We start from the raw sequence: 42,623 nt of genomic DNA, 5'->3' as shown, positions 1-42,623 counted from the left end.
GACAGCACCGTAAAACCCACCTCACGCGCGCCTTGCAGGGCCGCCTGCATGCGGTCCATGCCCGCTTCAATGTGCCGCATGGTGTTCTCAAGCACCACGATGGCGTCGTCGACCACAAATCCCGTGGCCACCGTCAGCGCCATCAAACTCAGGTTGTTGAGGCTGAAGCCCAGAAAGTACATGACCCCGAAGGTTCCCAGCAGAGACACGATGGTGGCCACCGCAGGAATCACCGTGGCCCGCGCCTTGCGCAGAAACAGCCCCACCACCAACACCACGAGGGCAATCGACACCATCAGCGTCAGTTCGATTTCGTGCAGGGACGAGCGGATGGTGTTGGTGCTGTCAGAGGCCACCGCCACGGCGATGTCCTGTGGCAGTTGCGCCTGAAGGTCTGGCAGCAGCGCCCGCACGGCATCCACGGTTTCGATGATGTTGGCGCCCGGCTGGCGCGTGACCAGCACGATGATGGCGGGCTCGCCGTTGAACAGCCCCACCGTGCGGCGGTTTTCCACGCCGTCCACGACACGGGCAACGTCGCCCAGGCGCACGGCAGCGTCATTGCGCCAAGCGATCACCAGCGATTCGTACTCTGCGGCCTTGCGGGCGGGCGATGGGGTGTAAATCTGCAATCGGCGGCCATCCCCTTCGATGGCGCCTTTGGGGCGGTTGGCGTTCGACGCCTGAATCGCAGCGCGCACGTCTTCGGTGCTGATGCCATAGCGGCTGAGCGCGAAAGGCAGAAGCTCCACCCGCACGGCGGGCAGCGAGCCCCCGCCGATTTCCACCTCGCCCACGCCATCTACCTGCGACAACCGCTGGCTGACGACGTTGGACACCGCGTCATAAATTTCTCCCGGCGTCCGCGTTTTGGAGGTCAGCGCCAGGATGATGACGGGCGATGCCGCGGAGTTGCGCTTGCGGTAGGTGGGGTTGCTGCGCAAGGTGGCGGGCAGATCTGCGCGCGAGGCGTTGATGGCCGCCTGCACCTCGCGCGCAGCGGCGTCGATGTTGCGGTTCAGGTCAAACTGCAGGCTCACGCGGGCAGACCCGTTGGAGCTGGTCGAGGTCATTTCATTGACCCCCGAAATCACACCCAACCGACGCTCCAGTGGTGTCGCCACGCTGGTGGCCATGGTCTCTGGGCTGGCACCGGGCAAGCTGGCAGACACCGAAATGGCTGGGTAGTCCACTTGCGGCAGCGGCGAGACGGGTAGCACAAAAAACGCGGCAATGCCCCCCAACGCGATCCCGACGGTGAGCAGAACGGTGGCTACAGGCCGCTCGACAAAAGGGCGCGAAAGATTCACAGCGCCTCTCCTGGCTGCACGGGCGCCGCAGCGGTGCCCCGTCCCGTCCAGCGGCGGCCCAGGCGGTCAAACGCGAGGTAGATCACCGGCGTGGTGAACAGCGTGAGCATCTGGCTCAGGATGAGCCCGCCGAAAATGGCCAAGCCCAGTGGGCGACGCAGCTCTGCGCCGTCGCCCCAGCCCAGCATCAGCGGCAGCGCAGCAAACAGCGCTGCCAACGTAGTCATGAGGATGGGGCGGAACCGCAGCAACGCCGCCTGGTGAATGGCCTGCTGTGGCGGCATGTTCTGGTTGCGCTCCGCGTCGATGGCGAAGTCGATCATCATGATCGCGTTCTTCTTCACGATGCCAATCAGCAAGATGATCCCGATGATGCCGATCACCCCCAGGTCGTTGCCCGACACCATGAGTGCGAGCAATGCGCCAACACCCGCCGAGGGCAGGGTCGACAAAATCGTCACGGGATGGATGTAGCTCTCGTACAGCACCCCCAGCACGATGTACACGCAGACCATGGCCGCAAGGATGAGCCACAGTTGGCTGGACAGCGATTTTTCGTACGCCCCCGCAGCGCCCAGAAACTCCATTGACAGGCCCTGTGGCAACCCAATCTCTTTGGCTGCCGCGCGGATCGCATCCACCGCGCTGCCCAGCGAAACGCCCTCTGCCTTGTCAAACCCCAGCGTTGCTGCGGGGTACTGCGCCACCCGCGTGATCTGCAATGGCGCCAACTGCTCACGGATGGTGGCAACCGCCGACAAGGGAGTAGGCGAGCCCGAGCCTGTACGCAGCTGCAACGTACCCAACGCTTCTGGCGTATTCAAATCCTCTTGCTGGGCCTCCAGAATCACGCGGTACTGGTTGGTTTCGGTAAAGATGGTGGACACAATGCGCTGACCGAACGCGCTGTAGAGCGTGTCGTCCACCGAACTGGCGGTGACAGACAGGCGCGACGCCGTGTTGCGATCAATGTCCACAAAGGCGGACAACCCTTGCGCACCCGCGTCGGTGGTGGCGTTGCGCACCTTGGGCTCGCTCTTGAGCCGCTCCACGAGCTTGTGGGTCCAGGCGTTCACCTGCGCGGAATCCACCCCGCCAATGGACACGCGGTATTCGGTAGGGCCTGTCTCTGCATCAATCGTCAGGTCTTGGGTCGGCTGCAGGTACAGCGTCACACCCGCCACGGACTGCACCCGTTCGCGCAGCCGACCGATGATGGTCTCCTGTGCGTCGCGCTGGGGCTTGAGGTTGATGAGCATGCGGCCCGCGTTCAGCATGGTGTTGTTGGCGGCATCCACCCCCACAAACGAGCTGAGTGATGCCACATCCGGGTCTTGCAAAATGGCGCGCACTGCCGCCTGTTGCAGTTCGCTCATGCGCGCATACGACACGTCTTGCGACGCCTCGATGCGCGCCTGCAGCTGCCCTGTGTCCTGCGTGGGGAACAAGCCCTTGGGGATGACCACGTACAACAACGCCGTCAGCACCAGCGTGAGCACGGCCACCACCATCGTGGCGCCCTGGTGCCGCAGCACCCAGGTCAACCAACGGTCATAGCCCGCAATTACCCGGTCAAAGCCGCGATTGATGCTGCCAGCCACCCCTTTGGGTCCACCCTCGGGTTCTGCGCGCAACCAGCGCGCGGCCATCATGGGCACCAGCGTGAGCGACACGACCCCAGAGATCAAGATGGTGATGGCCAGCGTGACGGCAAACTCGCGAAACAAACGCCCCACCACGTCACCCATGAAAAGCAGCGGGATCAGCACCGCAATCAGCGACACCGTGAGCGAGATGATCGTGAAACCAATCTGCGTGGCGCCCTTGAGCGCCGCCTGGAAGGGGGGTTCACCTTTTTCCAGATAGCGCGCGATGTTTTCGATCATCACGATGGCATCGTCCACCACAAAACCCGTGGCAATGGTCAACGCCATCAGGCTCAGGTTGTTGAGGCTGTAGCCCAGCAGGTACATGACGCCGCAGGTGCCGATGAGCGAAATGGGCACCGCCAGGCTGGCGATGACCGTGGCGCGGACGCTGTGCAAGAAGAAGAAGATCACCAGCACCACCATCAACACGGCCAGCGCCAGTTCCATCTCCACATGGTGCACAGATGACCGGATGCCCGTGGTGCGGTCTGACAGCACCTCAACCTTCAGCGACGCGGGCAACCCGGCCTGCAGCTCGGGCAGCAGCTTCTTGATGTCGTCCACCGTGGCAATCACGTTGGCGCCCGGCTGCCGCTGCACATTCAAGATGATCGCCGGAGAGATTGTGGCCCCCACGCTCCCCACTTCGTGTGGTTCGCTGCCCCCCGAGGGGGTATCCGCTTGCTTGGGGCGGCCCGGCGCAGCGCGGCCTGCCCACGCACCCAGCCGGTTGTTCTCGGCGCTTTCCACCACGCGGGCCACCTCCACCATGCGCACCGGGGCGCCGTTGCGCCAAGACACGATGAGGTTCTTGTAATCATCCACCGTCAACAATTGGTCGTTGGCGTTGATGGTGTAAGAGCGCAGGGGGCCATCAAAACTGCCCTTGGCGCTGTTCGCGTTGGCGGAGGTGATGGCGGTGCGCAGCGTGTCCAGCCCAATGCCATAAGACGCCAGGGCCTTGGTGTCCGCTTGAATGCGCATGGCCGGACGCTGACCGCCCGCCAGCGACACCAGCCCGACGCCTCCCACCTGGCTGATTTTTTGCGCCAGGCGCGTGTTCACCAGGTTTTGCACCTCGGTCAAGGGCAAAGAATCCGAACTGATGGCCAGCGTGAGCACGGGCGCATCGGCCGGGTTGACCTTGGCGTACACCGGCGGCGCAGGCAAGTCGGCTGGCAGCAGCGAGTTGCCCGCGTTGATGGCTGCCTGCACCTCCTGCTCAGCCACATCCAGCGCCAACCCCAGGCCAAACTGCAGCGTGATGATGGAGACACCCGAGGCGCTGGTCGACGCCATGCGCTCCAGGCCCGACATCTGCCCAAACTGGCGCTCCAGCGGCGCACTCACGGTGCGGCTCATCACCTCGGGGCTGGCCCCGGGGTACAGGGTCTGCACCTGGATGGTCGGGTAGTCCACCTCGGGCAAGGCCGACAACGGCAGAAAACGGAAACCCACCAGCCCGGCCAGCACGATGGCCACCATCAGCAGCGCCGTGGCAACGGGTCTTTCAATGAACGGACGCGAAGGACTCATGCTGTATCAGCCCGTGCTCAAGGGTTCTGGACGGGACGCTGGCGGCGCTGGCCACCTTCGCCAGCGGCCGAAGCGCCACTGCGTGGCCCCGATGCCCCGCCGCGCGCGCCGCTGGCGCCCGTGCGCGGCCCGCGCGCACCAGGCGTTCCTGCAGCACCCGGAAGTTGCACGGCCATGCCGTCCTGCAGGCGGTCGCCGCCTTCTGTCACCACCCGCTCGCCCTCTTGCAAGCCCTCGGCAATCGCCATCAGTCCCACAGTGGCCTGCCCGCGTTTGATCTTGCGCAGCGAGACGGTGCGGTCTTCATTGATGACATACACATAGTCGCCATTGGCGCCTGTGCGCACGGCAGTCACTGGCACCACCACAGCAGGCACATTGCGCAGCAGCAACTGCACGTTCACAAACTGGTTGGGGAACAGCGCGCCCGCAGCGTTGTCAAAACGCGCCTTGGCTTTGACGGTGCCGGTGGTGGTGTCCGCCTGGTTGTCGAGGGTGGAGAACTGGCCTTTGTCCAGCTCGGTTTTTCGCGTCCGGTCAAGGGCGGTCACGGCCAACATGGCCGAATCGGTCTGCGCTGCGCGGATGTCGCTGACCCGGTCCTGGGGGACTGAGAACTGCACGTCAATCGGTGCCACCTGGGTGATCGTGGCCAGGCCTGCAGCGTCACCAGAGGTCACGTAGTTGCCCGCATCCACCGTGCGCAGACCGATGCGCCCTGTTGCAGGTGCAGTGATGCGCGTGTAGTCCAGGTTCAACCGGGCCGTGCTCTCCTGGGCTTTGTCCGTCATCACGGTGCCTTCCAGCTGCTTGACCAGTGCGGCCTGGGTATCCACATCCTGGCGGGCGATGGAGTCTTGCGACAGCAATGTGCGGTAACGCTCCAGCGTCAGGCGCGCGTTGTCCAGCTGCGCCTCATCGCGTTGGCGGGTGCCTTGCGCCTGCATCAGCGCCTGCTCGAAAGGCCGGGGGTCGATCTGCGCCAGCAATTGCCCTTTCTTGACCATCTGCCCCTCGGTGAACAACACCTGAGTCAGCATGCCCGACACCTGGGGTCGAAGGATGACGGTGGTCGCGGGCGTCACGGTGCCCAGCGCATCGATGATCACCGGCAGTTCGGCCTTGCGGGCCACCGCGTCACCCACGGTCACCGTGGGACGGCCGCCACCTGGGCCCCTGGGCATGCCCTCACCGGGGTCGCCATTGGCGCGCTTGACCAGGTACCAGGCGGCTGTGCCCACCAGCGCCACCAGCAGCAGCGCCACGACGGTTCCCACCAAGCGAGAGCGGCGCGGCGGGTGATTGGGAGGAGCGGGGGGAATGGCCGATGGTGGGCGCGCGTTGGCTTCTTGCGGGTTCATGACGGTCCTGATTCGTGTTCTTGGAGTGCGGGCCGGGATGGGCCAGGCGCGGGATCTGCTGGGTCGCGCCGTATCGGATCGTAGAGGGTCCACCCACGCTCTGCCTTGAACGCTGTGCGAAGAAAAGTAAACCTGAGGGTTTCCCCCTTGAATCCAGGTTCAGAGCCCAGGGCACACAGAACCGAATGCCAGTGCCTCCCCCACCCCTGCTGAACAGGCCTTCACCTCACGCCCTCATCCTGCATCTCGCACCCGCACATCCGCATTTCGTCGCACTGCGCTGGCGAAGCGCAGGGCGGGTGGGCACAGTTCACTCCACCGAACGCTCCAGGAGCCCACCCATGCAACTCACTCCCGTCATCGCCATCCACCTGGCTGCCGCGCTGGCCGCCACTGCCATTGGCCCTGTCGCACTGTGGGCACGCAAGGGCCGCTCCCAGCGGCCACGGTTGCACCGGGCTGCGGGATATGCCTGGGTGACCCTGATGGTGGCCACAGCCGTGTCTGCCATCTTCATCAGCGGCGGCAGCGGCCCGCGCTGGGGCAGTTTTGGACTCATTCACCTGCTGATCCCGCTCACGCTGTCCATGCTCGTGGTTTCCTTTGTGTTCCTGGCACGTCGGAACATCGTGGGGCACCGCCAGACCATGCAATACATCTACATCGGTGCCTGTTTGGTTGCCGGTGGCTTCACCCTGCTGCCAGATCGTTTGCTGGGGCGCTCGCTGTGGACTGCGCTGGGCGGGATCTGACACCGCGCCACGCAGCACCCGACCGCCAACCAATAGTCTCGCCCCTCCATCCTTTCGTTCTTTCTTCATCGGACCACCGCCATGCTGCTCAACCTCCTCACCCAACAGCCCCAGATGCTGGGCCAGATCATTCAGAACACCCCCTTCTGGGTGTGGGGCCTGCTGGCCGGATTACTGGGTTTGGGGGGCAGTCAGCTTTTCGACCGCAATGTCAGCCTGGTGCGTGCCATGGTCATGCCGGTAGCGATGACCGGTCTCTCGGTCTATGGGCTTGTGTCGGCTTTTGGCAAGGCAGGCACGGTGCTCGGTGCTTGGTTGATTGCCGCCACGCTGATCGCAGCCCTTGCCCTGTGGCTTCAGCCAACCGCTCCCAGCGACACGCTGTATGCAGGCAGTTCGCGCAGCTTCTTCATCCCCGGCAGTGCCATGCCCCTGGCGCTGATCCTCGGGATTTTTCTGACCAAGTATTTCGTGGGGGTCGAGCTGGCCCTGCAGCCGGCCCTGACCCGAGACAGCAGTTTTGCGCTGCAGATCGCCGTGCTGTATGGAGTGTTCAACGGCCTGTTTGCGGCCCGGGCACTGCGCCTGTGGCGGCTGGCCCGCCAGAACAATCCACTGGCCGCAACACCCGCATCCGCTTGAACGCCCCCATCCCTCTCACCACCCGGACCACCCCATGCGCCACGACCACCCTACCGCCGACCCCATCGAACGCCTGGCCCGCAAACGCGCTGGCGCCAAGCTTGGCTGGTATTTGCACGCCAGCGTCTACATCCTGGTCAACCTTTTGCTGATCACACTGTCTGCCGCCAGCGGCCGCCATTGGGCGGTGTTCCCGGCAGTGGGATGGGGCATTGGCCTGGCCGTGCATGGCGTGGTGGTGTTTTTGGTGACGGGCGGCGGCGGGGTGTACGAGCGCTTGGTGCAGGCGGAACGCAGCCGCATCGCGGCGCAAGACCGCGCTTCTTGACCGACCGCCGCCATGATCCCATCCCCTGCCCTCCGCCCCCGCCGCATCGTCACCATGCTGATATCCGTTCTCGCTATTGCTGTATCTGGCGTGATCGTCGGCTGCGCTGCTGCGGTGGCCTGGGGTGGACCCAAGGACATACCGCCGCTGGCCAGCATCAACAATCCGTTCCGGGACGTGGACTACAGCAAAGTGCCGAAGGTGCAGCGATACACCGCGCGTGATGGGACCTCGCTTGCCTGGTACGGCTACACGCCCGCGCCATCGGCCACCACCGCCCCCGCCCGCCGCGTGGTCCTGGTACATGGTTCATCCGCCCGCGGGCAATCCATGCACGTGCTGGCCCAGGCCCTGGCGGCGGAGGGGTTTGCCGTGGCAGCACTGGACATGCGGGGACATGGTGAATCAGGTGTGCGTGGGCAGGCCGCCTATGTGGGCCAGATGGAAGACGATGTGGAAGACTTTCTGCGCGCCGTGCCCCACACCGGCCCGCAGACACTGATGGGCTTTTCGGCCGGAGGTGGCTTTGCGCTGCGCTTTGCAGGCGACGCACGGCAGGACTTGTTCGACCGCTACGTGCTGCTCTCGCCCTTTGTGCACCACAACGCGCCCACGTCGCGGCCCGACAGTGGTGGCTGGGCATCGGTGGGGTTGCCACGCATTGTTGCGCTCACCGTGCTCAACCAGATCGGCATCAGCCGCTGGAACGACCTGCCGGTGCTGCGTTTTGCGCTCAACGATGTCGCGCGCAGCCTGCTGACCCCGAGCTACTCCTACACCGTCGCCACCAACTTCCGCCCCCACAACGACTACCAAAACGACATCCGCAACGCCCGCGGCACGATCTGCATCGTGGCCGGGCAGGACGACGAGCTTTTTTACGCAGACCGCTTTACCGACCTGTTTTCCCAAGCGGGCAAGCCCGTGCCAGTGACCCTGGTGCCCGGCGTGAACCACATGGGCCTGACGCTGGACGACGTGGCCGTGCAAGCGGTGGCGCAGGCCTGCAAGGCTTGACCGCCCCACCACGGGCATTGCGGCGCCATCACCCGCCTAAAATTGCGCCTCTATGCCCCACCCCCTGACACCCGACGACCTTGACCAACTGGCCCGCAAGCGCGCTGGCGCCAAACTGGGCTGGTTCACCCATGCCGCAGCGTTCACCGTGGTCAATCTGGTGCTTTTTGGCATCTCGCGCTACGGCTTTGGCGACCGGCCCTGGTCGGTGTACCCGTTGCTGGGCTGGGGGCTGGGCCTCGCGCTGCACGGCATCTCGGTGTTTGTTTTGGGCACGAGCAGCGGCCTGCGCGAGCGCATGGTGCACAAAGAGCGCGAGCGGCTGCAGCGCGAGCAAGACCGCAACGGCCGCTGAACGGCGACGAAGCCCGCATGAAAATCGACTGGATCGCCAAGCTTCGGCATTTTCTGCAGATCGTCGCGTTTTGCCTGGCCATCGCTGCGATCTACTACGCGTTCATGCCCTACAAGCCCTATGAGATCGCGCTTGTCTACTCGCTGTCCATCGGGTTGCTGTCCTGGGTGCTGATTGACTTCGGCCGCCATTTTTTTCCGTCCAGTGATGAAACCGGCTGGCCGGAGGGGGCCGTTGGCATTGCCCTGCCTCTCGTCGGCAATGTGCTGGGCTACTTGGGGGGCACCTTGTTTGCGGATCGCTGGTTCGGCTTCTCGTCCTGGAACCTGGAGGATCGCCCCCAACTGCGCATCTCCATCGGCGTCACGGTGCTGTCGGCCCTTGCGTTGACCTACTTTTTCTATAGCCGGGGTAAAAGCGCCTGGCTGCAAGCCAAGGTGACCGAGGTGCGCAGCCAGGCCACCGAGGCGCAGCTCAAGCTGCTGGAAACCCAGCTTGAACCCCACATGCTGTTCAACACGCTGGCCAACCTGCGCGTGCTGATCGGCACCGACCCCGCGCGCGCGCAAGCCATGCTGGACCGCATCATTGCCTACCTGCGCGCCACGCTCAGCGCGTCGCGCAGCACCTTACACCCGCTGGCCCACGAGTTTGACCGCCTGCGCGACTACCTGGAGCTGATGGCCGTGCGCATGGGCCCGCGCCTTGCCTACACGCTGGACCTGCCCGATACCCTGCGCGATGCGCCCGTGCCCCCGCTGCTGCTGCAGCCCTTGGTGGAAAACGCCATCCGCCACGGCCTGGAGCCCCAGGTGGACGGCGGCCACATCACCGTGCGCGCCAGCACGCGCCCGGGCGCCAGCGGCCCGATGCTGGTGATCGAGGTCAACGACACCGGCGCGGGCCTGCCCGACGCGCTGCCCACCCCGGGCCCCGGCCAGAGCTTTGGCCTGACCCAGGTGCGCGAGCGCCTGGCCACCTTGCACGGAGCAGCAGGCACTCTCGAATTAATAGCTGCTAGCCCAATAGGGACAAGCGCTAGCGTCGTTTTTCCCTTGAAATTCTCCCCCAGCCCATGAACCAGCCCGCCCCCCGCGCCCTGATTGCCGAGGACGAACACCTACTGGCCGCGGCGCTGCGGCAGGAGCTGGCCCACGCCTGGCCCGAACTGCAGATAGCCGCCACCGTGGGAGACGGTTTGTCTGCCGTCAAACAGGCACTGGCCCTGCTGCCCGACGTGCTGTTCTTCGACATCCGCATGCCGGGCCAGAGCGGCCTGGACGCCGCCGTGGAGCTGGCCGACGCCTGGCCCGACAGCAAACCTTTTCCCGCGCTCGTATTCGTGACAGCTTACGACCAGTACGCCGTGCAGGCGTTTGAGGCCCAGGCCGTGGACTACCTGCTCAAGCCTGTTCAGGCAGCGCGGTTGCAAAAAACAGTGCAAAAACTGCAGCTAGCGCTTATGAATAAAGCGCAACCAGCTATCAATTTAGAAGCAACCATGGCACAACTGCGCCACCTGCTGACAGCGCCCGGTATCGCCTCGCCGCCCGCTACGGCGGCACAGGGCAACACCGCGCCCCTCACCCTCATCCAGGCCAGCAGCGGCAGCCAGATCCACATGGTGCCGGTGGCCGACGTGCTGTACTTTGAAGCGGCCGACAAATACGTGCGGGTGCTGACGGCGGCGCGCGAGTATTTGATCCGCACGCCACTCAAGGAGCTGACGGCCCAGCTGGATACCCAGGTGTTCTGGCAGATCCACCGCAGCACCCTGGTGCGCGCCAGCGCTATCACCACGGTGACGCGCGACGAGGTGGGCAAGCTGCATCTGGAACTGGCGGGCCGGGCCGAGAAGCTGCCGGTAAGCCGCCTTTACGCCCACCTGTTCAAGGCGATGTAGTCAATCCATCAGTTAGCCGGGCAGGTCTACCACCGTGCCCCAGAGCACGCCGGGCAGCGCCTCGTAATGCGCAACCACCACCACCCGCCCGGGCTCAGCAGCCATCTGGGCCAACGCACGCGCCAAATAAGCCACCGACGGCTTGTCGAGCCCGCCAATCGGCTCGTCGATCAAGGTCAGCGGCGCGCCCGAAGCCAGGGCCCCGGCCATCAGCACCTTGCGCTTGCTGCCGGTGGACAGCGCATAGAACGGCTTGTCCAGGTGTTCGTGCAGCGTGAAGCCTTCGGTGTGCGTCGCCAGCGCTGCGGTGTCCCACAGCGGGTAGCGGGCGGGCAAGCTGCCCAGCCAGCCACGGGCGGTGAGTGGGTCCAGGTCACCCGAGCGCGGATCGGCCCAGAACACCTGCTCTGCATAGGCCTTGGGCGCTTCGCTTGCGTTCAGCCCCTGCAACGTGATCTGCCCCGCCTGCGGCTTGAGATCCCCCGCCAGCAGACGCAACAAGGTGGTCTTGCCACTGCTCTCGTCGCCCCGCACCAGCGCCAGGCCTGCGGGCAACGCCATGGACCAACGCTCAAGCACCCCACATTCGGGGTACGCAAAACTCAATCCCTCTACCTGCAAAACCATGTTGTCGGCCACCCTGTTTCCTTGCAATCAAAGACCGGATTCTAGGAAGCGCGCCGTGCCCACAGCCAGCCACCGGTCTGGTTGACCACCAAGCCACACAACACGGCGGCTGCGCCCGCCCACTGCAGCGGCAAAGGCGTCTCACCCAAAAACGCATACGCAGCCCACAGCCCCACCACCGGCACCAGCAGCGAAAACGGCGTGACCCGTCCGGCGGGATGGCGTTGCAGCAACTGCGTCCACAGCGTGTAGGCCAGCAAGGTGGCCAGCAATGCCAGGTAAAGCACCGCGAGCAAAGCCGTACCGTCCACGGCCTGCAATTGCTCCACTACGCCGCTGGCGCCTTCGGTCCACACCGCCAGCGCGAAGAACGGAACGATGGGCACCACGCTGCTCCACACGATGAACGGAAACGGCGCATAGGCGCCCGCCTGCGCAGCACGCCGAACCACCAGGTTGGACACCGCCCACATGAAGGCGGCGCCGAGCGTGAGCACAAAACCGGCCAGCGTCATCTGCCCGGGCCCTTCGCCATGTGCCAAGCCAATCGTCATCAAGCCCCCAAACGCCAACAGCAGTCCCCACCACTGCCAGGGCTTGGCGCGCTCACCCAGCAACGGTGCGGCCAGCAGCAGGGTAAAGAAGGCTTGCGTCTGCATGACCACGGAGGCCATGCCCGCCGTCATGCCCAGCTGCAAACCCAGAAACAGAAAACCAAACTGCCCCAGCCCCTGCGCCAGCCCGTAGCCCACCACAAAGCGCCAGGGCATGGATGGGCGGGGCACGAACAGCAGAAACGGCAGGGATGCCGCAGTGAAACGCAAGGCGCCCAGCAGCATGGGGCTGAGCCCCTGCAAGCCCAGCTTCATCACCACAAAATTCAGCCCCCAGATGACCACCACGGCCAGCGCGCGCAGCAGGTCGCCACGGCTCAGTGCCAGCGCCGTCATGCAGCCACCGCCGGAGCCCCAGCCGCCGCCACCGGCCGCCCTTGGCGCGCCCGGGCAGCCACGAAGGCGTCGAACGCCTCGGCACTGGTCTTTCCGGGCACATAGCCCAGCAATTCCTTGAGTGCAGTGTTAAGGAGCACCGGGCGGTAGCGCAGAAAATCCAGCTGCTCGGGCCCGTAGCGGCTCAGGCCAAGCGTGGAGCCCACCGCCAGCGCGGCGCGCAGCAGGCCCGCAGGCAGCTCCAGCACGGGCTTACCCAGGCGTCGGGCGATCTCGCGCAGCGGCAGCGCACCGTCGCCTGCTAGGTTGAAGCAGCCTGCACGCTGTGTGCGCAGCGCGTGCAGGATCGCGCCGGTCACGTCTTCGTCCCAGATGAATACAAACGGGCTCTCGCTGCCCCGGATGGCCAGCAGGCGCGGCTTGTCGAACAGCGCCGTGATCTGGTTGTCCACCCGTTCGCCCAGGATGGTGCCGATGCGCAGCACCGTCTGCGCCAGCGCGGGGTGGTCGACGCGGTACTGCGACAGCATCTCCTCTACCAACCGCTTGTGGTGAGAATAGGCAAACACCTCGTTGCCGCGCAGCGCATCGGTCTCGCGCAGCCAGGCCGGGTTGTCGGCGTGGTAGCCATAGGCAGCCCCGCTGGAGCTGACCACGATGTGCTTGACCCCTGTGGCCACACAGGCGTCGAGCACATTTTTGCTGCCAAGGACATCCACGGAATACTCAAACTCGCGGCTGGAGCCCTTGCCGGGGGTGACGATGGAGGCCAGATGCACCACGCTGTCGATGGCATGGGTGGCCAGCGTCTGCGCCAGTGCCGGGTCGCGCACATCCAGCACCACATAGGTCACGCCGGGCACGCGGCGCTCGGCAGGCACTTCACGCACATCGGCGGCCACCAGGGTGGGTACGCCCTCGCGCGCCAGCGCCGCCACGACACCACGCCCCAGAAAACCGTCGGCCCCGGTGATCAGGATGCGGCGCGTGGTCCACGGAGAGTCCGTCATGCGCCGTGCTCCTTGGCTCCAGCCACCGGGGGCACCACAGCAGGCTTGCGCCCCCACCACCCCGCAAGCGCCAGGCCCGCGATGATGTCCCAGAAGCCCCAGACACCCGCCACCACGGCCATGCCACCCAGGCCGCCAAAGAAGCTGAAGATCAACACCAGGCCCAGCCCGGCATTGCGGATACCCACTTCGATGGTCACGGCACGCCGGTCGTAGTCGGGCAGGCCACAGGCGCGGGCGCAGGCGTAGCCGGTACCAAACGCTAGCGCATCGTGAAGGATCACCGCCAACAGGACCAGCCCTACGTAATCCAGAAAGTAGCGCCAGTTGCCTGCCACCGCGCCGACGATGAAACCGATGAGGCAGACAAAACTGAGGATACGCACGGGCTTGTTCACCCGCTGGGTAAAACGCGGCAGCTTTTCGGCACACAGAATGCCCAGCACAAAAGGCACGCCGATGATGACCACGATGTGCCCCGCCATCTCCAGCGGGTCGAGCGCAATGCTGCGCAAGAGCGGCGCTGCCGTGGGGTGCAAACCGCCCCAGAACGCGAAGTTGATCGGCATGAGCACGATGGCCAGCGCGTTGGAGATCGCCGTCATCGACACCGACAGCGCCACATTGCCCCCGGCGCGGTGCGTAAGGATGTTGCTGACATTGCCGGGTGGGCAGCACGCCACCAGGATCATGCCCAGCGCGATGCTGGGGCCGGGTTTCAACAGCAGCGTGAGCACATAGGTCACCGCTGGCAGCACGATGAACTGGGCTGCAATGCCGACCGCCATGGCGCCTGGCATGCGCAGCACGCGCTTGAAGTCGGCCACGCGCGTATCGAGCGCAATGCCGAACATGAGAAAACCCAGCACCACATTGAGCGCCACGAGCGATGCGGGGTTGAAGTTAAGGCGTATTTCGTCGACAGGCAGCATGGCGGGCCTTTCAGGCAAGGGCAGCGGCGGCTGCGCGCACCGCATTGCGGTAGGTGTCTTTGTGCACGTAGTACGCCATGCGTTCGAGCTTGAGGTACTTGAAGCCGCCCGACAGATCGGGTGGAGGGCCCGCCTTGGCCTGGCGCAGAGCCTCGGCCCGGGGCGACCCCTCAGCCTGCGCCTTGAAGAAGCGTGCCATCAGCTCGGCCTGCTCGTAGCGACCCTGCCAGCCGATGCCGCTGGCCTCGATCATCCCCATCACGGCCAGGTTGTCGAACCGCGGCGACAGGATATTGAGGTACAGCTGCGGCGCCATACCTTGCCAGTTGAGCAGGCTGTGGTCGATGAAGGGGTAGTGCAGCTTGTAGCCGGTGGCGCACAGCACCAGGTCGTAGTCCTGCGCGCGGCCGTCCTTGAAGTGAACGGTGTGGCCCTCCAAGCGTGCAATGTCGGGCTTCACATGGATGTCGCCATGGCCCAGGTGGTGCAGCACCAGCGAGTTCACCACGGGGTGCGACTCGTACATCTTGTAATCGGGCTTGGGCAGGCCAAAACGCGCGGGGTCGCCGGTGAACCACTGCAGCACCACGCTGTCGATCTTCTGCTTGAGCCAGGGCGGCATCTTGAACTTGCCACCCAGCGTGTCGGCGGGCTGGCCGAAAACGTACTTGGGTACGAAGTAGTAACCGCGCCGCACCGACAGATCCACGCTCTGCGCATAGTGCACCGCGTCCACTGCAATGTCGCAGCCCGAGTTGCCAGCGCCCACCACCAGCACGCGTTTGCCTTTGAACAGCTCGGCGCTTTTGTAGGCGCTGGTGTGCAGCAGCTCGCCGTCAAACTGGCCTTCAAAACGCGGCATGTTGGGCTCGGCCAGCGTGCCGTTGGCAATCACCACGCCTTTGAACTCTGCGGTTTGCGCGGGGCCGCCGTGCTGAGTCCAGGTGATGCGCCACAGCGGTGCTGCGCCCTCTCCCACAGGTTCCACCTTCTGCACGCGGGTACCAAACCAGTAGTGCGGGCGCAAGCCAAAGTGCTCGGCAAAGTCCATGAAGTATTGACGCATTTCGCGGTGGCTGGGGTAGTCGGCCACCTCGGCGCGCATGGGGAATTCGGTGAACTCCGTGGTGTGTTTGCTGGAGATGAGGTGCGCGGACTCGTACACCGTGCTGCGCGGGTTCTCGATGTTCCACAGCCCCCCTACGTCCGTGTGCGCTTCAAAGCCCTGGAAGGGCACGCCCAGCTTTTGCAAGTTGCGTGCAGCCGCCAGGCCACTCGGGCCGGCGCCGATCAGCGCGATCTGGGTGCGGGTGTCCGCCACGGTGGGTGTTGTCTCCGTTGTCATGCGTTTTTGCTTTCGTTTTTGATCGGTGTCTCTTTGAGCGATGGCAGGCCCGGAATGGCCGTGGCCCCCGCCTCTCCCACGCGCGGCTTGCGCGGCTGGCCCAGCAGCAGGCGGTCGTGCAGTGCATCGGGCAGCAGATTGAGCAGCCGCGCAAGCCAGCCGATGCGTGCGGGCAAAACAATGTGGGTGCGCCCCCGCGCAATGCCTGCCAGCATGGCTTTGGCAGCCGCCTCGGGCTCCATGAGACCGGGCATGGCAAACCGATTGCCCGCCGTGAGCGCGGTGCGCAGGTAGCCGGGGCTGACGGTGCTGACCACGATGGATTCGCCGCGCAACTCGGCACGCAGGCTCTCCAAATAGCGGATCAGCCCGCCCTTGCTTGCGCAGTAGGCGCCGTTGCCCGGCATGCCACGCCAGCCCGCAATGCTGGCCACGCCCACCAGCGCGCCGCGCTGCTGCGCACGCATTACTTTCACGAACGGCTGGAAGGTGGTGGCCGCGCCCAATAGGTTGATCTCCAGCATGCGGCGCAGCACGGCCAGGTCGTCGGCCTCGGCAGTGTCAAAACCGCCGGCCACGCCAGCGTTCGCTATCACCAGATCGGGGATGCCCGCGCGCGCCATCCAGTCGGCGGCCATGGCCTGCATCGCGGTGCTGTCAGCCACATCGGGCGTGTACACCGTGCAGCGTTCGGGCGCCAGCGCAGCCAGCGCGCCCAGCGTGGATGTGTGCAGCCCGACCAGCGCCACGGAAGCGCCCTGAGCGATCAGCTCGCGTGCCAAGGCCTGGCCCAGGCCGCCGCAGGCCCCGGTGACTACCGCATTCTGGAAAGTCGCTGTCATGGGTGTCCCCAAAAATCTTGGCTTGCAGCTTAGCTACAGTGCGGAATAATCTCGAAATCATTTATGGATTCGTCTCGAATTACGAGATTTTTGATGACCAAGCCCGCCCCCAGCCTGCGCCTGTTCGAGCTGCTCGAAATCATGTGCGCCCACGGCCGCCCTTTCAGCCTGGCCGACGCCATCGAAGCGTCGGGCTGGCCGAAGCCCAGCGTGCACCGCATGCTGGGGCAGCTCGAAAGCGGTGGTTTGCTGGCACGCGAGCCCGATGGCCGCCGATACACCCCGGCCCCACGTCTGCTGCGCCTGGCCGAGAGCACCCTCAGCGCGGGCACACAGCATGGCGTGCGCCACGCGGTGTTGCGTCAATTGGTGGCAGACATCGGCGAAAGCTGCAACCTGACCGCATTGAGCGGCGCAGAGGTGATTTACCTGGATCGCGTGGAGTCGGCCTTCCCGCTGCGCATGGAGCTGCGCCCCGGAACCCGCGTGCCGATTCACTGCTCGGCCAGCGGCAAGTTGTTTTTGGCCTACTTGTCTGGCCCGCGGCGGGCGGCCATTTTGAACGGCTTGCCACTGACGCGGCACACCGCCACCACACTCACAAACCGCGACGCGCTGGAAGCCGAACTGGAACAAATCGCGCGCCAAGGCTACGCTACCGACGCTGAAGAATTTGTAGATGGCCTGGTCTGCGTAGCCGTGCCCGTTCTGGGCGCGGGGCGACGCACGGTGCACAGCGCCGTGGCGCTGCAGGCACCCGCCGCACGCATGTCGCTGCCGCAAGCATTGCAGCAGGTGCCCCGTCTGTGCGAGGCCGCCCAGGCACTGGGCCGAACTTGGGCGTAGTTGCCCCTTTTTTCATTTTTACCTGTGGCCTTTTTGGTCTACCCACCACCATGACCCTCAATTACCTCGACTTTGATTACAGCGAAGACGCGGATGGCACCGGCACCTTCGACGCCATGGCCAGCGTGTCGCCCGCACAGGTGCCTGCCTTGTATGCCGAAGTTGCTGCGGTGCTGGCCTGGGCCCATGCGCAATTTCCGGATGCCTGTGGCCCACAGGAAGATGGTGGCGAGTGGCAGTACGACCTGCAGGGCGTCCAGGAAAGCAGCACTCCGCTGACCCTGGAGTACGAGCCAGGTGCCCGCAGCCTTCACACGTTGGCAGGTATCCCCCTTGCCCCGCGTACCACCCTGACCCTGTCGATCAGCGGCGGCCCCGGCTTTTGCGCGGCATTGCGGGATCGTTTTGGCATTGAATAGCCCGCCGGACCAGCGAACAGTGCGCATCACTGCTTAAAAACCCCACGTCACGCACAGGTTCGGGCGCCCGCTGGCGCAGAGTGCGGGGCGGGCGTTACAGTCCGAAACTCATTAGTTCAACCTGAGACTGGAGAGTTTTATGCTGTCACGCCGCCACTTCCTGGGTGCAAGCCTCGCTACGACCGTCTACGCAGCGGGCTCTTTTGTCCCTGTATGGGCCCAGAACGCGCCCAACTTCGGAACGCCCACTTTGCCCAACCCCAGTTTTCGCCGCGTGAAGGTGGGCGATGTTGAGGTGATTGCGCTAAACGATGGCATTACCCGCCGCCCCCTGCTGGAAGAGTTCGTGAAAAACGCACCACTGGCCGACGTGCGTGCGCTGCTGGCGTCGCAAGGTCTGCCAACAGACTACATCGATGTGCCTTACACGCCCTTCCTGGTGGTGGCAGGCGGACGCAAAATCCTCATCGACACCGGTTTGGGCGAGTTCGGCGGCCCCACCACGGGCAAATTGCTGGAGAGCCTGCGCGCAGCGGGCCTGCAGCCAGCAGACATCGACACCGTGCTGATCTCGCACTACCACGGCGATCACATCAACGGCATTCGCACAAAGGCAGGTGAACTCACCTTCCCCAAGGCCAAAGTGATGGTGCCCGCTGCCGAGCATGCCTTCTGGATGGACGATGCCCGCATGGCAGCGGCGCCTGCAGGCATGAAGGGCGCCTTTGACAATGTGCGCCGCACCTTTGGCGCCATGCCGGCCGATACGCTGGTTCAATTCGCGGCAGACGCCGAAATCGCCCCGGGCATCAAGTCGGTGGCGGCCTATGGCCACACACCGGGTCACACGCTGTTTGAGCTGACCTCTTCCGGCCAGAAGTTCTTCTATGTCGCGGACTTGACCAATGTTCCCGCGCTGTTTGCGCGCAACCCCGACTGGGCGGTGACTTTTGACATGGACCCAGAAGCTGCCCGCAAGGTGCGCCGCGAGGTGTTCCAGCGCATCACGGCCAGCAATGCCATGTTGGGCGGATTCCATTTCCCGTTCCCTGCCATGGGGCGCATGACCGCTTCGGGTGCTGGCTATGCCTTCCAACCAGCCACCTGAACCCCACCCCATTGCCCGCCGCGCCGTTCTGGGCGCGGGCGCGGTGGGTGCGGGCCTGGCCTTTGCCAGCCTGCACAGCTGGGCAGCGCAGGCTTCGGAAGCCGAGGTCCTGCTGCGCAAGGGCGGCGTGGTGGCGGCCTTTCGCCACTCGCTGGCGCCTGGCACGTTCGACCCCCCAGGCTTTCGCTTGGGCGATTGCAGCACCCAGCGCAACCTGAACGAAGACGGCCGCGCCCAGGCGCGCGCAGTGGGCGCGTGGTTCAAGCAAAGGCAGCTGCAACCCGACAAGGTCCTGTCGAGCCCCTGGTGCCGCTGCGTGGACAGTGCCACGCTGGCGTTTGGTACACCTGAAACCTGGCCAGCGCTTGGGTCACCACGGGGCAGCCCAGAGACCACCAGCGCGGGTCATCTGCGCGAGCTGCGCGCGGCGCTGACCGCGGCGACAGCCAAGCCCGGCAGGTTTGAGGTCTGGTTCACCCACATGTTTGTGCTGTCCGACCTGGCCAACACCAACACCGGTTCGGGTGAGGCGTTGATCCTGCGGGCGGACCGCAGTGGCAAGACAGAAGTGTTGGCGCGTCTGGTCGTTTCTGCGTAGGGCAGTGGCGCAACCAACCCACGCGCATGGGTGATATGCAGGCGGCGCCGTAGCGCTACAACGCTTGGGCATGTTGGCGGTCAAATTACTGGGCCGTTTGCCTACATCTGGCGCGGAGCTATCGACTATCCTGAAGCCACGCTGCTGTGCCGGATGCCCCGGCAGGCAGAGCCACAAGGAAATGCCCATGGCAACCACGCAAAGCCCTCCACCACCGTCAGCCGCCCGCAACTCCACCACGCCACCACCTCCCTACCCGGTGCAGCAAACAGCGGCGCCCCAGCCAACCCATGACCGCGTGCGCATGGAGCTGCAGATAGATCTGAGCTATGAGGTGGACCAATACGGTGCGGACTTTGTGTTCAACATCCACGCGGCGCAAACCCCCAATCAGTTCGTGAGCGCAGAGCGATTGGTCATTAACCAACCCATTGCACACCACGTGCATACCGACCCGGCAACTGGCAACCGCTACCTGCGGCTGCATGGCGAACCCGGCACGCTGGAGCTGTCGTATTCGGCAACCGTAGACATCAACCACTACCGCATCGACCCCACCCAACTGGCAGAAGTCCCCGTACGCCGACTGCCGCAAGAGGTGATGGGTTACATATACCCCAGCCGCTACTGCCAATCCGACCGGCTGCTGCGCCTTGCGACCAACGAGTTTGGGGCGCTTTGGCAGGGACACAGTCGCGTACAGGCCATCTGCGACTGGGTGCAGCGGCACGTGGCGTTCACCTCCAACACATCCAACTCGAACACCTCTGCGGTAGACACCCTGGTGGAGCAAGTCGGGGTGTGTCGCGACTTTGCCCACTTGATGATTGCTTTGTGCCGCGCCATCAACATACCAGCCCGCTTCACCACGGGCACAGACTTTGGCGCCGACCCGGCACTGGGCCCACCGGACTTTCATGCGTACGTCGAGGTGTACCTGGGCGACCGCTGGTACATCTTTGACCCGTCGGGCACGGCTATTCCCATGGGCTTGCTGCGTTTTGGCGTGGGCCGCGATGCGGCCGACGTGGCGTTTGCCACCATTTTTGGCGGCGTGTGGGCCAAACCCCCCGTCATCCACACCAAGGCCATTCAAGACGCTGCGCGTGGTTTTGAGTTGCCCCGCCATTGCACACAGGCCCTGTCTACCGACCACGGTGCGGCCGTCGCCGCAGGTTTTGTAGCGCCGTAAAGCGCCACCAAAAGACCGGCCAAACGCCCAACAACCCGGGTGTGGCCTAATATCACTCTTTTTTCCACTATCTCAGAGACCTACCATGGGCAACAAGATCGTCACCGAAGCAGACCGCAAGCACACCCCCCAACCCAAGCCCCTGCCCGGTTTCAGCCTGCGCACTGCTGGCCGCGGCCAGCGCGTGAGCCTGGAGCGCGGTGTTGCAACCCGCAGCAAGAAGAACCCTGGCAAGCGCTCCAAAAAGGGCGGTTGAATCGCCAAGGGGCACTCCGAGCCCCTTCACCAATAACAAAGCCCTCTTTCGAGGGCTTTGTTATTGGTGGCCGCCGCGTGTTGCACCCGGTGCATTTTGAATAAGATGGACCGGATGATCACAGTCCACCATCTCGAAACCTCGCGCTCGCAGCGCATCCTCTGGCTCCTGGAAGAACTGGGAGTTCCTTATGAACTGAAGATTTACCAGCGCGACAAGGCCACCAGGCTGGCCCCGCCCGCGCTCAAGAAGATCCATCCGCTGGGCAAGTCTCCCGTCATCACCGACGGCGACGAGGTCATCGCCGAGTCGGGCGCGATCATCGAATACCTGGTGGAAACCTATGGCGCCCAGGCGGGCGGCGACCTGACCCACCTGCAACCAGCGCCGCGCACGCCGGAGTACCGCCAGTGCCGCTTCTGGATGCACTACGCCGAAGGCTCGCTGATGAACTGGCTGGTGATGAAGCTGGTGTTCATGACCATTCCCACCCAGCCCATGCCGTTCTTTGTGAAGCCGATTGCCAAAGCGCTGTGCGACAAGGTGCAAGAGAAGGTGATTGACCCGAACGTGAACACCGCACTCGACTTTATGGAGGCACACCTGGGCAACCACCGCTGGTTTGCGGGCGAGCACCTCACCATGGCGGATTTTCAGATGAGCTTTGCGGTGGAGGCCGCCCTCTCGCGCGCCAGCAAGGCCAGCGCCTGCCCCAACCTGCAGGCCTACCAACAGCGCATGGAGGCGCGCCCCGCCTACCAGCGCGGCATTGCCAAGGGTGGCCCCGTGGTGATGTCGGCCTGACCCCAACCCTTTAGAAAACATGCAAAAGCCCGCCACCACCTACTCCGTGCTTTTTGTGTGCATGGGCAACATCTGCCGCAGCCCCACGGCCCACGGCGTGTTCCGACACAAGGTGGTTCACAGTGGTTTGGCTGACCAGGTGCGTGTGGACTCGGCGGGTACGCACAACTACCACCCCGGCAAGGCGCCGGACGAGCGCACGCAAAGACATGTGGCGCAACGGGGCTATGACCTGTCGGACCTGCGCGCACGGCAGATGCTGACCAGGGACTTTGGGCAACACGACCTGATCCTGGCCATGGACTGGGACAACCTTGCACTGGCGCAAGACCTTTGCCCGCCCGAACACGCCCACAAGCTGCGCCGCATGACCGAGTTCTGCCAACAGTTCGACAGCCCCGTGGTGCCCGACCCGTACTACGGCGGGGCCGCGGGGTTTGAAGAGGTGCTGGACCTGGTGGACGACGCCTGTGAAGGGCTGCTGCACCACGTGCGGCAGCAGTTACTTTTGCGCGGCCAACCGCGGGCCCAGCCGCAGTAGAACTACGCTGCGCGCACCCCACACACCAGCACACCCGGGTCGTTGTGCGCCAGCTCCCGGTGGTTCTTGGCCTGGGCCACTTCCATGTCACGCGGCAAAGTCACGCTGTTTTTGACGGCCAGGATTTCGGCCATCACGCTCACCGCAATCTCGGGCGGCGTCTTGCTGCCGATGTAGATGCCAATCGGCCCACGCAGGCGCGCCAGGCTTTCTTCGGTCTGGTCGAAGTGTTCGATCATGCGGGCATGGCGCGCCTCGTTGTTGCGGCGCGAGCCGATGCCGCCTACGTAAAACGCGTCAGTGTTCAGCGCCTCCAGCAGCGCCAGGTCATCGAGCTTGGGGTCGTGCGTGAGCGCCACCACACAACTGCGCCGGTCTGGCTTGAAGGCCAGCACCACGTCGTCGGGCATATCGCTCACCACCGTGGCGGCGGGCACGTTCCAGCTGCCCCGGTATTCCTCGCGCGGGTCGCACACCGTCACCGCAAACCCGTTGAACAGCGCCATGGTGGCCAGGTATTCCGCCAGTTGGCCCGCGCCGATCAGCAGCATGCGGTACTCGGGGCCAAAGGTGTTGGTCAGCCGGTCAGCATCCGCCACCAACTCAGTCGGCGCTGCCGCAGGCGTCAGCGTGGCCACCCCATCGGCCAGGCGCACGCTGCGCTGCATGAGGCGCCCAGCCTCCAGCGCGGCGATCAGTGCTGCCAGGCTTTCGGGGTCCGGGTCGTACTCCAGCAGCAACTCCAGCGTGCCGCCGCAGGGCAGTCCGAAGCGATGCGCCTCGTCGGCGGTCACGCCGTACTTCACAAAGGTCGGCGGGCCACTCGGAATGCAGTGGTTTTTGCCCGCGTTCGCCGTGGGCGCGCCCTGCGCATAGGCGCGGGTATGGCGGTCAATCAGATCGTCTTCAATGCACCCACCCGACACAGAACCCACCACCGATCCATCCTCACACAGCGCCATGATCGACCCCACCGGCCGCGGCGATGAACCCCACGTTCGCACCACCGTCGCCAGCAGGGCCCGCCGCCCCACAGCCCGCCAACCGAGCAGCGTGCGCAACACCATCACATCCAGGTTTTCCATCGTTTCATCACCAATTCATTACTCAGATTCCCAACCACCCATGAAACTGGCGCTGCCGATACCAGCGCCACCGTGGATCCGGCTCCGCCGGTCCACCGGAGGCGTCCCCCTCAGGGGGAAGGCGCGAAGCGACTCAGGAGGAGTCAGTTCAATGTCCACGCTAACAGCACCAGCCCCGCTGCGCCCACCACCCACACCCAAACCGGTATGCCACTGGGGGGATTGTTCTCTCCTGCCGATGCAGCCAGCGCGGCCAATGCGCCGGGCTGCGTGGGTTCCTCCGCCGGAACCGTGTCGATCCCGCCCGCCGCCTCTGCGGCCTCTGCACGCGGATGGCGGCGCTGCATCTCGTTGTCAAAGCGCTTGAAAAAGTCCTCGGCCATGCTCCTGGCCGCGCCGTCGATGAGCCGCTGGCCCAGCTGCGCGATCTTGCCGCCCACCGTGGCATGCACGGTGTAGTGCAGCTCGCAGCTGGCCTGCCCAGCGGCATCGGCAGGCAAGGGCACGAGTTTGACTTGCGCATTGCCCTTGCCAAAACCTGCGACTCCGCCTGAGCCGTCAAAAGCAATGGTGTAGCTCTCGGGCGGCACGATCTCTGACAGCGTGATCTTGCCCGCGAACTTGGCCGAAACGGGCCCAATCTTGAGCGCCATGGCGACGGCGTATTGGTTCTCACCCGTCGCCTCGACCTTGTCACAACCGGGGATGCACAGCTTGAGCACCTCGGGGGCGTTGAGCGCTTCCCAAGCCTGCTGCTGGCTCACGGCAATGGTGCGGCTGGCTTGCATTTCCATGGTGGGTTCCTTGTGTTGTCTGGATATTTATGAAATCGGTCATTGCCGCAGCACGGCAGCCAAGCTGGCTGCCAGGTCTTGCAGGCGGCTCAGGTTGTGCACGGCCACCATGCCGTGGGCCTGGCGGTGCAGCTCGGCCGCGCCGCGTGCCGTGGGCGCATAGCCCTCAAATCGCAGCAGCGGGTTGAGCCACAGCAGCCGGCCACAATGGCGGCGCAGCCAGCCCAGCTCCTGCGCCAGCACCTCGGGCGTGCCCGTGTCCAGCCCGTCGCTGATCAGCAGCACCAGCGTGCGCCGCCCCACCAGCCGCCGGGCATGCTGCAAACGCAGCTGCGCCAGGCTGTCACCCATGCGGGTGCCGCCTGCAAAGTCGCTGATCGAATGGCTGGCCACCTGCAGCATCGCGTCGGTGTCGGCCAGGCGAAAGGCGGGCGTGAGGTCGGTCAGCCCGGTGCCAAACGCAAACACGTCGCGGCGCACGACCCCACCTGCAGCGCCGGTGTGGCGCGGTGCGGTGGCAGCATGCAAAAACGCCAGCAGCAGCCGCGCGTAACGCTCCATGGAGCCGGACACGTCCACCAACACCAGCAGCGGCAGCGGTTGCTGGCGCCGCTGCATCAGCGGGATGCGCAGCACCTCACCCCCATTGCGGGCCGCGTGGTGCATGGCGCCCGGCCAGTGCGGGCGGCTGCCACGCACACCAGGGCGGGTGCGCCGGGCCGCGTAGCGCGGCAGGGGCAAGGGCACCTCGCGCGCCAGGCGCTCCACCAGCAGGTATTCGCTGGCCGAGAGCTGGTTGAAGTCCGCGTGGCGCAGGCGCTGCAGGTCGCTGGCCGTCATGGCGGCGTCGAAATCGATTTTCTCGTCCTCGCGCGGCGGGGGCGTGTTGCGCGCAGCCCGCACGGGGGCCAGCGCCTCGCTCACACGCGGGCGGCGCTTGGCGGGCTCGGCCTTGGATTCGGCACTGGGCAGCATCTGCGCGAGCAGCTTTTGCGCCACGTTGGGGTTGCGAAAGTACGCGTCGAACAGCTCGCGGAACACCATGCGGTCCTGCTCGCGGCTGACCAGCACGGCCTCCAGCGCGGCGCTGAAGTCCTCACGCCCTACGCCTACCAGCATCACGGCCTGCTGGGCCAGCGCCATGCGGGCGGCGTCCACGCGCACACCGGCGCGGCGCAAGGTGCGGCCAAAACCGCTCAGGTTGTCGGCGAGCTTGCCGGTGCGGGCGTCGCCCAATTGGGAGATCGTCTTGCCTTCTGCCACGGCTGCGCCCTCAGGCATCGACGTCGGCGGGCTGCAGCAGCTGCCCCGCCATGTCGCGCGTGAGCGCCGCCACATCCTCGCGCTGCTTGAACAAGATGCCTGCGGTGTCGGACACCACTTCCGGGTCCACCACGATGGTGTCGAGCGCGACCAGCGCCTTGGCCCACTCCACGCTCTCTGCGATGCCCGGCGCGCGCTGGAAGGCGTTGGCGAACGGCTGGCTGCGCAGGCGGCCGACAAAATCCGCCACCTGGGTGGCCAAGGCCGCGCTGGCGTCCGGCACCTGCGCGCGCACGATGGCCAGCTCGCGCTCGCGCTCGGGGTAGTCCAGCCAGTGGTACAGACAGCGGCGCTTGACGGCGTCGTGCAGGTCGCGCGTGCGGTTGCTGGTGAGGATGGTGACCGGCGTGGCCGTGGCGCGCACGGTGCCGATCTCGGGGATGCTGACCTGGTACTCACCCAGGTATTCGAGCAAGAAGGCCTCGAAGGGCTCATCGGCGCGGTCCACCTCGTCGATGAGCAGCACCGCGCCGGGCGCTGGCGCCTGCAGCGCTTGCAACAAGGGGCGGCGGATGAGATAGCGGTCTTGGTACACCTCACGCTCCACCTGCGCCATGTCGGCACTGCCTTTGCCTTCTGCCGCACGCATGTGCAGCAGTTGGGCAGCGTAGTTCCATTCGTACAGCGCCTCGCGCTGCTCCAAGCCGTCATAGCACTGCAGGCGGATCAGGCTGCGCTCCAGCACTTCGCCCAGGGCCTTGGCCAGCGCCGTCTTGCCTACACCGGGTTCGCCCTCCAGCAGCAAAGGCCGCTGCAGCTTGAGCGCCAGGAACACGGCCGTGGCCAGCCGCCGGTCGGCAAAGTAGCCCACGCCCTGCAAAGCCAACACCAGGGCGTCGATGGAGGACAGCGCGGGCGCGGTCATGGGCACAGGAGGGGAAACGTTCATTACTATAATTTTTATAGCTACTAGCGCTTGATAGATAAGCGCCAGAGGCCAATTTCATTCAAAAATCTTGGCATACCATCCACCGAGATGAAAACTGATCCGCAGGTCGGGTTAGCCCGCAGGGCGTAACCCGACACCCACACAACACGCGGGGCGGTGATGTCGGGTGGCAGCGTCGGGTTACGCTGCGCTCACCCGACCTACGGGAATCGGACCATTTCGTCACCCCAGCATGCGCTCCACCGCTCTCTGCGTCTGCACACTGATGAGATTGGCGCGGTAGGCCGCGCTCGCGTGGATGTCAGCGTTCAGGTCACTGGCATCAATCTTCACCGCTGCGGCAGACTGCGGCGTGAAGCTCTGGTTCAGCGCTGCTTCCAGCCCCGCATGCCGGAACACGCTGCTGGCCGCACCGGTGATGGCCACGCGCACGCCGCCATCGGTTTGCGCCACAAACACGCCGACCAGCGAGAAGCGCGATGCAGCCTGCTTGAACTTGAGATACGCCGCGCGCTTCGGGATGGGGAAGCGGATGGCGGTGATGATTTCGCCCTCTTCCAGCGCTGTGGTGTACATGCCCACAAAGAAGTCGTCGGCCTTGATTTCTCGCTGGTTGGTGATGACGGTGGCGCCCAGGCCCAGCACCGCGCTGGGGTAGCAAGCCGCCGGATCATTGTTGGCCACCGAGCCACCCAGCGTTCCACGCGCGCGCACCTGGCGGTCGCCGATGTGGGCGGCGAGGTCGGCCAGTGCAGGAATCGCGGCCTTCACGTCCGAGCTGTTCGCCACGTCCATGTGGCGTGTCATGGCACCGATGACGAGCGCGTTGCCCTCGCGGCGGATGCCCGCCAGCTCGGGAATGCTGTTCAGGTCAACGATCTTTTCAGGGTTGGCCAGGCGCAGGCGCATCGACGGCAACAGGCTCTGCCCGCCTGCCAACAACTTGCCGCCCTGGGCGATAAGTTGTGCAGCGGCTGCGGTGGAGGAGGGATTTTCAAAGGTGAATGCGTACATGCTGGTTCTCCTCAGGCTTTGGCACTTTGAATCGCTTCCCACACGCGGTGCGGCGATGCGGGCATGTCGAACTCTTTGACGCCCAGCGGGTGCAAAGCATCGAGCACGGCGTTGATCACCGCTGGTGGTGAGCCAATGGCCCCGGCCTCGCCACAGCCCTTGGTGCCCAGCGGGTTGTGTGTGCAGGGTGTGCAGACATGGCCGAGCTTGAACTCGGGGAAGTCGTCGGCGCGCGGCATGGCGTAGTCCATGAAGCTGCCGGTGAGCAATTGGCCCGTTTCGCGGTCGTACACGCAGTTTTCCATCAGCGCCTGGCCAATGCCCTGCACCAGGCCGCCGTGCACCTGGCCCTCCACGATCATCGGGTTGATGATGGTGCCGAAGTCGTCCACCGCTGTGAACTTGTCCACGCGGGTGCTGCCCGTGGCTGGATCGATTTCGACCTCGCAGATATAGGTGCCCGCAGGGAAGGTGAAGTTGGTCGGGTCGTAGAACGCGGTTTCGTTCAGGCCCGGCTCCAGCACGTCCAGCGGGTAGTTGTGTGGCACATACGCCGCCAGAGACACCGAACCGAACGGAACCTTCTTGTCGGTGCCCCGCACGCTGAACTCGCCGTTGGCAAAGTCGATGTCGGCGTCGCTGGCCTCCATCAGATGCGCTGCAATCTTCTTGGCCTTGGCCTCGATCTTGTCCAGCGCCTTCATGATGGCGGCGCCACCCACGCTGATCGAGCGCGAGCCGTAGGTGCCCATGCCAAACGGCACGCGGCCCGTGTCGCCGTGCACGATGTCCACGTTCTCCACCGGGATGCCCAGGCGCGCGGCCACCACCTGCGCAAAGGTGGTCTCATGCCCCTGGCCGTGGCTGTGCGAGCCGGTGAACACCGTCACGCTGCCCGTGGGGTGCACGCGCACCTCGCCACATTCGAACAGGCCGGCGCGTGCGCCCAGGGCGCCTGCGATGTTGGACGGCGCAATGCCGCAGGCCTCGATGTAGCTGCTGTAGCCGATGCCACGCTTCAGTCCCTTGGCCTCGCTGGCCGCCTTGCGCGCCGCAAAGCCCGCCACGTCGGCCAACTCCTGCGCCTGGGTCATGCAGGCGTGGTAGTCGCCCACGTCGTACTGCAGCGCCACGGGCGTCTGGTAGGGCCAGCTGGTGATGAAGTTGCGCTTGCGGATCTCGTCTTGCGGCAGGTTCATCTCCCAGCCACAGCGCGAGACCAGGCGCTCCAGCAGATAGGTGGCCTCGGGCCGGCCCGCGCCCCGGTAGGCATCCACCGGCGCGGTGTTGGTGAACCAAGCATCCACCTCCACATATATCTGCGGCGTGGTGTACTGGCCTGCCAGCAGCGTGGCATACAAGATGGTGGGCACGGCACTGGCAAAGGTGCTGAGGTAGGCGCCCATGTTGGCGTCGGTGTGCACGCGCATGGCCAAAAACTTGCCGTCTTTGTCCATCGCCATCTCGGCGTGGCTCACATGGTCGCGACCATGCGCGTCCGACACAAAGGACTCGCTGCGGTCGGCCACCCATTTGATGTTGCGGTTGAGCTTTTTGGAGGCCCAGGTCAGGCACACGTCCTCGGCATACAAAAAGATCTTGGAGCCAAAGCCGCCGCCCACGTCGGGCGCGATCACGCGCACCTTGTGCTCGGGCAGGCCCATCACAAAGGCAGTCATCAACAGCCGCTCCACGTGCGGGTTCTGGTTGCTGACGTACAGCGTGTATTCGTCGTTGGCGCGGCTGTAGCTGCCAATGGCCGTGCGCGGCTCCATGGCGTTGGGGATGAGGCGGTTGTTGACCAGGTCCAGCTTGGTCACATGCGCGGCGTTGGCAAATGCGGCGTCCACCCCGCCCTTGTCGCCAATGGCCCATTTGTAGCAATGGTTGTCGGGCGCGGCATCGTGCAGGCCTGCGCCCGCCACCTTGCCTGCGGCGGCATCGGCCACATTGACCACGGCGGGCAACACGTCGTAGTCCACCTCCACCAGTTCGGCGGCATCACGCGCCTGCTGCTGGGTCAGCGCCACCACCATCGCCACATGGTCGCCCACGTAGCGCACCTTGCCCTGGGCCAGGATGGGGTGCGGAGGCTCCTTCATGGGCTGACCATCGGTGCTGGTGATGAGCCAGCCGCAAGGCAGACCGTTGATGTTGTCGGCCGCCACATCGGTGCCTACAAACACACCCAGCACACCGGGTGCGGCCTTGGCGGTGTCAATGTTGATGCTGTTGATCTTGGCGTGCGCGTGCGGGGAACGCACAAACACCGCGTGGCTTTGCGCGGCCAGCACCACGTCGTCGGTGTACTGGCCCGCGCCGGTCAGGAAGCGATAGTCTTCCTTGCGCTTGATCGATTCGCCGATGTGCGGCAGTTTGGAAAAGTCGGATGCACCCATGGTTCTTCTCCTTTGTGTTTAAGCCGAAGCCATGGCTTTTTGGCCAACTTGCACCGCGCGCACGATGTTCTGGTAACCCGTGCAGCGGCAGATGTTGCCTTCGAGCAGCTCGCGGATTTCGCCTTCGTTGGCGTTGGGGTGGTTTTTGCAAAGGTCCACGGCGCTCATCACCATGCCCGGTGTGCAGAAGCCGCACTGCAGGCCGTGGCACTCTTTGAACGCGGCCTGCATGGGGTGCATGGTGCCGTCAGGGGCGGCCAGGCCTTCGATGGTCTGCACGTCAGCGCCCTGCGCCTGCACCGCCAGCATCGCGCAGGATTTGACGGCCCGGCCGTTCACATGCACGGTGCACGCCCCGCACTGGCTGGTGTCGCAACCCACATGCGTGCCGGTGAGCAGAAGATGCTCTCGCAGCGCATGGACAAGCAGGGTATTGGGGGGGACGTCAACACTGGCGGCGCGCCCGTTGACCGTGAACTGGACTTGCATCTGGCTGTCTCCTGAAGAGGTTTTGGCTGGACTGACCTCGCGCATCTTCTGCCGCACCCTGCCCCGCATCCCTAGGGACAACCCTAGATTTCCGGCAGCCCCCACTGGATATTCTCAAAATGAAACATGTTGCAGCGCACACCGGCGCATCATGCGCAGCTCAAAGGAACCGGTTCACCATGCTGTCCTCCGCGCCCGCCTCCACCGCCCACCGCCACGCGCTCATTGCGCAGGCCCGCCAGACCTTGCTGGCGGATGGCGTTGTGCCTTTGCGCGCAGAGGTGGAGCCGTGGATTGCGCGGTCGTGGCAACGCTGCCTGACCCAGGGGCTCAAACCCGCCCAGCAAGTAGCGTTTGACGCTGTCAGCGCCCCGGCACTGCGCCGCAGCCAGGAGCAAAACCACCACCTGCTGCGCGCCGCCCGGCCCGTGCTCGATCAGCTCACCCGCGCCATTGCCGGCATGCGCTACTTCGCCATGCTGACGGACGCACGCGGCATCGTGGTGGATGTGCAAGGCCCTTGTGACCAGAGTGACCCACGCGCCAGCGCCATCGGCCGTGTGGGCATCGACCTGTCAGAGGCCGCCGTGGGCACCACCGCCATCGGCGCGGCGCTGGCCGAGCTGCAGCCCGTGTGGCTGCACCGGGGCGAACATTTTTTTGATGACAACAGCAGCTACAGCTGCGCAGGCGCGCCGCTGTTCGACCCCCATGGGCAATGCGTGGGCATGTTGGACCTGACCGGCGTGGATGTGCCCGAGCGGCCCGAGTTGCGCCACCTCGTGGCCCGGTCGGCCCGGGCCATGGAAGACGCCCTGCTGCTGCAACTGCCCCACGCCCTGCTGCTGCGCATGAACTGGCCCGGCTGCCCCCTGGGTGGCGAAGGCGATGGCCTGTTGACACTGGATGGCGACGGTGTAGTGGTCGGCGCCAACAGCATGGCCCGCCAGTTGGTGCCCCAGCCGCTGCGCATGGCGGGGGCACCCACCCACTGCAGCGACTTGCTGGCCATGCCATGGACCATGTTGTTCGATGCGGCGCGGCGGCACCCGGCGCAGCCGCTGGATTTGCCGCTGTGGTCCGGCCTGCGCCTGCAGGCACTGGCACTGCTACCAGACCCCGCACGCAGCCCTGTCGGCGGCCCAACGGTGGCGGTAACGCGCGCCATCCCAGGCACCTCGACCGTGGCAGCCCCGCTGCGCGAAGCTGAAACCGCCTTGATCCGCCAGGCCGTGCAAGACGCCCGGGGCAACGTGGCCGAAGCGGCCCGCGCACTGGGCATCAGCCGCGCCACGGTGTACCGCAAGCTGGGGGCGCCGAGGGGTTAGGAAGGGGTATTTGCGTCGAAAATATGAGTCAAAAGTGCCTCTAGCGCTTGATAGATAAGCGCTAATAGCTATCAATTTAGTAGTATTTCATTGCCGCCACAGGAACGGGCAACCGTGCGCCGCAAGGCCGAAGCACCACGCTTCTCGGCGCCAATCAGCCGTCCACCAGGGCCAGCACCACAGCGTTGTCTTCCACCACCAGCACCACCGAACTGCCCGCACGCAGCCCGCTGCCTGGCGCTGCGAACCCCACCATCTGCAAGCCCCCCGCCAGTTCGGCAGACACCTCGTCGCCCGCCTCGCCCCGCACCACGCGCGTGGCTTTGGCAGGCAGGCGGTGGGTGCCAGCAAGCGTCGCCGTCGACGATATTGCAGTGGTGGCAGACGCCACGCGCCCCCGGCGCTCCACCCGCACCGCCGTGGCCTTGCACAGCGCCTGCACTGCCAGGCCCGGCTGCAGGCCCAGCAGCTCTGCACTTTCGTGCGTGATGCGCGACGCCAGCGCGGCGGGCTTGTCCCCCTCCGCTCCCCCCGCACCCACATCCCCCAACCCCAAGCGCAGATGCACCCACACCAACTGCCCCTGCACCACCAGCCGCTCCACAACACACGGCAACTGGTTGCGCATGCTGGTGCGCACCGCCAGCCGCGCCAGCGCGGGCCCTGCGTGCGGCGTGGCCTGCCAGCGCGACAGCACGGCCCCGCGCGCCTGCGCCATCGCATCGGCCGCCGCCAGCAGCTGGTGCCCCGCCTCGGTCAGCTGCGCTCCGCCGCCGCCCGCGCCACCCACGGCCCGCGCGACCAGCGGCGTGCCTGCCAGATTGGTGAGTGTGTCCACCGCCTGCCACGCGGCCTTGTAGCTCACGCCCACCGCGCGCGCGGCCTGCGAGATGGAGCCACAGGCGCCGATCTGGCGCAGGATGTCGATGCGTTTGTCGGCCAGGGCATGGCCCAGCGCGTCAGAGAAGGAAAGAGAAGCAGCAGGCATGCGCCGATGATGCATGAGCGGCGCCGTCACACGCCGGTGCGGCGCAGCCCAGTGACCGGCTTGGCGCGCGTCTGCTGGCGCTCCAGCGCCCCCGCTGCGGCCGCCTTCAGCAGCCGCTGAAATGAGGGGCACTGCGCATGGCTTTCTGCCGGGCAGGCGGCCGCGTGCCGCAGACCGTTGCTCATCGCCTTCAGGCGTTTGACCATGGTGTCCAGTTCATCGGCCTTGGCGGCGAGCAGTTGCCGGTCGATGCTGGGCTCGCCGCTGGGCAAAAACATGGCCCGGATGTCATCCAGCGAGAAACCGGCCGACTGCCCCAGCGCAATCAACGCCAGCTGGTCAAGCACCCCGGGCGCAAAACGGCGGCGCTCGCCGGGCTGCCCCACCGAGTGCACCAGCCCCTTTTCTTCGTAATACCGCAGCGTGGAAGCGCGCAGACCCGAGCGTTTTGCCACTTCCGCAATGTCCATCAAAAAACCTCTTGACTTCAAGTTGACTTGAACTTCTATATTCACTTCAAAACGTTCTTCCGTCAATTTTTCAAGGTGCTTTGATGACACTCCCATTGCAAGACATTCCCCTCGCGATGCTGATCGGCATCGGCGCCACCGCCGTCATGGACGCTTGGCTTGTGCTGCTGAAAAGCCTGGGCGTCCCCACGCTCAACTTCGCGTTCATAGGCCGCTGGGTAGGCCATCTATTCCGGGGCCAGTTCGCCCATGCGGCCATCGCCAAGTCGGCCCCCATCCGGGGCGAGCTGGCCTGGGGCTGGCTCACGCACTACGCCGTGGGCATGGTCTTCGCCACCGTGCTGGTCGGCATTCAGGGAGTGGACTGGCTGCGCAGCCCCTCCCTGCTGCCCGCGCTGGCCGTGGGCATCTGCACCGTGGCAGCGCCGCTGCTGGTGATGCAACCCGCCATGGGCGCTGGCTTTGCGGCATCGCGCACTCTCACGCCGCTCAAGAACTGCCTGCGCAGCCTGGCCAACCACACCGTCTTTGGCATCGGCCTCTATCTGTCCGCGCTCGCCATCGCACTGGTTTCGCGATGACGTCTCTTTGCGTTTTGTCTCCAGAAATCAACCCACGGAAATCACAGCATGAAAAACATTGCCATCATTTATCACAGCGCCCACGGGCACACCGCGCACATCGCCGCCCACGTTCTGGAGGGCGCCCAAGGCGTCCCCGACGTGCGGGCCGAACTTTTGCAGGCGCAGGATCTGGCCCACACGCCCGACGATCTGCTGCGCTACGACGGCGTCATCCTGGGCTCGCCCACGTATCTGGGCGGCGTGTCCGGGCCGTTCAAGACCTTCATGGACGCCACCGGGCGGCTGTGGAAAACGCAACAGCTCAAGAACAAGCTGGCAGCAGGCTTCACCGTGTCGTCGCTGCCCTCGGGCGACAAACAGTCCACGCTGCTGTCGATGTGGGTTTTTGCCATGCAGCACGGCATGGTGTGGGTGGGCAACCCCATCCTGCCCGAGCAGCACGCCGGGGTTCCGTATGACGAAGCCGCCAACCGCCTGGGCTCCTGGTCGGGCCTGATGGCGCAGGCAGGCCATGGGGCTGCAGCGGATGCGTTTGTGCCGGGCGACACCAAAACCGCCCGGATGTTCGGCCGTCATTTCGCAGAAACCTTGCAGCGGTTGACCGATGTGGCGGCGCACCAGCCTGCCCAAGAGGTCGCCGCATGATCCCCGCCCGCTACGGGCCCGTGCTGTTCAGCTTCATCCTGTCGGGCGTGATGTCGCTGCTGGTGTCCGGCATCTCCACGTTTCGCGCCGTGCCGGTGGACCAGGGCTTTGTGGGCCTCTGGGTGGGCGCATGGCTCACGGGGTGGCTGTTCGCGTTTCCGGCGGTGATGCTGGCCGCGCCGCTGGCCCGCAAAGTGGTGGCGCGGATCGTGGCGGTGGATGGGTAGTGGACAGCACCTGCGACGCCCGTGCCTATACTCTCGCTATTCCATAAACGAATAGCGCTTGCACATCCAACCACCATGCCCCATCGCACAGCCCTCATGATCCGAGCCTTTGCCTGCGCCGTCATCGCAGGGGCCGCGCTGAATGGCGCGCACGCCGACACCGTTTCCGTCTCGGTGGCCGCCAACTTCACGGCACCCATGCAGAAGATCGCTGCTGCGTTTGAGGCGGACACGGGCCACAAAGCCGAGCTGTCGTTCGGCGCCACCGGCAAGTTCTACGCGCAGATCACCAACGGCGCGCCTTTCCAAATCCTGCTGGCGGCCGACGACACCACGCCCGCCAGGCTGGAGCGCGAAGGCAAGGCAGTGCCCCACTCCCGCTTTACCTATGCCATCGGCACGCTGGTGCTGTGGAGCGCCAAGGAAGGCACGGTGGACGACCAGGGCGCCGTGCTCAAAACCGGCGATTTCAAGCATCTGGCCATCGCCAACCCCAAGCTGGCCCCCTACGGCCTGGCCGCCACGCAGGTGATGGACAAGCTGGGCGTCGCTGCCGCGCTGCAGCCGCGCCTGGTGCAGGGCGAGAACATTGCGCAGACCTATCAGTTTGTGGCTACGGGCAATGCACAGCTGGGCTTTGTGGCGCTGTCGCAGGTGATGGCCGATGGCCAGGTCCGCAGCGGCTCGGCCTGGCAGGTGCCTGCCAGCCTGCACGACCCGATCCGCCAGGACGCCGTGTTGCTCAACCCCGGCAAAAACAGCGCAGCCGCCACCGCGCTGCTCACGTACCTGCGCGGTGCCAAAGCGCGCGCCATCATCCAGTCGTACGGCTACAGTTTCTGACGGCCCCTACTGCCCTATTCCATGCCTTTCTCCAGCGCCGATCTGGCAGCCATTGGCCTCACGCTGCGGCTGGCCGGCACCACCATGGTGTTGCTGCTGGTGCTGTGCACGCCGCTGGCCTGGTGGCTAGCGCACACGCCGTCGCGCTGGCGTGGCCCAGTGTCGGCCGTGGTGGCCTTGCCGCTGGTGCTGCCGCCTACGGTCATCGGCTTTTATCTGCTGGTGACGATGGGGCCGAATGGGCCGCTTGGGCAAATGACGCAGTGGCTGGGGCTGGGCACCCTGCCCTTCACGTTCTGGGGGCTGGTGGTGGGCTCGCTGATCTATTCGCTGCCTTTTGCCGTGCAGCCGCTGCAACATGCGTTCGAGGCGATAGGGCCACGCCCCATGGAAGCCGCCGCCACGCTGGGCGCAGGCCCGCTCGACCGCTTTTTTACCGTGGCGCTGCCGCTGGCGCGCCCGGGCTTCATCACCGCCGCCATCCTGAGCTTTGCGCACACGGTGGGCGAGTTTGGTGTGGTGCTCATGCTGGGCGGCAACATTCCGGGGGTGACGCGTGTGGTGTCGGTGCAGATTTATGACCATGTGGAGGCGCTGGAATACACGCAGGCGCACTGGCTGGCCGGGGGCATGGTGCTGTTCTCGTTCGTGGTGCTGCTGGGGCTGAACCTCACTCGCCGCAGAACATCGTCGATGGTGCAGTGATGGCAGCCGACGCCTCTCCATCCCACATCACGGCGCAATTGACCGTGGTGCGCCCTGGCTTCACGCTGGACGTCAACCTGCAATTGCCCGGCCGTGGCGTGACCGCGCTGTTCGGCCCCTCGGGATGCGGCAAGACCACCTGCCTGCGCGCCATTGCCGGATTGGAGCGCGCACAACCGGGGCGTGTGGTGGTCCATGGCGACGTGTGGCAAGACGATGCCCAGAAAATCTGGCGTGCCACGCACGAGCGGGGTCTGGGCTACGTGTTTCAGGAAGCCAGCCTGTTCGACCACCTGACCGTGCGCGGCAACATCGATTACGGCGTGAAGCGCACGCCCCCCGCACGCCGCAAGGTGGCGCTGGAGCAGGCGGTGGAATTGCTGGGCATCGGCCACCTGATGGACCGCAAGCCCCAGGCGTTGTCTGGAGGTGAACGCCAACGTGTGGCCATGGCCCGCGCACTGGCCACCAGCCCCCGCCTGCTGCTGATGGACGAGCCCCTGGCCGCCCTGGACGCTCAGCGCAAGGCCGAGGTGCTGCCCTACCTGGAGCGACTGCACCGCAGCCTCGACATCCCCATGCTCTACGTGAGCCATGCCATCGACGAAGTGGCACGGCTGGCCGAGCACATGGTGCTGATGCAGGAGGGCCGCGTGCTGGCCCAAGGACGCACCGATGCACTGATCGTGCGCCTGGACCTGCCCCTGGCTCATGGCGACACCGCCGCCACGGTGATTGAAGGCACGGTGCAGCAGCACGATGTGCGCGACCACATCACCACGGTGGCGTTCAGCGGTGGGCAGCTGTTGCTGGTCAGCCCCACGGCGCGTGCGGCGGGCGACACCATTCGGCTGCGGGTACAGGCCCGGGACGTCAGTCTGGCACTGACCGCCCCCTGCGACAGCAGCATCCTCAACGTCTTGCCCACTACGGTGGCGGCACTCAGCGAAGACAGCCCCGGGCAGCTGATGGTGGCGCTGGATGTGGGGGCCACGCGGCTGCTGGCGCGGGTGACCCAGCGCTCCGCTCAGGCGCTGGCGCTCGTCCCTGGCAAGCCGGTGTTCGCACAGGTCAAAGGCATTGCCATCGTGAACTGAACGGCCGTTTTGGCGCGGTCACAACGCAAGGTCCACGTGCTTTTTTGTAAGAAATAGCGCCACCCTTCGGTCGTATGATCACCGCCAAAACAAGGGTGGGAGTGTGTGGACATGGTTTCAATCTGGCAGGACGCCACGCAGGCGTTTGGGGTGGCGTTCCCGCCACTGCTGCAGAGTCTGTTGTTCTGGGTGTTCGCCTCGCTGGTGGTGCATGTGTGCCAGCGGTTGGTAGAACACACGGCCTATTCGGTAGACCCCTCCAGTCGGCGCATCAGCGCGTCGCACGCGGCACTGTGCATTGGCTGCGTTGTGTGGGCGCTGGATGTGGTGGGCCTCTTCATGTATGCAGAGCTGGCGCACCATGTGCTGGAGCTGGTGCCCGCGCTCAGCGGCCTGCTCATCATGGCCATCAGCGCGCGTTTCACCATTCCTACACTCAGCACCAGTGCCAGCAAACGGCGCATTGTGTTTGCCGGGGTGTGGCTGGCCGCGGGCATGCTGGCCGCGCACTTTACGGTCACACGCGGCCATGTGCACAGCTTTGCGCAGGTAAACTGGCTGGCCATTGTGTTGTCCATGGCCACGGCGGTGGGCCTGGCCACCTACACCTCGGTGCGCCACCGCTCGGCCAAGCTCAGCGTGCTCACGCCGCACTTCAGGCAGCAATCCTGGCAAGACAAGCTGCTGTGTGGCGCCACCGTCTTGTTGCTGCACTGGCTGCTGGTCAACACCTTCCCCCTGCACCTGGGCGACCCGAAAGGCGAATCGGATGGCATTGCCCTGCTGGTCATCGTGCTGGTGTTTGCCATTGCGGTGTCCATTGAGCAGCTGAGCAACATGCGCTGGGACGCCGGCCGCCAGCAGCTGTTGCGCCGGGGGCTGTCGATGATGCGGGTGTCCAACATGTCGCAGAACGCCGAGCGCGATATGGAGCTGTCCCTCATTGCCGACCACCTGCACACCCTGCTGCAACCCGACCGGCTGGCGCTGCACTTTCAGCCCATTGTGGATTTCGAGCGGCGCGGCGTGCAGTTTGAGGCGCTGCTGCGCCTGACGGACAAAACACTGGGCAATATCAACCCTGAAACCTTTTTGCTGGTGTGCGAGCTGCAGGGCAAAACCGCCGAGGTGGACCGCATGATTTTGCGCAACGCGCTCGACTGCGTGCAAGCATGGAAAACAGCAGGCCTGCACGACGCATCGATCAGTGTGAACGTGGCGCCCGTCACGCTGCTGGACGACCACTTTGCCCCTTGGCTGCGCGAAGAACTGGCCCAGCGCGCGCTGCCCGCCCGCATGCTGAAGCTGGAGATGACGGAGCACGCCATCATTGCCCTGGGCTCGCAGATGGTCGCCGCCATCCACGACCTGAGCGCCATGGGCGTGGCGGTGCTGATGGATGATTTTGGCGCAGGGTATTCATCGCTGGGCATGCTGGCCGATTTGCCGATTGCAGGCATCAAGTGTGACCGCCTGTTTGTGCGCCAGCTCGCGCAAGACCGGCGTCGGCAGTCGCTGCTGCGGCACGTGGCTGCGCTGGCGCAGGAGTTTGGTTTGTCGGTCGTGGTCGAGGGCGTCGAGACCGTGGAAGAACTGCAAACCCTGGCGTCCGTGGGGCTGCACAGCATTCAGGGTTATGTGTTCAGCCGACCCATGCCGGCCCGTGAGGTTCCGCAATGGCATCGCACGCAGATGCCCGCCCAACGCGCAGCGCTGCAGGCCACACTGCACGCGCCCCGCACTGCACAGACCAGCCACGCAGTACACGCGCCCGCCCTACCCCCCGTGCCCTGGGCGCCCAGAGCCTGACCCTCCACCACCACCCGACTTCCCCCATCTGTGACAACCCTCAAAACACTGGTCCTTGGTGGCTATGGCAACTTTGGCACGCGCATCTGCCGCGGCCTGGCGGGCGACCCCGCCAGCCACCACCCCATTGCGCTGCTGGTGGCGGGCCGGGATGCCGGCCGCGCCCAAGCGCTGGCCGCCACACTGCACCACGGCGCACAAGGCGTTGCGCTGAACCACCAGGCCCCGGGCCTGACAGACCGGCTGCGCTCGCTGGGTGTGGGCCTGGTGATTCACACGGCGGGGCCGTTTCAGGCACAGGCCTATGGCGTGGCACAGGCCGCTGCCGAGGCCGGTGCGCACTACATCGACCTGGCCGATGGCCGCCGGTTTGTGTGCGACTTCCCGGCCGCCATGCAGGCGCATTTCGTAGCAGCACAGCGCACGGCCATCACCGGTGCCAGCACGGTGCCAGCGCTGTCGTCTGCGGTGGTGGACCACCTGTGCGCAGGCTGGCAACACATCGACAGTGTGGACATCTGCATTGCCCCCGCACAACGCGCGCCCCGCGGTCAGGCCACCCTGGCAGCCGTACTGAGTTACTGCGGTCTGCCGATCAACGTGTGGCAAGAGGGCCGCTGGCAACCACAACGCGGCTGGGCGCAGCCCACGCGGGTGCACTTCCACCGGCTGCGGCCCCGGTTGGGCGCGGTGTGCGACATCCCGGATCTGGAGCTGTTTCCCGCGCACTACCGCGCCCGCGACCGCGTGACCTTCCGCGCTGCGCTGGAGGTAGGGCTGGCACAGCGCAGCTTTGCCGCCATCGCCGCGCTGCGCCACTGGGGCGTGCTGCCACACCCCGAAAAGCTGGCCGCGTTGATGCACCACACCGGTGGCGTGCTGGATTTCATGGGCACAGGGCTGGGGGGCATGGTGGTGCGTGTAGCAGGCGCCGATGCGCAGGGCCAGCCCCGGCGCCGCGCCTGGCACATTGCGGCCGACAACGACCACGGCCCCGAAATCCCGTGCATGGCCGCGGTGCTGCTGGCGCGGCAACTGGCCGCCGGGCATACCTTGCCCATGGGCGCGCACACCAGCACCAGCCAGTTGCCCCTTTCGGCGTTTGCGCCCGAGTTCGCCCGATGGGGCATGGTGACGGATACGCTGGAGGAAGCCCTGTGATGCGCCTGACAATGCGCCTGACAATGCTTCTGACAACGACGAATCCCCCCAACACCATGAACCCCGCCGCCCGCCAACTGCTGCGCTTGAGCCTTGTGTTTGTGTGGCTGGCCACGGCCATCGTCAGCGTGGTGGAGCTGCGCGGGCAAAGCCGCGACCTGCTGGTCAGCCTGCCCGCCGCCTGGAGCGACCCGCACCTGGCCACCGCCCTCATCCTCAGCGGCGCCGCAGCCAACGCCCTGCTGGGGCTGTGGGTGGCCTGGCGACCCGGCCGCGCCGCCTACTGGGCCGCGTTGGTGTTGATGGGTGTGATGACCCTGCTGGCCACCTTTGTCGACCCGGCCTGGTGGCTGCACCCGCTGGGCCCGCTGACCAAGAACCTGCCGATGGCGGCCATCTTGCTGGCGCTGTTGCAAGACGAAGCCCGCGCGCAGCCATGAGCCTGCACCGTTCGCTCAGTTGGCCGCACACCCATCGTCGCGCCCGGCGACAGAGGGGCATGGCCAAAAACTACCCCAGCACTTCTGCTGGTCAGGGCGCCCCAAACCCCAGCCGCTGCAACACCGCCTGCGCCGCAGGCTCCTGCAATGCCCGGGCAAACGCCTGCGCGGCGTCGGATGCCCCGGAGTGCACCGTCAGCCCATAGGCGGCACCCACTTGCAGCGACGCGGGCAATTGCACCACGCGCAAACGGGGCACCTCGGCCTGCGCGGCTACGGCATTGGTGCAGTAGGTCAGAAACACATCGGCCTGGCGTTGGTCCATGACCCAGGCGTAGGTGCCCTGGCCTGCGGGAGGTTTGGGGGAATCGGCGCCGCCCGTCAGCTTCAAGGCCTTGGCATCCAGCCGCGCATAGGCGCCAGACTGGACTGCATCCGCCCTGCGAAACATCGCCCAGGCGTAGTCGCCCGAGGGGTCGGCTTTGGGGGTGGAGGTGCCCACCCGCACATCGCCGCGCAGCAGGGTGGCCAGCAGCGTGTCGGGGGTGGCGTTGATCTGATCGCTGGTCAGTGCGCACAGCGCGTTGCGCGTGAACACGGTGGGCGCCTGCCAGCCGCCGCGCATTGATAGGCGCTGGGGATGGTCCATGTCGGCCGAGGCAAAGACCTGCGCGGGTTCGCCTTTTTCAATGCGGTCACGCAGCAAGCCCGATGCGCCCAAGGTGAGCACCACCTTCTGGCCTGTGCGGGTCTCGTGGTCGCGTGCGATGTCGGTCAATGCCCCGCGCAGGCTGCCCGCGGCGTACACCTGCACGGGGACGGCGTCAGCCACGGGCGCCCCACCGGGCGCTGAGGCACAACCGCTCAGCGCGGCAACCAACGCAGTGACCGCGATAAAACCCGCCCTGGGCTTGGCAAGGGTGGCCATGGCCGCGTCTCACGGCACCGCGTTGGGGAAGAACAGCTGCTCGCCACCAATCTTGTAGCCTGCGATGGCGCTCTGGCCTGCGGGCGACACGATCCAGTCGACAAACTTCTGCGCGTCTTGCGCCTTCACGTGGGAATGTTTGGCGGGGTTGACGACCATCACGCCGTACTGGTTAAAGAGCTTGGTGTCGCCCTCTACCAGCACCGCCAGGTCCGCACGGTTCTTGAAATTGAGCCAGGTGCCGCGGTCGGCCAGTGCATAGGCGCCGCTGGATGCAGCGATGTTCAGCGCCGGGCCCATGCCGCAGCCACATTCTTTGTAGCCACTGCCCTTGGCAGCGTCAGCGCCCGCGAGCTTCCAGTACCGCAGCTCGGCCGCATGCGTGCCGCTCTTGTCACCGCGCGAGATGAAGTTGCCGTTGGTGGACGCCAGCTTTTGCAGCGCCTGAACGATGTCTTTGCCACGCGTGCCGGCCGGGTCGTTCTTGGGGCCCACCAGGATGAAATCGTTGTACATCACGGGGTAGCGCTTGACGCCCCAACCGTCGGCCACAAACTTTTCTTCGGCCACCTGGTCGTGCACAAACAGCACGTCGGCGTCGCCACGGCGCGCCATGTCCAGCGCCTGGCCGGTGCCCAGCGCCACCACTTTCAGGTCGAGGCCACTGGCTTTCTTGAACTCGGGCAACAGGTACGAAAAAAGGCCCGATTGCTCGGTGGACGTGGTCGATGCCATGGTAATGCTTTGGGCAAACACCGAACCAGACGCTACCAAAATAGTAGCTACCAGCGCTTTATGGATAAGCGCTAAAGGCCTAAAAGGCTTCAAATTTTTCCTCGCCGGGCTGCCCCAAGATGAAGAAGCCTCCTGGGGGGGCAGCGAGCGCACGAAGTGGGGAGCGTGGGGATCAATTCTCGTCATACCAGTTCTCCTTTGACAAACAAACGGGCGGCCTCGGGCAAGGGGCCGTTGAAAAAGTCGTGTACGGGCAAATCCGCCACCACACGGCCGTGCTCCATGTAAATCACGCGGCTGGCCAGGCGCTTGACCTGGCCCAGGTTGTGGCTGCTGAACACCATGGT

At 65.4% G+C, this 42,623-nt stretch carries 45 protein-coding genes and 1 pseudogene; 25 read left to right on the top strand and 21 right to left on the bottom strand.

Features of this window, described 5'->3' with window-relative positions; all coding sequences use genetic code 11:
- From ACK41V_RS16050 to ACK41V_RS16040, 3 genes are all read right to left on the bottom strand, one after another.
- Window positions 1–1,310 (bottom strand): efflux RND transporter permease subunit (locus ACK41V_RS16050; RefSeq protein ID WP_409783635.1); only part of this gene is annotated, 1,310 nt, incomplete at its 3' end.
- A complete protein-coding gene (locus ACK41V_RS16045; protein ID WP_409783634.1) occupies window positions 1,307–4,495 on the bottom strand; it encodes an efflux RND transporter permease subunit in 3,189 nt (1,062 codons plus the stop codon). The genes ACK41V_RS16045 and ACK41V_RS16050, both read right to left, overlap by 4 nt.
- Before the next feature lie 17 nt (window positions 4,496–4,512).
- Complete coding sequence (locus ACK41V_RS16040; protein WP_409783632.1) at window positions 4,513–5,856, bottom strand: efflux RND transporter periplasmic adaptor subunit; 1,344 nt, start codon at window positions 5,854–5,856, stop codon at window positions 4,513–4,515.
- Between the two features lie 341 nt (window positions 5,857–6,197).
- On the opposite strand from ACK41V_RS16040, the gene ACK41V_RS16035 reads away from it, so the two are divergent.
- The 7 genes from ACK41V_RS16035 to ACK41V_RS16005 all read left to right on the top strand — a co-directional run bounded on the left by ACK41V_RS16035 (window position 6,198) and on the right by ACK41V_RS16005 (window position 10,853).
- A complete protein-coding gene (locus tag ACK41V_RS16035; protein WP_409783630.1) occupies window positions 6,198–6,608 on the top strand; it encodes a DUF2306 domain-containing protein in 411 nt (136 codons plus the stop codon).
- Window positions 6,609–6,689: 81 nt separating this feature from the next.
- Window positions 6,690–7,250 carry a DUF6622 family protein gene (locus ACK41V_RS16030; protein ID WP_409783629.1) on the top strand — a complete coding sequence of 187 codons (561 nt, stop codon included), beginning with the start codon at window positions 6,690–6,692 and terminating at the stop codon, window positions 7,248–7,250.
- A 34-nt stretch (window positions 7,251–7,284) separates the two neighbouring features.
- Window positions 7,285–7,578 (top strand): 2TM domain-containing protein, encoded by a 294-nt coding sequence (locus tag ACK41V_RS16025; protein ID WP_409783627.1) that lies wholly within the window; start codon window positions 7,285–7,287, stop codon window positions 7,576–7,578.
- Window positions 7,579–7,590: 12 nt separating this feature from the next.
- Entirely contained in the window at window positions 7,591–8,595 is a 1,005-nt protein-coding gene (locus tag ACK41V_RS16020; RefSeq protein ID WP_409783625.1) for an alpha/beta hydrolase, read from the top strand.
- 52 nt (window positions 8,596–8,647) lie between these two features.
- The gene (locus ACK41V_RS16015) at window positions 8,648–8,950 is read left to right on the top strand and encodes a 2TM domain-containing protein (protein WP_409783623.1); all 303 of its coding nucleotides are present in this window, start codon (window positions 8,648–8,650) and stop codon (window positions 8,948–8,950) included.
- 17 nt (window positions 8,951–8,967) lie between these two features.
- Window positions 8,968–10,029 carry a sensor histidine kinase gene (locus ACK41V_RS16010; RefSeq protein ID WP_409783622.1) on the top strand — a complete coding sequence of 354 codons (1,062 nt, stop codon included), beginning with the start codon at window positions 8,968–8,970 and terminating at the stop codon, window positions 10,027–10,029.
- Complete coding sequence (locus ACK41V_RS16005; protein ID WP_409783620.1) at window positions 10,026–10,853, top strand: LytR/AlgR family response regulator transcription factor; 828 nt, start codon at window positions 10,026–10,028, stop codon at window positions 10,851–10,853. Before ACK41V_RS16010 ends, ACK41V_RS16005 begins: the two co-directional genes overlap by 4 nt.
- Window positions 10,854–10,865: 12 nt before the next feature.
- On the opposite strand, the gene ACK41V_RS16000 is transcribed toward ACK41V_RS16005, so the two are convergent.
- From ACK41V_RS16000 to ACK41V_RS15975, 6 genes are read right to left on the bottom strand one after another with little or no spacing between them, the layout of a single operon-like run.
- Entirely contained in the window at window positions 10,866–11,492 is a 627-nt protein-coding gene (locus ACK41V_RS16000; protein WP_409783618.1) for an ATP-binding cassette domain-containing protein, read from the bottom strand.
- Window positions 11,493–11,521: 29 nt separating this feature from the next.
- Window positions 11,522–12,430 carry an EamA family transporter gene (locus tag ACK41V_RS15995; RefSeq protein WP_409783616.1) on the bottom strand — a complete coding sequence of 303 codons (909 nt, stop codon included), beginning with the start codon at window positions 12,428–12,430 and terminating at the stop codon, window positions 11,522–11,524.
- Complete coding sequence (locus ACK41V_RS15990; RefSeq protein ID WP_409783614.1) at window positions 12,427–13,440, bottom strand: SDR family oxidoreductase; 1,014 nt, start codon at window positions 13,438–13,440, stop codon at window positions 12,427–12,429. Before ACK41V_RS15990 ends, ACK41V_RS15995 begins: the two co-directional genes overlap by 4 nt.
- On the bottom strand, window positions 13,437–14,372 hold the full coding sequence (locus tag ACK41V_RS15985) for a bile acid:sodium symporter family protein (RefSeq protein WP_409783612.1): 936 nt from the start codon (window positions 14,370–14,372) through the stop codon (window positions 13,437–13,439). The genes ACK41V_RS15990 and ACK41V_RS15985 overlap by 4 nt, the downstream gene beginning before the upstream one ends.
- A 10-nt stretch (window positions 14,373–14,382) precedes the next feature.
- Complete coding sequence (locus tag ACK41V_RS15980) at window positions 14,383–15,717, bottom strand: flavin-containing monooxygenase (protein WP_409783611.1); 1,335 nt, start codon at window positions 15,715–15,717, stop codon at window positions 14,383–14,385.
- Window positions 15,714–16,559 (bottom strand): SDR family oxidoreductase, encoded by an 846-nt coding sequence (locus ACK41V_RS15975; RefSeq protein WP_409783609.1) that lies wholly within the window; start codon window positions 16,557–16,559, stop codon window positions 15,714–15,716. Before ACK41V_RS15975 ends, ACK41V_RS15980 begins: the two co-directional genes overlap by 4 nt.
- Before the next feature lie 93 nt (window positions 16,560–16,652).
- Between ACK41V_RS15975 and ACK41V_RS15970 the strand changes: the two genes are divergently transcribed.
- The 8 genes from ACK41V_RS15970 (at window position 16,653) to ACK41V_RS15935 (ending at window position 22,323) form a co-directional block, all read left to right on the top strand.
- On the top strand, window positions 16,653–17,405 hold the full coding sequence (locus ACK41V_RS15970) for an IclR family transcriptional regulator (RefSeq protein WP_409783607.1): 753 nt from the start codon (window positions 16,653–16,655) through the stop codon (window positions 17,403–17,405).
- Window positions 17,406–17,455: 50 nt separating this feature from the next.
- Complete coding sequence (locus ACK41V_RS15965; protein WP_409783606.1) at window positions 17,456–17,824, top strand: hypothetical protein; 369 nt, start codon at window positions 17,456–17,458, stop codon at window positions 17,822–17,824.
- A gap of 139 nt (window positions 17,825–17,963) precedes the next feature.
- Window positions 17,964–18,932: an MBL fold metallo-hydrolase gene (locus ACK41V_RS15960; protein ID WP_409783604.1), complete on the top strand. Its 969-nt coding sequence runs from the start codon at window positions 17,964–17,966 to the stop codon at window positions 18,930–18,932.
- Window positions 18,910–19,530, top strand: a complete 621-nt coding sequence (locus ACK41V_RS15955; protein WP_409783602.1) for a histidine phosphatase family protein — start codon at window positions 18,910–18,912, stop codon at window positions 19,528–19,530. Before ACK41V_RS15960 ends, ACK41V_RS15955 begins: the two co-directional genes overlap by 23 nt.
- Window positions 19,531–19,834: 304 nt before the next feature.
- The gene (locus ACK41V_RS15950) at window positions 19,835–20,722 is read left to right on the top strand and encodes a transglutaminase-like domain-containing protein (RefSeq protein ID WP_409783641.1); all 888 of its coding nucleotides are present in this window, start codon (window positions 19,835–19,837) and stop codon (window positions 20,720–20,722) included.
- Window positions 20,723–20,807: 85 nt separating this feature from the next.
- A complete protein-coding gene (locus tag ACK41V_RS15945; RefSeq protein WP_291324645.1) occupies window positions 20,808–20,978 on the top strand; it encodes a hypothetical protein in 171 nt (56 codons plus the stop codon).
- Window positions 20,979–21,092: 114 nt separating this feature from the next.
- Complete coding sequence (locus ACK41V_RS15940; protein WP_409783600.1) at window positions 21,093–21,782, top strand: glutathione S-transferase family protein; 690 nt, start codon at window positions 21,093–21,095, stop codon at window positions 21,780–21,782.
- Between the two features lie 19 nt (window positions 21,783–21,801).
- The gene (locus ACK41V_RS15935) at window positions 21,802–22,323 is read left to right on the top strand and encodes a low molecular weight protein-tyrosine-phosphatase (protein WP_409783599.1); all 522 of its coding nucleotides are present in this window, start codon (window positions 21,802–21,804) and stop codon (window positions 22,321–22,323) included.
- Window positions 22,324–22,325: 2 nt separating this feature from the next.
- Here ACK41V_RS15935 and ACK41V_RS15930 read toward each other — a convergent pair whose 3' ends face one another.
- From ACK41V_RS15930 to ACK41V_RS15900, 7 genes are all read right to left on the bottom strand, one after another.
- Window positions 22,326–23,408, bottom strand: a complete 1,083-nt coding sequence (locus ACK41V_RS15930) for an XdhC family protein (RefSeq protein WP_409783597.1) — start codon at window positions 23,406–23,408, stop codon at window positions 22,326–22,328.
- 143 nt (window positions 23,409–23,551) lie between these two features.
- The gene (locus ACK41V_RS15925) at window positions 23,552–24,202 is read right to left on the bottom strand and encodes a CoxG family protein (protein ID WP_409783595.1); all 651 of its coding nucleotides are present in this window, start codon (window positions 24,200–24,202) and stop codon (window positions 23,552–23,554) included.
- 39 nt (window positions 24,203–24,241) lie between these two features.
- Window positions 24,242–25,483, bottom strand: a complete 1,242-nt coding sequence (locus tag ACK41V_RS15920) for a vWA domain-containing protein (RefSeq protein ID WP_409783593.1) — start codon at window positions 25,481–25,483, stop codon at window positions 24,242–24,244.
- Entirely contained in the window at window positions 25,476–26,390 is a 915-nt protein-coding gene (locus ACK41V_RS15915; RefSeq protein ID WP_409783640.1) for an AAA family ATPase, read from the bottom strand. Before ACK41V_RS15915 ends, ACK41V_RS15920 begins: the two co-directional genes overlap by 8 nt.
- 246 nt (window positions 26,391–26,636) lie before the next feature.
- The gene (locus ACK41V_RS15910; RefSeq protein WP_409783591.1) at window positions 26,637–27,428 is read right to left on the bottom strand and encodes an FAD binding domain-containing protein; all 792 of its coding nucleotides are present in this window, start codon (window positions 27,426–27,428) and stop codon (window positions 26,637–26,639) included.
- Between the two features lie 11 nt (window positions 27,429–27,439).
- Entirely contained in the window at window positions 27,440–29,827 is a 2,388-nt protein-coding gene (locus ACK41V_RS15905) for a xanthine dehydrogenase family protein molybdopterin-binding subunit (RefSeq protein WP_409783589.1), read from the bottom strand.
- A gap of 18 nt (window positions 29,828–29,845) precedes the next feature.
- Window positions 29,846–30,316, bottom strand: coding sequence for a (2Fe-2S)-binding protein (locus ACK41V_RS15900; protein ID WP_409783587.1), 471 nt, complete (start codon window positions 30,314–30,316; stop codon window positions 29,846–29,848).
- Window positions 30,317–30,495: 179 nt separating this feature from the next.
- Here ACK41V_RS15900 and ACK41V_RS15895 point away from each other — a divergent pair, with 179 nt between their 5' ends.
- Entirely contained in the window at window positions 30,496–31,644 is a 1,149-nt protein-coding gene (locus tag ACK41V_RS15895; protein ID WP_409783585.1) for a helix-turn-helix domain-containing protein, read from the top strand.
- A gap of 154 nt (window positions 31,645–31,798) precedes the next feature.
- Here the strand turns inward: ACK41V_RS15895 and ACK41V_RS15890 are convergent, their stop codons facing one another.
- Together ACK41V_RS15890 and ACK41V_RS15885 are read right to left on the bottom strand one after the other, a co-directional pair.
- On the bottom strand, window positions 31,799–32,632 hold the full coding sequence (locus ACK41V_RS15890; RefSeq protein ID WP_409783583.1) for a TOBE domain-containing protein: 834 nt from the start codon (window positions 32,630–32,632) through the stop codon (window positions 31,799–31,801).
- A 26-nt stretch (window positions 32,633–32,658) separates the two neighbouring features.
- On the bottom strand, window positions 32,659–33,102 hold the full coding sequence (locus ACK41V_RS15885; protein WP_409783581.1) for a helix-turn-helix domain-containing protein: 444 nt from the start codon (window positions 33,100–33,102) through the stop codon (window positions 32,659–32,661).
- Window positions 33,103–33,218: 116 nt separating this feature from the next.
- Between ACK41V_RS15885 and ACK41V_RS15880 the strand changes: the two genes are divergently transcribed.
- From ACK41V_RS15880 to ACK41V_RS15840, 9 genes are all read left to right on the top strand, one after another.
- On the top strand, window positions 33,219–33,683 hold the full coding sequence (locus tag ACK41V_RS15880; protein WP_409783638.1) for a DUF2938 domain-containing protein: 465 nt from the start codon (window positions 33,219–33,221) through the stop codon (window positions 33,681–33,683).
- Between the two features lie 48 nt (window positions 33,684–33,731).
- Complete coding sequence (locus tag ACK41V_RS15875) at window positions 33,732–34,331, top strand: flavodoxin family protein (RefSeq protein ID WP_409783579.1); 600 nt, start codon at window positions 33,732–33,734, stop codon at window positions 34,329–34,331.
- Window positions 34,328–34,558: a DUF2798 domain-containing protein gene (locus ACK41V_RS15870; protein ID WP_409783577.1), complete on the top strand. Its 231-nt coding sequence runs from the start codon at window positions 34,328–34,330 to the stop codon at window positions 34,556–34,558. Before ACK41V_RS15875 ends, ACK41V_RS15870 begins: the two co-directional genes overlap by 4 nt.
- Window positions 34,559–34,654: 96 nt before the next feature.
- On the top strand, window positions 34,655–35,401 hold the full coding sequence (modA, locus tag ACK41V_RS15865; RefSeq protein WP_409783637.1) for a molybdate ABC transporter substrate-binding protein: 747 nt from the start codon (window positions 34,655–34,657) through the stop codon (window positions 35,399–35,401).
- A 21-nt stretch (window positions 35,402–35,422) separates the two neighbouring features.
- A complete protein-coding gene (modB, locus tag ACK41V_RS15860) occupies window positions 35,423–36,106 on the top strand; it encodes a molybdate ABC transporter permease subunit (protein WP_409783575.1) in 684 nt (227 codons plus the stop codon).
- Window positions 36,106–37,203, top strand: a complete 1,098-nt coding sequence (gene modC, locus ACK41V_RS15855) for a molybdenum ABC transporter ATP-binding protein (protein ID WP_409783573.1) — start codon at window positions 36,106–36,108, stop codon at window positions 37,201–37,203. The genes modB and modC overlap by 1 nt, the downstream gene beginning before the upstream one ends.
- 111 nt (window positions 37,204–37,314) lie before the next feature.
- Entirely contained in the window at window positions 37,315–39,012 is a 1,698-nt protein-coding gene (locus tag ACK41V_RS15850) for an EAL domain-containing protein (protein ID WP_409783571.1), read from the top strand.
- 30 nt (window positions 39,013–39,042) lie between these two features.
- Window positions 39,043–40,173 (top strand): saccharopine dehydrogenase family protein, encoded by a 1,131-nt coding sequence (locus ACK41V_RS15845; protein ID WP_409783570.1) that lies wholly within the window; start codon window positions 39,043–39,045, stop codon window positions 40,171–40,173.
- Between the two features lie 56 nt (window positions 40,174–40,229).
- On the top strand, window positions 40,230–40,613 hold the full coding sequence (locus ACK41V_RS15840; RefSeq protein ID WP_409783568.1) for a DoxX-like family protein: 384 nt from the start codon (window positions 40,230–40,232) through the stop codon (window positions 40,611–40,613).
- Window positions 40,614–40,704: 91 nt separating this feature from the next.
- On the opposite strand, the gene ACK41V_RS15835 is transcribed toward ACK41V_RS15840, so the two are convergent.
- From ACK41V_RS15835 to ACK41V_RS15825, 3 genes and pseudogenes are all read right to left on the bottom strand, one after another.
- Window positions 40,705–41,541: a molybdate ABC transporter substrate-binding protein gene (locus tag ACK41V_RS15835; protein WP_409783566.1), complete on the bottom strand. Its 837-nt coding sequence runs from the start codon at window positions 41,539–41,541 to the stop codon at window positions 40,705–40,707.
- 9 nt (window positions 41,542–41,550) lie between these two features.
- Complete coding sequence (locus ACK41V_RS15830) at window positions 41,551–42,276, bottom strand: substrate-binding domain-containing protein (protein ID WP_409783565.1); 726 nt, start codon at window positions 42,274–42,276, stop codon at window positions 41,551–41,553.
- A gap of 182 nt (window positions 42,277–42,458) precedes the next feature.
- Window positions 42,459–42,623, bottom strand: a pseudogene (locus ACK41V_RS15825) (phosphate ABC transporter ATP-binding protein); the annotation flags it as partial.

Origin of the sequence: Acidovorax sp. (genome assembly GCF_046291265.1) — a bacterium.
GTDB lineage: Bacteria > Pseudomonadota > Gammaproteobacteria > Burkholderiales > Burkholderiaceae_C > Acidovorax.
The sequence above is the reverse complement of the archived record's forward strand: the minus strand, read 5'-3'. Positions and strand labels throughout refer to the sequence as shown.

Excerpts from the sequence above, each read along its gene's own strand:
- ACK41V_RS15870 (WP_409783577.1), top strand. The coding sequence starts at position 34,328 with ATGATCCCCGCCCGCTACGGGCCCGTGCTGTTCAGCTTCATCCTGTCG.
- ACK41V_RS15910 (WP_409783591.1), bottom strand. The coding sequence starts at position 27,428 with ATGTACGCATTCACCTTTGAAAATCCCTCCTCCACCGCAGCCGCTGCA.
- ACK41V_RS15970 (WP_409783607.1), top strand. The coding sequence starts at position 16,653 with ATGACCAAGCCCGCCCCCAGCCTGCGCCTGTTCGAGCTGCTCGAAATC.
- ACK41V_RS15945 (WP_291324645.1), top strand. The coding sequence starts at position 20,808 with ATGGGCAACAAGATCGTCACCGAAGCAGACCGCAAGCACACCCCCCAA.
- ACK41V_RS15840 (WP_409783568.1), top strand. The coding sequence starts at position 40,230 with ATGAACCCCGCCGCCCGCCAACTGCTGCGCTTGAGCCTTGTGTTTGTG.
- ACK41V_RS16005 (WP_409783620.1), top strand. The coding sequence starts at position 10,026 with ATGAACCAGCCCGCCCCCCGCGCCCTGATTGCCGAGGACGAACACCTA.
- ACK41V_RS15905 (WP_409783589.1), bottom strand. The coding sequence starts at position 29,827 with ATGGGTGCATCCGACTTTTCCAAACTGCCGCACATCGGCGAATCGATC.
- ACK41V_RS16045 (WP_409783634.1), bottom strand. The coding sequence starts at position 4,495 with ATGAGTCCTTCGCGTCCGTTCATTGAAAGACCCGTTGCCACGGCGCTG.
- ACK41V_RS16015 (WP_409783623.1), top strand. The coding sequence starts at position 8,648 with ATGCCCCACCCCCTGACACCCGACGACCTTGACCAACTGGCCCGCAAG.
- ACK41V_RS16020 (WP_409783625.1), top strand. The coding sequence starts at position 7,591 with ATGATCCCATCCCCTGCCCTCCGCCCCCGCCGCATCGTCACCATGCTG.
- ACK41V_RS15880 (WP_409783638.1), top strand. The coding sequence starts at position 33,219 with ATGCTGATCGGCATCGGCGCCACCGCCGTCATGGACGCTTGGCTTGTG.
- modA (WP_409783637.1), top strand. The coding sequence starts at position 34,655 with ATGATCCGAGCCTTTGCCTGCGCCGTCATCGCAGGGGCCGCGCTGAAT.
- ACK41V_RS15935 (WP_409783599.1), top strand. The coding sequence starts at position 21,802 with ATGCAAAAGCCCGCCACCACCTACTCCGTGCTTTTTGTGTGCATGGGC.
- ACK41V_RS15965 (WP_409783606.1), top strand. The coding sequence starts at position 17,456 with ATGACCCTCAATTACCTCGACTTTGATTACAGCGAAGACGCGGATGGC.
- ACK41V_RS16035 (WP_409783630.1), top strand. The coding sequence starts at position 6,198 with ATGCAACTCACTCCCGTCATCGCCATCCACCTGGCTGCCGCGCTGGCC.
- ACK41V_RS15895 (WP_409783585.1), top strand. The coding sequence starts at position 30,496 with ATGCTGTCCTCCGCGCCCGCCTCCACCGCCCACCGCCACGCGCTCATT.
- ACK41V_RS15995 (WP_409783616.1), bottom strand. The coding sequence starts at position 12,430 with ATGACGGCGCTGGCACTGAGCCGTGGCGACCTGCTGCGCGCGCTGGCC.
- ACK41V_RS15960 (WP_409783604.1), top strand. The coding sequence starts at position 17,964 with ATGCTGTCACGCCGCCACTTCCTGGGTGCAAGCCTCGCTACGACCGTC.
- ACK41V_RS15940 (WP_409783600.1), top strand. The coding sequence starts at position 21,093 with ATGATCACAGTCCACCATCTCGAAACCTCGCGCTCGCAGCGCATCCTC.
- ACK41V_RS15985 (WP_409783612.1), bottom strand. The coding sequence starts at position 14,372 with ATGCTGCCTGTCGACGAAATACGCCTTAACTTCAACCCCGCATCGCTC.
- ACK41V_RS15925 (WP_409783595.1), bottom strand. The coding sequence starts at position 24,202 with ATGGAAATGCAAGCCAGCCGCACCATTGCCGTGAGCCAGCAGCAGGCT.
- ACK41V_RS15915 (WP_409783640.1), bottom strand. The coding sequence starts at position 26,390 with ATGACCGCGCCCGCGCTGTCCTCCATCGACGCCCTGGTGTTGGCTTTG.
- ACK41V_RS15980 (WP_409783611.1), bottom strand. The coding sequence starts at position 15,717 with ATGACAACGGAGACAACACCCACCGTGGCGGACACCCGCACCCAGATC.
- ACK41V_RS15900 (WP_409783587.1), bottom strand. The coding sequence starts at position 30,316 with ATGCAAGTCCAGTTCACGGTCAACGGGCGCGCCGCCAGTGTTGACGTC.
- ACK41V_RS15850 (WP_409783571.1), top strand. The coding sequence starts at position 37,315 with ATGGTTTCAATCTGGCAGGACGCCACGCAGGCGTTTGGGGTGGCGTTC.
- ACK41V_RS15950 (WP_409783641.1), top strand. The coding sequence starts at position 19,835 with ATGGAGCTGCAGATAGATCTGAGCTATGAGGTGGACCAATACGGTGCG.
- modB (WP_409783575.1), top strand. The coding sequence starts at position 35,423 with ATGCCTTTCTCCAGCGCCGATCTGGCAGCCATTGGCCTCACGCTGCGG.
- ACK41V_RS16030 (WP_409783629.1), top strand. The coding sequence starts at position 6,690 with ATGCTGCTCAACCTCCTCACCCAACAGCCCCAGATGCTGGGCCAGATC.
- ACK41V_RS15830 (WP_409783565.1), bottom strand. The coding sequence starts at position 42,276 with ATGGCATCGACCACGTCCACCGAGCAATCGGGCCTTTTTTCGTACCTG.
- ACK41V_RS15890 (WP_409783583.1), bottom strand. The coding sequence starts at position 32,632 with ATGCCTGCTGCTTCTCTTTCCTTCTCTGACGCGCTGGGCCATGCCCTG.
- ACK41V_RS16010 (WP_409783622.1), top strand. The coding sequence starts at position 8,968 with ATGAAAATCGACTGGATCGCCAAGCTTCGGCATTTTCTGCAGATCGTC.
- modC (WP_409783573.1), top strand. The coding sequence starts at position 36,106 with ATGGCAGCCGACGCCTCTCCATCCCACATCACGGCGCAATTGACCGTG.
- ACK41V_RS15930 (WP_409783597.1), bottom strand. The coding sequence starts at position 23,408 with ATGGAAAACCTGGATGTGATGGTGTTGCGCACGCTGCTCGGTTGGCGG.
- ACK41V_RS15955 (WP_409783602.1), top strand. The coding sequence starts at position 18,910 with ATGCCTTCCAACCAGCCACCTGAACCCCACCCCATTGCCCGCCGCGCC.
- ACK41V_RS15975 (WP_409783609.1), bottom strand. The coding sequence starts at position 16,559 with ATGACAGCGACTTTCCAGAATGCGGTAGTCACCGGGGCCTGCGGCGGC.
- ACK41V_RS15990 (WP_409783614.1), bottom strand. The coding sequence starts at position 13,440 with ATGACGGACTCTCCGTGGACCACGCGCCGCATCCTGATCACCGGGGCC.
- ACK41V_RS15885 (WP_409783581.1), bottom strand. The coding sequence starts at position 33,102 with ATGGACATTGCGGAAGTGGCAAAACGCTCGGGTCTGCGCGCTTCCACG.
- ACK41V_RS15875 (WP_409783579.1), top strand. The coding sequence starts at position 33,732 with ATGAAAAACATTGCCATCATTTATCACAGCGCCCACGGGCACACCGCG.
- ACK41V_RS15920 (WP_409783593.1), bottom strand. The coding sequence starts at position 25,483 with ATGCCTGAGGGCGCAGCCGTGGCAGAAGGCAAGACGATCTCCCAATTG.
- ACK41V_RS15835 (WP_409783566.1), bottom strand. The coding sequence starts at position 41,541 with ATGGCCACCCTTGCCAAGCCCAGGGCGGGTTTTATCGCGGTCACTGCG.
- ACK41V_RS16025 (WP_409783627.1), top strand. The coding sequence starts at position 7,285 with ATGCGCCACGACCACCCTACCGCCGACCCCATCGAACGCCTGGCCCGC.
- ACK41V_RS16040 (WP_409783632.1), bottom strand. The coding sequence starts at position 5,856 with ATGAACCCGCAAGAAGCCAACGCGCGCCCACCATCGGCCATTCCCCCC.